The 47,495-nt window shown below is 71.2% G+C and carries 48 protein-coding genes, 2 pseudogenes and 2 riboswitches (1 of these 52 cut by a window edge); of the genes and pseudogenes, 24 read left to right on the forward strand and 26 right to left on the reverse strand.

Going from position 1 to position 47,495, the window contains the following annotated elements:
• On the forward strand, positions 1-1,036 hold the 3' portion of the coding sequence (locus ACZ6KY_RS03875) for a TauD/TfdA family dioxygenase (protein WP_469308699.1). 44 nt of this gene lie to the left of the window's left edge; only the last 1,036 of its 1,080 coding nucleotides appear in the window; its start codon lies off the left edge, out of view; it ends in the stop codon at positions 1,034-1,036.
• Positions 1,033-2,526 (forward strand): long-chain-fatty-acid--CoA ligase, encoded by a 1,494-nt coding sequence (locus ACZ6KY_RS03880; RefSeq protein WP_469308700.1) that lies wholly within the window; start codon positions 1,033-1,035, stop codon positions 2,524-2,526. The genes ACZ6KY_RS03875 and ACZ6KY_RS03880 overlap by 4 nt, the downstream gene beginning before the upstream one ends.
• Before the next feature lie 127 nt (positions 2,527-2,653).
• Here ACZ6KY_RS03880 and ACZ6KY_RS03885 read toward each other — a convergent pair whose 3' ends face one another.
• The 9 genes and pseudogenes from ACZ6KY_RS03885 to sigK all read right to left on the reverse strand — a co-directional run bounded on the left by ACZ6KY_RS03885 (position 2,654) and on the right by sigK (position 11,055).
• Positions 2,654-4,264, reverse strand: a complete 1,611-nt coding sequence (locus ACZ6KY_RS03885; protein WP_469308701.1) for a sodium/solute symporter — start codon at positions 4,262-4,264, stop codon at positions 2,654-2,656.
• On the reverse strand, positions 4,261-4,695 hold the full coding sequence (locus ACZ6KY_RS03890; RefSeq protein ID WP_469308702.1) for a DUF485 domain-containing protein: 435 nt from the start codon (positions 4,693-4,695) through the stop codon (positions 4,261-4,263). The genes ACZ6KY_RS03885 and ACZ6KY_RS03890 overlap by 4 nt, the downstream gene beginning before the upstream one ends.
• 385 nt (positions 4,696-5,080) lie before the next feature.
• The gene (locus tag ACZ6KY_RS03895; protein WP_469308703.1) at positions 5,081-5,722 is read right to left on the reverse strand and encodes a hypothetical protein; all 642 of its coding nucleotides are present in this window, start codon (positions 5,720-5,722) and stop codon (positions 5,081-5,083) included.
• Positions 5,723-6,043: 321 nt separating this feature from the next.
• Positions 6,044-6,244 (reverse strand): annotated as a pseudogene (locus ACZ6KY_RS03900) (winged helix-turn-helix transcriptional regulator); the annotation flags it as partial.
• Between the two features lie 92 nt (positions 6,245-6,336).
• Positions 6,337-6,828 (reverse strand): peptidylprolyl isomerase, encoded by a 492-nt coding sequence (locus ACZ6KY_RS03905; RefSeq protein WP_469308704.1) that lies wholly within the window; start codon positions 6,826-6,828, stop codon positions 6,337-6,339.
• A gap of 287 nt (positions 6,829-7,115) precedes the next feature.
• Positions 7,116-8,633, reverse strand: a complete 1,518-nt coding sequence (gene glpK / locus ACZ6KY_RS03910) for a glycerol kinase GlpK (protein ID WP_469308705.1) — start codon at positions 8,631-8,633, stop codon at positions 7,116-7,118.
• Between the two features lie 33 nt (positions 8,634-8,666).
• Positions 8,667-9,512 (reverse strand): MIP/aquaporin family protein, encoded by an 846-nt coding sequence (locus ACZ6KY_RS03915; RefSeq protein WP_469308706.1) that lies wholly within the window; start codon positions 9,510-9,512, stop codon positions 8,667-8,669.
• Between the two features lie 203 nt (positions 9,513-9,715).
• Positions 9,716-10,462: an anti-sigma factor gene (locus tag ACZ6KY_RS03920; RefSeq protein WP_469308707.1), complete on the reverse strand. Its 747-nt coding sequence runs from the start codon at positions 10,460-10,462 to the stop codon at positions 9,716-9,718.
• Positions 10,462-11,055: an ECF RNA polymerase sigma factor SigK gene (gene sigK / locus ACZ6KY_RS03925; RefSeq protein ID WP_469308708.1), complete on the reverse strand. Its 594-nt coding sequence runs from the start codon at positions 11,053-11,055 to the stop codon at positions 10,462-10,464. The genes ACZ6KY_RS03920 and sigK overlap by 1 nt, the downstream gene beginning before the upstream one ends.
• Positions 11,056-11,566: 511 nt before the next feature.
• Between sigK and ACZ6KY_RS03930 the strand changes: the two genes are divergently transcribed.
• From ACZ6KY_RS03930 to ACZ6KY_RS03950, 5 genes are all read left to right on the forward strand, one after another.
• Positions 11,567-11,926 (forward strand): hypothetical protein, encoded by a 360-nt coding sequence (locus ACZ6KY_RS03930; RefSeq protein WP_469308709.1) that lies wholly within the window; start codon positions 11,567-11,569, stop codon positions 11,924-11,926.
• 141 nt (positions 11,927-12,067) lie between these two features.
• Entirely contained in the window at positions 12,068-12,427 is a 360-nt protein-coding gene (locus tag ACZ6KY_RS03935; RefSeq protein WP_469308710.1) for a DUF6204 family protein, read from the forward strand.
• A 61-nt stretch (positions 12,428-12,488) separates the two neighbouring features.
• Positions 12,489-12,947 (forward strand): MarR family winged helix-turn-helix transcriptional regulator, encoded by a 459-nt coding sequence (locus ACZ6KY_RS03940; protein WP_469308711.1) that lies wholly within the window; start codon positions 12,489-12,491, stop codon positions 12,945-12,947.
• Positions 12,948-13,407: 460 nt separating this feature from the next.
• A complete protein-coding gene (locus ACZ6KY_RS03945; protein WP_469308712.1) occupies positions 13,408-14,166 on the forward strand; it encodes an IclR family transcriptional regulator in 759 nt (252 codons plus the stop codon).
• 91 nt (positions 14,167-14,257) lie between these two features.
• On the forward strand, positions 14,258-15,502 hold the full coding sequence (locus tag ACZ6KY_RS03950; protein ID WP_469308713.1) for a PP2C family protein-serine/threonine phosphatase: 1,245 nt from the start codon (positions 14,258-14,260) through the stop codon (positions 15,500-15,502).
• A gap of 71 nt (positions 15,503-15,573) precedes the next feature.
• Here the strand turns inward: ACZ6KY_RS03950 and ACZ6KY_RS03955 are convergent, their stop codons facing one another.
• Positions 15,574-16,191 carry an expansin EXLX1 family cellulose-binding protein gene (locus ACZ6KY_RS03955; protein WP_469308714.1) on the reverse strand — a complete coding sequence of 206 codons (618 nt, stop codon included), beginning with the start codon at positions 16,189-16,191 and terminating at the stop codon, positions 15,574-15,576.
• 10 nt (positions 16,192-16,201) lie between these two features.
• Between ACZ6KY_RS03955 and ACZ6KY_RS03960 the strand changes: the two genes are divergently transcribed.
• A complete protein-coding gene (locus ACZ6KY_RS03960; protein WP_469308715.1) occupies positions 16,202-16,417 on the forward strand; it encodes a hypothetical protein in 216 nt (71 codons plus the stop codon).
• Positions 16,418-16,945: 528 nt separating this feature from the next.
• On the opposite strand, the gene ACZ6KY_RS03965 is transcribed toward ACZ6KY_RS03960, so the two are convergent.
• The gene (locus ACZ6KY_RS03965; RefSeq protein ID WP_469308716.1) at positions 16,946-18,367 is read right to left on the reverse strand and encodes an MFS transporter; all 1,422 of its coding nucleotides are present in this window, start codon (positions 18,365-18,367) and stop codon (positions 16,946-16,948) included.
• A gap of 179 nt (positions 18,368-18,546) precedes the next feature.
• On the opposite strand from ACZ6KY_RS03965, the gene ACZ6KY_RS03970 reads away from it, so the two are divergent.
• The gene (locus tag ACZ6KY_RS03970) at positions 18,547-18,819 is read left to right on the forward strand and encodes a hypothetical protein (RefSeq protein WP_469308717.1); all 273 of its coding nucleotides are present in this window, start codon (positions 18,547-18,549) and stop codon (positions 18,817-18,819) included.
• 164 nt (positions 18,820-18,983) lie between these two features.
• Here ACZ6KY_RS03970 and ACZ6KY_RS03975 read toward each other — a convergent pair whose 3' ends face one another.
• Positions 18,984-19,781, reverse strand: coding sequence for a glutathione S-transferase C-terminal domain-containing protein (locus tag ACZ6KY_RS03975; RefSeq protein WP_469308718.1), 798 nt, complete (start codon positions 19,779-19,781; stop codon positions 18,984-18,986).
• A 111-nt stretch (positions 19,782-19,892) separates the two neighbouring features.
• Positions 19,893-20,039, reverse strand: coding sequence for a putative leader peptide (locus tag ACZ6KY_RS03980; RefSeq protein WP_469308719.1), 147 nt, complete (start codon positions 20,037-20,039; stop codon positions 19,893-19,895).
• A riboswitch (SAM riboswitch) is annotated at positions 19,997-20,143 on the reverse strand. Its footprint overlaps the gene before it by 43 nt.
• Before the next feature lie 158 nt (positions 20,144-20,301).
• Between ACZ6KY_RS03980 and ACZ6KY_RS03985 the strand changes: the two genes are divergently transcribed.
• From ACZ6KY_RS03985 to ACZ6KY_RS04030, 10 genes are all read left to right on the forward strand, one after another.
• Positions 20,302-20,436: a hypothetical protein gene (locus ACZ6KY_RS03985; RefSeq protein WP_469308720.1), complete on the forward strand. Its 135-nt coding sequence runs from the start codon at positions 20,302-20,304 to the stop codon at positions 20,434-20,436.
• Between the two features lie 168 nt (positions 20,437-20,604).
• Positions 20,605-21,609 (forward strand): amino acid ABC transporter permease, encoded by a 1,005-nt coding sequence (locus ACZ6KY_RS03990; protein WP_469308721.1) that lies wholly within the window; start codon positions 20,605-20,607, stop codon positions 21,607-21,609.
• Positions 21,610-21,707: 98 nt separating this feature from the next.
• Positions 21,708-22,472, forward strand: coding sequence for an amino acid ABC transporter ATP-binding protein (locus ACZ6KY_RS03995; RefSeq protein ID WP_469308972.1), 765 nt, complete (start codon positions 21,708-21,710; stop codon positions 22,470-22,472).
• A 204-nt stretch (positions 22,473-22,676) separates the two neighbouring features.
• Entirely contained in the window at positions 22,677-23,696 is a 1,020-nt protein-coding gene (locus ACZ6KY_RS04000) for an ABC transporter substrate-binding protein (RefSeq protein ID WP_469308722.1), read from the forward strand.
• Between the two features lie 91 nt (positions 23,697-23,787).
• On the forward strand, positions 23,788-24,561 hold the full coding sequence (locus ACZ6KY_RS04005) for a GNAT family N-acetyltransferase (RefSeq protein ID WP_469308723.1): 774 nt from the start codon (positions 23,788-23,790) through the stop codon (positions 24,559-24,561).
• A gap of 110 nt (positions 24,562-24,671) precedes the next feature.
• Positions 24,672-24,788, forward strand: a complete 117-nt coding sequence (locus ACZ6KY_RS04010) for a putative leader peptide (RefSeq protein ID WP_469308724.1) — start codon at positions 24,672-24,674, stop codon at positions 24,786-24,788.
• A gap of 72 nt (positions 24,789-24,860) precedes the next feature.
• Positions 24,861-26,072 (forward strand): LLM class flavin-dependent oxidoreductase, encoded by a 1,212-nt coding sequence (locus tag ACZ6KY_RS04015; protein ID WP_469308725.1) that lies wholly within the window; start codon positions 24,861-24,863, stop codon positions 26,070-26,072.
• Between the two features lie 19 nt (positions 26,073-26,091).
• Positions 26,092-27,468 carry an NtaA/DmoA family FMN-dependent monooxygenase gene (locus ACZ6KY_RS04020; protein WP_469308726.1) on the forward strand — a complete coding sequence of 459 codons (1,377 nt, stop codon included), beginning with the start codon at positions 26,092-26,094 and terminating at the stop codon, positions 27,466-27,468.
• A complete protein-coding gene (locus ACZ6KY_RS04025) occupies positions 27,465-28,556 on the forward strand; it encodes an LLM class flavin-dependent oxidoreductase (RefSeq protein ID WP_469308727.1) in 1,092 nt (363 codons plus the stop codon). The genes ACZ6KY_RS04020 and ACZ6KY_RS04025 overlap by 4 nt, the downstream gene beginning before the upstream one ends.
• 16 nt (positions 28,557-28,572) lie before the next feature.
• On the forward strand, positions 28,573-29,700 hold the full coding sequence (locus ACZ6KY_RS04030; protein WP_469308728.1) for an LLM class flavin-dependent oxidoreductase: 1,128 nt from the start codon (positions 28,573-28,575) through the stop codon (positions 29,698-29,700).
• Between the two features lie 88 nt (positions 29,701-29,788).
• Here ACZ6KY_RS04030 and metX read toward each other — a convergent pair whose 3' ends face one another.
• From metX to ACZ6KY_RS04095, 13 genes are all read right to left on the reverse strand, one after another.
• Positions 29,789-30,931 (reverse strand): homoserine O-acetyltransferase MetX, encoded by a 1,143-nt coding sequence (gene metX, locus ACZ6KY_RS04035; protein ID WP_469308729.1) that lies wholly within the window; start codon positions 30,929-30,931, stop codon positions 29,789-29,791.
• A 5-nt stretch (positions 30,932-30,936) separates the two neighbouring features.
• Positions 30,937-32,298, reverse strand: a complete 1,362-nt coding sequence (locus ACZ6KY_RS04040) for a bifunctional o-acetylhomoserine/o-acetylserine sulfhydrylase (protein ID WP_469308730.1) — start codon at positions 32,296-32,298, stop codon at positions 30,937-30,939.
• Between the two features lie 362 nt (positions 32,299-32,660).
• Positions 32,661-33,218 carry an NADPH-dependent FMN reductase gene (gene ssuE, locus ACZ6KY_RS04045; RefSeq protein ID WP_469308731.1) on the reverse strand — a complete coding sequence of 186 codons (558 nt, stop codon included), beginning with the start codon at positions 33,216-33,218 and terminating at the stop codon, positions 32,661-32,663.
• Between the two features lie 253 nt (positions 33,219-33,471).
• On the reverse strand, positions 33,472-34,248 hold the full coding sequence (locus ACZ6KY_RS04050) for an alpha/beta hydrolase (RefSeq protein WP_469308732.1): 777 nt from the start codon (positions 34,246-34,248) through the stop codon (positions 33,472-33,474).
• A 1-nt stretch (position 34,249) separates the two neighbouring features.
• Positions 34,250-35,284 carry an LLM class flavin-dependent oxidoreductase gene (locus ACZ6KY_RS04055; RefSeq protein WP_469308733.1) on the reverse strand — a complete coding sequence of 345 codons (1,035 nt, stop codon included), beginning with the start codon at positions 35,282-35,284 and terminating at the stop codon, positions 34,250-34,252.
• A gap of 115 nt (positions 35,285-35,399) precedes the next feature.
• Complete coding sequence (locus ACZ6KY_RS04060) at positions 35,400-36,740, reverse strand: LLM class flavin-dependent oxidoreductase (protein ID WP_469308734.1); 1,341 nt, start codon at positions 36,738-36,740, stop codon at positions 35,400-35,402.
• Positions 36,741-36,775: 35 nt separating this feature from the next.
• Positions 36,776-37,657, reverse strand: a complete 882-nt coding sequence (locus tag ACZ6KY_RS04065) for an ABC transporter ATP-binding protein (protein WP_469308735.1) — start codon at positions 37,655-37,657, stop codon at positions 36,776-36,778.
• A complete protein-coding gene (locus tag ACZ6KY_RS04070; RefSeq protein WP_469308736.1) occupies positions 37,654-38,574 on the reverse strand; it encodes an ABC transporter ATP-binding protein in 921 nt (306 codons plus the stop codon). Before ACZ6KY_RS04070 ends, ACZ6KY_RS04065 begins: the two co-directional genes overlap by 4 nt.
• Positions 38,571-39,467 carry an ABC transporter permease gene (locus tag ACZ6KY_RS04075; RefSeq protein WP_469308973.1) on the reverse strand — a complete coding sequence of 299 codons (897 nt, stop codon included), beginning with the start codon at positions 39,465-39,467 and terminating at the stop codon, positions 38,571-38,573. The genes ACZ6KY_RS04070 and ACZ6KY_RS04075 overlap by 4 nt, the downstream gene beginning before the upstream one ends.
• 2 nt (positions 39,468-39,469) lie before the next feature.
• Positions 39,470-40,498 (reverse strand): ABC transporter permease, encoded by a 1,029-nt coding sequence (locus ACZ6KY_RS04080; protein WP_469308737.1) that lies wholly within the window; start codon positions 40,496-40,498, stop codon positions 39,470-39,472.
• 31 nt (positions 40,499-40,529) lie between these two features.
• On the reverse strand, positions 40,530-42,092 hold the full coding sequence (locus ACZ6KY_RS04085) for an ABC transporter substrate-binding protein (RefSeq protein ID WP_469308738.1): 1,563 nt from the start codon (positions 42,090-42,092) through the stop codon (positions 40,530-40,532).
• Positions 42,093-42,715: 623 nt separating this feature from the next.
• Positions 42,716-43,633: a DsbA family oxidoreductase gene (locus ACZ6KY_RS04090; protein WP_469308739.1), complete on the reverse strand. Its 918-nt coding sequence runs from the start codon at positions 43,631-43,633 to the stop codon at positions 42,716-42,718.
• Positions 43,630-44,064: an RrF2 family transcriptional regulator gene (locus ACZ6KY_RS04095; RefSeq protein ID WP_469308740.1), complete on the reverse strand. Its 435-nt coding sequence runs from the start codon at positions 44,062-44,064 to the stop codon at positions 43,630-43,632. The genes ACZ6KY_RS04090 and ACZ6KY_RS04095 overlap by 4 nt, the downstream gene beginning before the upstream one ends.
• A 139-nt stretch (positions 44,065-44,203) precedes the next feature.
• On the opposite strand from ACZ6KY_RS04095, the gene ACZ6KY_RS04100 reads away from it, so the two are divergent.
• The 5 genes and pseudogenes from ACZ6KY_RS04100 (at position 44,204) to ACZ6KY_RS04120 (ending at position 47,385) form a co-directional block, all read left to right on the forward strand.
• Positions 44,204-44,728, forward strand: coding sequence for a cupin domain-containing protein (locus ACZ6KY_RS04100; RefSeq protein ID WP_469308741.1), 525 nt, complete (start codon positions 44,204-44,206; stop codon positions 44,726-44,728).
• 29 nt (positions 44,729-44,757) lie between these two features.
• Positions 44,758-44,949 (forward strand): annotated as a pseudogene (locus tag ACZ6KY_RS04105) (acyl-CoA dehydrogenase family protein); the annotation flags it as partial.
• Entirely contained in the window at positions 44,946-46,034 is a 1,089-nt protein-coding gene (locus tag ACZ6KY_RS04110; protein WP_469308742.1) for an enoyl-CoA hydratase/isomerase family protein, read from the forward strand. The pseudogene ACZ6KY_RS04105 and the gene ACZ6KY_RS04110, both read left to right, overlap by 4 nt.
• Positions 46,035-46,200: 166 nt before the next feature.
• A riboswitch (cobalamin riboswitch) is annotated at positions 46,201-46,311 on the forward strand.
• Between the two features lie 72 nt (positions 46,312-46,383).
• On the forward strand, positions 46,384-46,605 hold the full coding sequence (locus ACZ6KY_RS04115; RefSeq protein WP_469308743.1) for a CbtB domain-containing protein: 222 nt from the start codon (positions 46,384-46,386) through the stop codon (positions 46,603-46,605).
• Between the two features lie 21 nt (positions 46,606-46,626).
• Entirely contained in the window at positions 46,627-47,385 is a 759-nt protein-coding gene (locus ACZ6KY_RS04120; protein ID WP_469308744.1) for a CbtA family protein, read from the forward strand.
• Positions 47,386-47,495: the final 110 nt, after the last annotated feature.

The raw sequence follows: 47,495 nt of genomic DNA on the forward strand, positions 1-47,495 counted from the left end.
GCCCCGCTCGGGCCCCTCGGTGTGGCGGGGCCGGGACCTCACCCACCCCGAGGAGTGGCGGCTGGACCTGTCGGCGCCCCGGCTCGCCGAGATCGACTCCGCCCTGCACGAGGCACGCCGGCGGAATCGCACCCTGCTGAGGCTGACGGCCGCCGACTTCCCGCTCCCCACCCTGGCCGCCGACCTGGGGCGCCTCGCCGGGGTCCTCGAAAACGGACGCGGGTTCGCGATCGTCCGGGGCATCCCCGTCGAGCGGCTCGGCGAGAGTGCCGCGAGCACCGTCTTCTGGGGCCTCGGCCGGCACCTGGGGCACCCTGTCCCGCAGAACGCCGACGGACTCGTCCTCGGCCACGTCCGGGACACCGGACGCAGCCTGAGCGACCCCGCCGTACGCGGCTACCAGACCCGCGAGGCCCTGCCCTTCCACACCGGCGGCGCCGATCTCCTCGCCCTGCTGCCGTTGCGGTCGCCCCGCACCGGCGGGCGCGTCTCCCTGGTCAGCTCGGCCGCGGTCCACAACGCCGTACTGGACCTGCGCCCCGATCTCGCCGGCCGCCTGTACGGCACGTACCACTTCGACCGCCGCGACGAACACGCTCCCGGCGAGCCGCCCTATACGACCGCCCCGCTGGTCTCCCTCCCCGACGGCCCTTCCGGGGCACTGAGCATGCGGTACAACCGGTGCTATCTCGAATCCGCCCAGCGCTTCCCCGAGGTGCCCCGCCTGGAGCCGGCGGACCGGGAGCTCCTCGATCTGATCGACTCCGTGGCCGGCTCCCCGGAGTACCGGCTGGACCTCGACCTCCAGGTCGGGGACCTGCTTCTGCTCAACACACACCGGGTGATGCACGCCCGCTCGGCGTTCGAGGACCATCGGTCACCGGAACACCAACGCCATTTGCTGCGCCTGTGGCTCGCCTTCCCGCAAGGGCCCGGTAGCCAGGACGCACGCCAGTGGGTCACTCTTCGCGATGTGATCCGACCGCGCCGCACCGCCGCGCCCGGCGCGACGAATTCAAGGAGATACCCGGCATGACCAACCTCGTCACCCTCCTGGCCGCCACCGTCGCGGCCCACGGCGAGCGTGTCGCCGTCCGTCATGACGACAGCACGCTCACCTACGCCGAACTCGACGACGCCAGCGCACGGGTGGCCGCGCTGTTGCGGGACCGCGGCCTCCTGCCGGGCGACCGTGTCGCGCTGACCATGCCCAACGTCCCGCTGTTCCCGGTCCTCTACTACGGCATCCTGCGGGCCGGCGGTGTCGTCGTCCCGCTGAACCCGCTGCTCAAGGCCCGCGAAGTGGCCTTCACCCTGCGCGACTGCGGGGCGCGTATCGCGCTGGTCTTCCCGCTGTTCGCCGACGAGGTGACGAAGGCCGCCGCCGAGACCGGTGCCGACTGTCTGGTGACCGAGCCCGAGGCCTTCGGCGCCCTGCTGCGCGGCCACGAACCGCTGCGCGACACCCCGGACCGGACCGACGACGATCCCGCACTGATCCTCTACACCTCGGGCACCACCGGAACGCCCAAGGGCGCCGAACTGTCCCACCGGAACCTGGCCGGCAACACCCTCACCACGTCCGAGACCCTTCTCCAGGTCGGACCGGAGGACGTCCTCTTCGGCGGCCTGCCCCTCTTCCACGCCTTCGGCCAGACCTGCGGGCTCAACACCGCGGTCGCCGCCGGCGCCACGCTGACCCTGCTGCCCCGGTTCGACCCGCGGCGCGCCCTGGAGATCATCGCCCGGGACGGGGTCACCGTGTTCCTGGGCGTGCCGACGATGTACGCGGCGCTGCTGCACGCCGAACTCCCCGAGGGCTTCGACCCCGCCGGGCTGCGCCTGGCCGTCTCGGGCGGGTCGGCGCTCCCGGTCGAGGTGCTGCACGGTTTCGAGCGGCGCTTCGGTGCCGCCGTGCTGGAGGGGTACGGACTGTCCGAGACCTCGCCGGTCGCCGCCTTCAACCACCCGGACCGCCCGCGCAAGCCGGGGTCGATCGGGCTGCCCATCCGCGGGGTCGAGATGCGGCTCGTCGCCGAGGACGGCGGGGAGGTCGAGCCCGGCGGGATCGGCGAGATCGCCATCCGCGGCGAGAACGTCATGACCGGCTACTGGAACCGCCCGGACGCCACCGCGGAGGCGATCCGCGGCGGATGGTTCCACAGCGGTGATCTGGCCCGTGTCGACGAGGACGGCTTCTACTTCATCGTCGACCGCAAGAAGGACATGATCATCCGCGGCGGGTACAACGTCTACCCGCGGGAGATCGAGGAGGTGCTGTACGAGCACCCCGCCGTCGCCGAGGCCGCCGTCGTGGGGGTGCCGCACCCCCTGCACGGTGAGGAGGTCGCGGCGGTGGTGACGCTCCGGCCCGGTGCCGAGGCCACGGTCGAGGAGATCCGCGCCCACACGAAGGAGCGGGTCGCGGCGTACAAGTACCCCCGCATCGTCACGATCGCGGCCGAACTGCCCAAGGGCCCCACGGGCAAGATCCTCAAGCGCGAGATCGTGGTCAGCGGCACCTGAACGCGCGGCTGTGGCCGGCGGCACTTGAACGCGAGGTTGCGGTCAGCGGCACTTGTACGGGTGAGGGCGGTGGCGGTAACCGCGCGGCGACGGCCGCGCGGAGACCGGCACGGTCGCCCTGCCACCCTCAGCGTTCCCTCGGCCGCGGCCCCGCGAGGATCAGGCTCTCGACACCCTCGTACACCCCTCGTTCCCGGTCCCCCGCGCGACGGCCGGACAGCAGGCTGCCGAGCCAGCCGAAGGCGAAGCCCAGCGGGATCGACACCAGCCCCGTGGTGGTGAACGGGAACCAGTTGAAGTCGGCGGAGGGGAAAGCGGACGTCGGGGAGCCGGACACCAGTCTGGTGCCCGGCATCAGGATCAGGACGGCGAGGGTGCCGCCGATGAGCGTGCTCATCAGGCCGGTGCGCGTGTACCGGCGCCAGAAGAGGCTGTAGACCAGGGCGGGAGCGATGGCCGAGGCGCCCACGCAGAAGGAGAGGGTGGCGAGCGGCTGCAGACTGCGGTGCTGGACGACGACCGCGAGGGCGATCACGGGCGCGCCGACGACCAGGGCCGAGCCGCGGGCGAAGGCCGTCTCGCGCTGCGGTGACATGGTGGTCCTCCGGCCCGCGAAGACGTCGTGGGCCAGCGAGTTGGCGCAGGCGAGGGTCATCCCGGCGACCGAGGCGAGCAGAGTGAGGAAGATCGCCGTGGTGACCGTGGTGAACACGAGGGTCTCCGCCCGGGACATCACCGGGCCGAACGCGGCCAACGAGCCCAGCAGATAGGCCGTGTGCCCGTGCGGGTCGGCGGCGGTGACGCCGGCCCGGCCGATCATCGCCGTCGCCCCTATGGCGACAACACCCGCCACCAGCATGAACAACGCGACCGAGGACACCGCCCAGGACATCGAACGCCGCACCTGGCGGGCGCTGTTGGCGGTGAACATCCGCATGGTCACGTGCGGCAGACAGGCGCCTCCCAGCACGATGGCGAACTGCGTGCTGATCATGTCGAGCCGTGGGTGCGGGCCGCCCGCGAACTGAAGCCCGCCGTGCAGGTACGCGGCCGGTGAGCCACTGCGCTTCGCGGCCGCGGTGAACAGGGTCCCGGGGTTCCAGTGGAACCTGCTCAGTATCAGCAGGGCGACGACGATTCCGGAGCCGAGGAGCACCACCATCTTCAGGAGCTGGATCAACGCGGTGCCGCGCATCCCGCCGATGGCCGCGTAGATGATCATCAGGGTGCCGACTCCCACGATGCACCCGGTCTTCATGGAGTTGTCGGAGAAGCCGAGGATGAAGGCCAACAGCTGCCCGGTGCTGGCGAGTTGGACGAGCATCATCGGCACGAGCGCGGCGATCGTGACGCCGCACGCGGTGATCCGTACGGCCCGACCTGGCATCCTTCGGGCCAGCACGTCGCCCATGGTGAACTTGCCCGTGTTCCGCAGGGGTTCGGCCAGCAGGAACATCAGCACCAGCAGGGAGAGCAGCGTGCTGAGAGCCAGCACGACACCGTCGAAACCGCACAGGGCGATCACACCGCCGATGGTCAGCACGGTCGCGGCGGAGATGTAGTCCCCGGCGATGGCGAGTCCGTTGCGCAGCGGGGACAGGGAACGGTAGCCGGTGTAGAACTCGGCGAGGTCGTCGCTGTCGGGGCCGGTCAGCACGCACAGCAGCAGGGTCACCGTGACGGCGACCGAGAAGGCGACGAGGGACCAGGACTGCGGGGAGCCGCCGAAGGCGCTCACAGCTCCCGCTCCTGCTCGCCGCTCGCCCAGGGAGTGCTCCGGTTCACGCGGCGTGCGAGGGGGTCGACGAAGCGCCGGGCGGTGCGTTCGTAGACGAGCACGGCGAGCCAGGTGGCGGGGATCTGGGAGAGGGCGAGCACCAGGCCGGTCGACAGGCCTCCGGTCACGGGACGGTCCATGAAACCGGGGGCGCCGGCGGAGAGACCGAGGAAGAGGGTGAAGCAGCCGAGCACGGCGAACGTGGTCACGCGCCGTTGCCGCCGGTAGGCGCGGCGCAGGATGCGCAGATCGCGATGGTGCCCGGTCCAGGCGCGGGGTGATTCCCCGCCGCGTAAGGATTCCCCGGTGGGTTCCGGGTCGTGGTGGGCGGGGGAGTCGTGCTCTTCGTGCGGCGGTCGCGCGGGACGCGGGGCGGAGCTGTCGTACGACATGCCGGTCTCCTGGTGGGGGTGCGGGCCCGGCGTACACGGACCGCGGGACGGTGGAGGGGGACGGCTCGGGTCCTCGCACGCTATTCGGCCCTTCGGCCCGTGCGAAGGGGTTTCCTTCAACTACCTGGTCGGAACGTGTTCACGCCGCTGACCTCGCCTGTTGTCGGTGTAACCGCTGTTGCGCCCGCGTTTCGAGTGAGGGAAGTGGCGTGGGTGATCGGGACGTCCGGTGCGCGCGGAGTCGCCGTTCGCGGCACCGAGAGGCGGGGGGCGGAGGGTGTACGGGTCGGTCGACGAGGCGGTCCGGGAGGCGTTTCGAGGGCGTCTCGGCGTGGTGCCCCGCGGCAGGGGCCCCGCGGGGATCGGCGATCGTGCCCGTGCGGACTCAGGAGGTGTCGCTCAGTTCGTTCAGCGGTGTCCCGTGAGCCCAGCGCCGCAGGCACGAACCGTCGATCAGCCGAACGCCGCCCTGGCGCCGCGCCCACTGGACGTCACGCCGAGTGAAGGCCCCGCGGTGCACCACGAGTCGGAGCGGCGGGCCGGGGCCGCCCGGACGTCCCGCGCGAGAGGGCGCGTCCTCGTCGGGCAGCGGCTCGGCCACGGGCCGGAAGGCGACCTCCAGCCGCCGTCCGCGACCGTCCCGCGCGCGTACACGGACGCGGTCCTCGGTTCTCCGCTGAGGGAGCACGCGCCAGCCGTCCCGGCGCAGCATCCGGGACACGGCCAGGGCCAGTCCCGCCGTGTCCAGCTCCGCCAGTTCCTCGGGTGTGTAGAAGCCGAGGCGCCGACGGGCCAGCGGACGGTGCCGCCGCACCGCGGCCGGGGCGGCGACGGCCACGAGGGCCAGCGCGCCGAGGGGCACGCCGATGCCGGCCACCCGGTAGCCGACGGCGAGGCCGGCGACGAGCGCGCACAAGGTGACGACGACCCCGGCGAGGGCCGGCAGCACTTCACGGAGCAAGGGCCCGTACTGCCCCTCCGCGCGCAGCCGGCGGATGGCTCGCTGCCGCTGCGCGCGCCCTGACAAGCGTTTCCCTGGTGTCCGCCCCCTCGGTGTCACTCGGGCCAGCTCCCCCCAACCCTCGCGCGCTTCGGCGTGTGCGGGAAGGGGCTACCCCTCGCGGGCGGGCCGGTCCCCTGGAGTACGGGATCCGGCCACGAATCCGGCTGAACTCTTTCGCGGCCCCGCGACGCGTGGGGCCGCGATCGGTTCCGGTGACTGCGGAGTCCTGCGCGGCGGACCGCGCGGTGGGCCCGGCGGGGGCGCCGCACGACCGCCGCGACCGTGGTGGCGGTCAGCCGACGCCACACCGAAAGAACGGGCGGTCTGCCCGAAGGGCGCGGTCTGCGCGTCCTCGGCCTCAGCCGCCTCATGAAAGGCGACGACCGCCTCGCCGTTGGATCGCGCCCGACCGGTGAGCCTTCTGATGGGCTCATCGAGGGTGCGCCCGAGCTCGGTCAAGCCGTATTCCACGCGCGGTGGCGCTTCGGCGTACGCGCGCCGCTCGACGAGCCCGTTGTCCTGGAGGCGGCGCAGCGTCTGCGTCAGGGGGCCGAGCGCCGCCAGGCGGAGGCGGCGGGTGGTGCGCCGCCGCCTCCGTCAGCACTCGTCCGTGGGGCGGACCCAGGCTGCCGGACCGCTCAGACGGTGCCGCAGTCGGAGACGACGATCTTCTTCGAGGTGGTGCCGGAACGGCTGCCGAGCGCCTCGATCGCCTTCACGACGTCCATGCCCTGGACGACCTCGCCGAAGACGACGTGCTTGTTGTCCAGCCAGTCGGTGACGATGGTGGTGATGAAGAACTGCGAGCCGTTGGTGTTCGCGCCCGCGTTGGCCATGGACAGCAGACCCGGCTTGGTGTGCTTGAGCGTGAAGTTCTCGTCGGCGAACTTCTCGCCGTAGATGCTCTTGCCGCCCGTGCCGTTCTGCCGCGTGAAGTCGCCGCCCTGGAGCATGAAGTCCGGGATGACCCGATGGAACGGCGAGCCCTTGTAACCGAAACCGTGTGCGCCGGTGGCGAGCTCACGGAAGTTCTGCGCGGTCTTCGGGACGACGTCATCGTAGAGTTTGAACTCGATGCGGCCCATCGGCTCGCCGTTGGCGGTGACCTCGAAGAAGACGTTCTCGCTCATTGCTCTGCTCCTCATGGATGCGAATGTTCGCCCCCGAGCATAGAGAAGCTGAGGCGGTGGACGCGTGACCGGGGGTGATCATTCGGTGTGTGGCCCGGAGCCACGGGGTGATGGGCCCCGGGTGAAACGCGCCCCGGAAGTCACCGGGGACACCGGGGTCTCCGGCGAGAGCGCCCTGGTTCGCGACTGCACACGGGACCCCGGGAGTGCGTTCAGTCCCTGACGCGGTACGAGCCAGGGACTGAACGGAACGCCCGTCGGTCACCCGCGTGACCGACGGGCCCTGCCTATTCCACTTTCGCCCAGTCGAGCGTGCGCTCCACCGCCCTCTTCCAGTCGGCGTACCCCTGTTGACGCCGGTCCTCGGACCACTGGGGCTCCCAGCGCTTGGACTCCTGCCAGTGGGTGCGCAGTTCGTCGGTGTTCTTCCAGAAGCCGGTGGCCAGACCCGCCGCGTACGAGGCGCCGAGCGCGGTCGTTTCCGCGACGACGGGACGGCTGACCGGTACGCCGAGGACGTCGGCCTGGATCTGCATGCACAGGTCGTTGGCGGTCACGCCGCCGTCGACCTTCAGCACGTCGAGATGGACTCCGGAGTCCTGCTCCATGGCCTCGACGACATCGCGGCTCTGGTAGCAGATCGCCTCCAGGGTCGCCCGGGCCAGGTGGGCGTTGCTGTTGTACCGGGCGAGGCCGACGATCGCGCCGCGGGCGTCGGAGCGCCAGTACGGGGCGAACAGGCCCGAGAACGCCGGGACGAAGTACATCCCGCCGTTGTCCTCCACGCTGCGGGCCAGCGTCTCGCTCTCGGCCGCGTTGGTGATGATCTTCATCTGGTCGCGCAGCCACTGCACCGCGGATCCGGTGACCGCGATGGAGCCTTCCAGCGCGTAGACGGCGGGACTGTCGCCGAACCGGTAGGCGAGGGTGGTCAGCAGGCCGTGCTGCGAACGGACCAGCTCCGTACCGGTGTTGAGGACCAGGAAGTTGCCCGTGCCGTAGGTGTTCTTGGCCTCGCCGGGCGCGTAGCACACCTGGCCGACCGTGGCCGCCTGCTGGTCGCCGAGCACCCCGGTGATGGGGATGGGGGCGCGCAACGGCCGGGAGGTGCGCGTCGTACCGAACGCCTCGCGGTCCGACGAGGAGTTGATGCTGGGCAGCATGGCGCGCGGCACACCGAAGAAGCCCAGCAGTTCGTCGTCCCAGTCGAGGGTTTCGAGGTTCATCAGCATGGTGCGGCTGGCGTTGGTCACGTCGGTGGCGTGGATGCCGCCGTCGGGGCCGCCGGTCAGGTTCCACAGGACCCAGGCGTCCGTGTTGCCGAAGAGGGCGTGGCCCGCTTCCGCCGCTTCGCGGACGCCGTCGACGTTCTCCAGGATCCACTGGATCTTGCCGCCGGAGAAGTAGGTCGCCGGCGGCAGCCCCGCCTTGCGGCGGATCACGTCGCCCTGGCCGGAACGTTCCAGGGCCGCGGCGATGGAGTCGGTCCGGGTGTCCTGCCACACGATGGCGTTGTAGTACGGACGGCCGTTGCGCGGGTCCCACACGACGGTGGTCTCCCGCTGGTTGGTGATACCGATCGCCGCCAGGTCCTCCGCGGTCAGGTTTCCGTGCCGCAGGGCGTTCTGGATCACCGAGTTGGTGCGTTCCCAGATCTCCACCGGGTCGTGCTCGACCCACCCGGAGCGCGGAAGGATCTGGGCGTGTTCCAGTTGGTGCTTCGCCACCTCGTTGCCGGCGTGGTCGAAGATCATGAATCGGGTGCTGGTGGTCCCCTGGTCCACCGCGCCCACGAAGTCAGCCATGGGTTGCCGCCTCTGCTGTGGGTGTTGCGGGAGTCAGGACTGGGACGGCGGGACGCGTCCCGCCGGTTCGGCCTCGGCCGTCGGCAGGAAGCGGCCGACGAAGAGCTTGTAGATGCCGGCGCCGAGCACGCCACCGATGAACGGACCGAGGATCGGCACCCAGAAGTAGAAGTTCCCGTACTGATCTCGCCATGCCCCTCCGTATCCCGTGAGGAAGCTGGCCAGCCGGGGACCGAAGTCACGGGCCGGGTTGATCGCGTAGCCCGCGAGGGTGCCCCAGGCCATCCCGATGCCCACGACGAGCAGGCCGACGATGAACGGGCCCAGGTTCGCGCCGGGAGGGGTGTTCAGCAGGTCCGTGACGGCCATGATCACCAGCAGCAGAATCGCGGTGCCGATGATCTGGTCGCGGAACGCGCCCCACTCGTGGACCGGCAGGTTCGGGTTGCCGTTGGCGGGCAGCGTGGAGAAGACGCCCTGGGTCTTGATGGTGTGCCCGGGGTCGGCCTTCGCCAGCGCGTCCGTGTAGTTCCAGCGCACGATCAGCGCCGCCACGAAGGCGCCGAGCGTCTGGGCCACCACGTAGGGCGCCACCTTGCGCCACGGGAATCCCCTGAACGTGGCCAGGGCGAGCGTCACCGCGGGGTTGAGGTGCCCGCCGCTCAGCCGTGCCGCGACGTAGACGCCCATGGTGACGCCGATGCCCCACGCCCACGCGATGCTGTCGTGGTTTCCCAGACCGCCCGGTGGCGTCGTGAGCGCGCCGCCGGCGACCACCTGGGCCACCACGCCGCACCCGAAGAGGATGAGAATCATCGTGCCGAGGAACTCGGCGGACACTTCGCCGATGAGCCCCGACTTTTTAAACCACTCAGCCATGGAAGCCCACTTCCCGCCGGTCCAGGACCGGCCGTTGACCGCCGCCCGAGCCCTCCCACACATCAGCATAGAATGATCAAGAGGGAAGCGCATTAAAAAGATAAATATCCTGTTTTGGTGCTCCGTGTGGCGGAGAGGCCGGTCGGCTGAGGGATCGATGGAACCGACTCCCCTCGATGCCGTCCGCGCGGGTGCGGGAGGCGTCAGGCCGGCACCGTGACGATGCCGAGCGGCTCGCTGGTCGGCTGTCGCGATCCACCCGCCGGTTCGGCCGTGATTCCCACGGCGCTGACGTCGTCCAGGGATCCGTGGAGCAGCCGCGCGTGCCCCCCGCCTGAGCCGGGGACCAGGCCCGCCGGGCGAAGGCCGCCGGTCTTGGCGGCGTACCAGAGTTCGTAGACCTGGTCATGGCCGAGGCGGGGCAGGCCCGAGGCGATGAAGGCCGCCCGGCCCTGCGCGCGGGAGGCGACCACGCTGATGTCGGCTCCGTTGGCCAGCTTCCGCGTGCTGATCGTGGCGTCCCGGGCGGTGAGGACGTCGGTGAGGGCGGAGGCCTGTGCCTTCCTGGCCGCGACCTCGGCGCGCGCCTCGTCCGCCTGGGTGTGCTGCCATGTGGCGAGGCCGCCGAGCGCGGCGGCCAGGGCCAGACACGCGGCCAGGGCCAGGCGCAGCGCCCGCTGCCGGACCGGAAGGCCGCGCGAAAGGCCGTGCGGAAGGCGCTCCTGGCGTGTGCGGGCGATCTGGTCGAGGACGCGCCGGCGCAGCTCCGGGGAGGGTTCCGCTTCCTCGGCCGAGGCGAGTCGCAGGGTTACCTCGGACAGCTCCGCCACCTCGTCCCGGCAGTCGGCACAGCCGGCCAGATGGTTCTCGAAGGAGGCTTCCTCGGCCGTCGGCAGGGCGTGCAGTACGTACGCCCCGACGAGCTGGTGCGGGTCTTCGGCGGCCGTCATCACCTGACCTCCAGACACCTGCGGAGCAGGCGCAGCCCGGAACGCATCCGGGACTTCACCGTGCCCGCCGGAGTGGCCAGGCAGGCGGCCACCTCCAGGTAGGTCATGCCCTGGTAGTAGGCGAGCACCAGCGGTACGCGTTGATGCCGCTCCAGGGCGGCAAGGCAGCGCTGGACGCGATGGTGGTCCTCGTGCCGCTCCACCGTCTCGGCCACCTCGTCGAAGGGCCGGTCCTCCGCGAGCAGCGCGCTGCGCCGTTCGCGCGCCGTGTCGGCCTGGACGTACCGCACCCGGTCCACGGCCCGTCGGTGCGCGAGCGTGAGCACCCATCCCCGGGCGGTGCCGAGTTCGGGTCGAAAGCGGTCCGCCGTCCGCCAGATCTCCACCATCACGTCCTGTGTCACCTCCTCGGCCTGAGCCTCGTCCCGCAGCACACGGCAGATCAGGCCCTTGACCGGCCGCGCGAGGGCGTCGTAGACATCGGCGAACGCGTCGTGGTCGCCCTCCGCCGCTCGCTTGAGCCGGGCGTCCAGCCACGCGTCCGCCGAGGTGCGCTGTCGCGAACCGTGTCCGTCCTGGCCGGTCTTGGGCATCACTCACAGAATCCGTCCGTTGCTTCCTTCTCGCCTGAACCGTCCCGGCTCGACTCTCCGTCGCGGCGGTCTCCTCCGCAGTGCGACGCGGCCGTCCGACGACGGGGTGCGCGGGTCATCGGACAGGTCGCCGAGCAGGTCACTGTGCAGGTCACCGCGGCGGGAACGCCGCGTCGGCCGGTGCCGTCAGCGTCCGGGGCCGCGGAGGCGACGGGCGTCGACATCATGTATTCGTAGCCACCCCGCCTCTCGTATGAACCGAGCGCGCCGCGATGTGCCGGGTGCGGGGCCACGAGGCTCGGCACGCGAGGAACGGGCCCTGTCCGGCTTCTCCCGAAAACTCGTAGCGAAAACTTACTGAGGTCTATCCTCATACATACCTTTCGTCGCTTCGAATACCTTATGTCCCGCACATCGAGGGCCTTGGAACGTACCGACTGTTTCGGCGCGAACTCCCGTGACATCGGCTCCCGTTGTGCACGTCCATCACATTTCGAGGGAGGTGAGTCCGATGACCACACGCATGAGCACCCGGCGCCTGCTCGCCGGTGCGGCCGCGACGGGCCTGCTGGCCGGCGGGGCCGCGCTGGGTCTGTCCGGTTCCGCCGCCGCGACCACGGCGCCTTCGCCCACGCCGTCGGCGACCGCTGTCCACCATGGTCACCACGACCGCTGCGAGTGGAAGAAGGGCCACTGGGAGAACAAGTGGGTGCCCGGACACTGGGTCAAGAAGTGGGTCCACCAGGACACCTGGCACCACGGCCATCACAGCCACGGCTGGATGCAGAAGTGGGTCTACGTTCCCGGCCACTGGGACCACGTGTGGGTCAAGGGTCACTGGGACTGCAACCAGCACGACCACAAGCACTGAGCGTTCCGGTCGAGGGGTAAGGACCGGGAGCGGCCATCCCGCTCCCGGTCCGCCCCCGCGATTCCGAAGCTGCATGCGCCGACGGTGAGCGCGCCGGAAACGCGGTGGAACGGGGCCGGTCCCGTTGGTTAGGCTCGCCCGATGACCACACGCACTTTCCGTATCACCGTTCGCGGTGTCTTCGACGGGCTCAGCGCCGACCAGCGTGCCGGGCTTCTGGCCCGCGCGGCAGAGCATGACGTCCTGCGGGCGGCCTTCACCCCCGAGGGTCATCTCAGCTACGACGTGGCCGCCCGGCCGGCCTTCACCTTCCGCTTCCTGGACTCGGGAGAGGCGGAGGAGGACATCCTGGAGGCGGCCGAACGGGCCGAGGCCGCCGCGACAGCCTGGCTGACCGAGCGCGGCTACGGCTTCAAGAGACTCAAATCCCAGGGGGAGGATCTCTCTCAGGCCCCCCTCGGCAAGCGGCAACGGCGGGCCATCGCCCAGACCACCCCCTGATCCCTTGTGCTGCACGGGTCACTTGTGTTCCGGATATGCTTGAGTAGTCAAGGAGGTGTCAATGAGTAGGGGACTGGACACGGCACTGCGCCTGGTGCGGGCACAGGCCGCCCTGGTGAAGCGGTTCGACGCGAGCCTCGGCGGACTGCACGGGGTGAGCCTGGCCGACTTCACGCTGCTGCTGCGTCTGTCCGAGGCCCCGGGCGACCGTATGCGCCGGGTGGATCTGGCCGAGGCGCTGGGGCTGACCGCCTCCGGTGTCACCCGGGGTCTCGTACCCCTGGAGCGCATCGGCCTGGTCAGGCGGGACGCGGACGCCCGTGACGCACGGGTCGCCTACGCGGCGCTGACGGAGACCGGTCGGGAGCGGCTGGCGGAGATGCGCGTCACCGCCGAACAGGTCGCCGAGGAGATCTTCGCCGAGCCGCCGTGGACCGAGGAGGAGTCGGCACAGCTCGCCGGCCTCCTCGGCCGCCTCGGCGGCACCGGGTTCGCCCGGCGCGGGCCCGGCGGCTCCTGAACCGTGCCGCCGCCGGTCTCGGCAGCGTCCCGCGAGGCGATCTGACCGAGACCGGCACCCCGCGCGATGAGGTCGCGCGAGGTGGCGGCGCCAAGAGGCGTTGTCCCGCAAGGCGGCGGTCCATGAGGCCGGTGTTCGGTGAGGCGGCGGTGTCGTACGTGGTGGCGGCCGGGGTGAGGGGTGCCGTTTCGAGTCCGTCACCCCGAGATGTTGTCCCGCAGCACCGTGCCGCGGACGGCGGTGCCAAGAGACGGTGTCCCGCAAGGCGGCGGCCCATGAGGTCGGTGTCCTGCGAGGCGGCGGTGTCGTACGTGGCGACAGTCGGGGGTGAGGGGTGCCGTCTGGAGTTCGTCACTCCGTGGTGTCGCTCCGCAGCACCGTGCCGCGGGCGGGGGCGCCGGCGTGGCGGCGGGACCTGTGACGCCTTGCCTGTCTCGTGACCTCGGCGCACGCTGGGGGCATGGGAGCTCGCGACGGGCCGACGCTCATCACCTCCGTTCAGCGGGCCTTCCGCCTGCTGGAGGCGGTGAGCGCGCACGAGAACGGCGCGCCCGCCAAACAGCTGGCACGCGAGACCGAGCTGCCTCTCGCCACCGCCTACCACCTGCTGCGGACCCTCGTCCACGACGGATACATACGCAAACTTGACGACGGTGGATTCATCCTGGGTGACAAGATGCAGACGCTGCAGAGCCAGGGCCGCGGGCAGGCGCTGCTCAGCCGGGTCCGCCCCACGCTCGCCGCTCTGCGCGACGAACTGGCGAGCGCCGCCTACCTCACCTTCTACGAGGAGGGCGAGATCAGGGTCGCCGAGATCGTCGACGGGCCCCGGGCACCCCGGGTCGACCTCTGGGTCGGATTCGAGGACGCGGGTCACGCCACCGCGCTGGGCAAGTCCGTACTGCGCGCGCTCGACGAGGAGTCCCGCAACGACTACCTCTCCCGGCACACCCTCGCCGACCTCACACCGCGGACCATCACCAGCCGACCGGAACTGTTGCGGCGCCTGGCCTCGTCGCCCATCGCCCCTGCCGTCACGGACCTGGAGGAGTACACCCTCGGCACGGTCTGCGTCGCCGTACCCGTCTACAGCGGGGACACGCTCGGCTCGCTCGGCGTCTCACTCCCCGCCGAACGGTTGCCCCGGCTCGAGGAAGTCCTGACGCGACTGATCCCGACCGCAAACCGGGTGACCAGGAGCCTGTCGCTCACTATCTGAAATCCCCGCGCTTGTGTCGAACGCCTCGAACGTCTTTCCTGTATCAATCGGACATTTCATTGATGAACCCAGGTGAGGACTGCGGACGAACATGAGTCAGGCCCGAGAGCACGGTAGCGAGCACTGGCCGAAACGGACGTTCACGAACCGAGGAGCCGGTTCCGGGGCGGCGGTCCGCAAGCGCGCCGCCCACCTCGCCTTCGGCACGCCGGTGCTGCCCTTACTGGTCGTCGGCGCCATCGTGCTCGTGGACCTGGCCGGCGGAGCGGGAGTGATCTGGCTTCCGCTGCTCGCCGCCGGACCCGCACTGGCGGCCACCACCAGCCGGCCGTACGGAGTTCTGTGCGTCGGTCTTCTGGCCGCGGCCGTGAGCGCGGTGCTCGGCACCCGCGACGGTGTCCCGGGCGGCGAGCTCGCGGCCGTCCTGTCCGCCCTGGCGGCCGTCACCCTGGCCAGCGCCCTGGCCAGCACGCTGCGCTGGCGCCGGGAGCGGGTCCTCGCGGCCGTGCGCTCCGTCGCGGAGGCGGCTCAGCACGCCGTACTCGCGCCCATACCGCCGAACGTCGGACCGTTCCAGGTGGCCGTCCGCTACAGCGCCGCCGCCGCGGAGGCCCGGATCGGCGGGGATCTCTACGCGCTGGTGCCCACACCGTACGGAGTCCGGATGATCATCGGCGACGTCCGCGGCAAGGGCCTGCCGGCGGTGGGTACGGCCGCGCTCGTGCTCGGTGTCTTCCGCGAGGCCGCCTACGACGAGCCCGATCTCCTCGCCGTCGTCGGCAGGATCGAGCGGAGCCTGGCGCGGAACCTGGGGTACGACGACTTCGTGACCGCCGTGGTCGCCGGGTACCCGGAGCCGGGCCGGCTGGAGGTCGTCAACTGCGGGCACGCGCCGCCGCTGCATGTGCGCGCGTCCGGGAGCGTCGCGTCGGTCGACCCCGTCAACCCCGCTCCGCCGCTCGGGCTGCGGGCCCTGACGGGGGAGAGCCCGAGCCTCCAGGTGCTGCCCCTGGCCGACGGCGATCAGCTCCTGCTCTACACGGACGGGGTCACCGAGGCCCGCGACCACGGCCGCGAGTTCTACCCCCTCGCCGAAGGGCTGGCACGGCATGTGTCCGACGAGCCGGCGTCCACCCTCGCCGCGCTCGACGCCGAGCTCCAGGCCCATGTGGGCGGCCGTCTGCACGACGACGCGGCCCTGCTCCTGCTCCGCAAGCCGGCGGTGCCCGCCCCGGCACCCGCGGTCGTCACGGGGGGCGGCTCTGTCACCGTCCCGTCCCCGCCCCGGCCGTCCGCCGCGGGCGCGGGTGTGCGCTGCGGCCGGGTCGCGGAGTAGCCCTTTGGCGGTGTCACCCGCACATCAGCTGTGTCCCTGGGCGCGACTGCCGGCACACCCTTCGGAACGGGTCAGTGCCGGGCGAACTGGACCCGCGTCGGTTGCACGGTGTCGGGTCGCAGCGCGATCCCGCTGACGGTCAGGCGTTCACCGTAGATGTCGGTGATCCTGATCGCGCCGCCGCATCCGCCGCCGTTGTCGGCGAGGAAGTAGTTGTAGTCGGTACGGGGCAACTGCCGCCACCCGCCGGTGGTGCGCAGTTCGAGCCGGGCCACCGGGTTCCGGTGGCCGATCACCTGGACCGCGCACCACCAGCGGCTGGACCCGGTCTTGTACCGGACCGCGATCGTGTCGGAGGTGCTGGGGCTCAGCAGCTTCCATGTGATCGGTATCCGTCCGGCCGAGGGGTTCGCGAGCCGGGCGAACGCCTGTGCGCTGAGGTCGAGCTGCCCTGGGGCGCAGCCCACCGGGCATTCATTGGTGATCCGCACGGTGACGGTCGCGCCGTCGGCCGCCCGGACAAGGACGTACGCCCCGCACGCCTTGGACGTCTCGTAGTCGGTGTGGTTCATCGCGGCGGTCATGAGGTCGTCGCTCGGCCCGAAGGAACAGGCGCCGTCGCCGGTCCCGGCGTCGTAGGTGGTGGCCACTCCCCGGTAGCCGACCCCGGGGCGGATCCGTCCCGCCAAGGAAGCCGCCGTGGACACGGTTCGAGACGTGTTCGAGGCCGACGGTCGCGCCGGTGCGGTGGTGGCATCGGCCGCCGCGCTCGCGGAAGCAGGCGAGCTCGTCGAGCTCGGCGACCGTGTGGCCGTCGGGGACGCGGATCCGGCCGGATGCCCCTGGTCGGGAGTCGCGGTCCCTCGGGAACCGGCGACGGCCGAGGCCGCGGTGTGCCCGGCGTCCGCTTTGTGATCAGGGCGGAACGCCACGACCAGGAAGACGAGAGCACCCACCGCGATCAGTGCGATCGGGGTGACGGTCAACAGTCTGAGCCGGTGCCTGCGGCGCCGCGCGGCCTGCCTCGTGTCCTTCATGCGTATCCGTTTCCGAGGGGGATCTGGGATCGAGCCGATGATGTGTCCATCAGTGGCCGCGGGAGCCGAAAAGGTTGCCGCTCGTGTCCATCCGGCGCTCGACCGGGGGAGTGAGAGTCGCCGAAGGCCGCGCCCAACCCCCGTACGAGGTCCGTCCCGGTCTGTTGCGGGCGGGTCATGTCTACTACGGAAGACGCGTTGACGGGGTCACGTCGACCGTATGCGCCGAATCCGCTTCTGGCCCCGGGCCCGGTCCGGCACCCCGGTCCCCTTTCGGCAGGGCGAGGCCGACCGCGCGCGACCGCCTCCCGGAGTCTGCGTTTGCTGATGGTGAGGGCCGGGTTCTCTGCCGCGGGACGTCGGAACCGCCTTTGCCGTAAGGCTGGTTCGGTGTCCGTCCGGGGAATCAGGTGTCGTTCCGTGCCCGGGTGCCCACCACGCCGCGTGTGCTGACGGTGGTCCTGGGAAGGAGGACCGCGGCGGTGAGGCCGAGGAGGCCGAGGACGGCGAGTGTGACCATGGCCGCGGCATAGGAACGGGTGGTGAAGCCGGCCACGAGGATGGTGCCGGCGACCGCGGTGCCCAGCGAGGAGCCGAGGTTCGACACGCTGCGGGACAGGCCGGAGATCTCGCCCTGCCGGTCCTCTGTGAAGCTCGACTGGACGATGTTCACCGACGGCGTCAGCATCACGCCCAGGCCCAGCCCGACCAGGAGGAGCCCGGGAGCGAAGGCCCAGGGGCTCGCGAAGCTGTTCACCATGGCGATCAGGACGATGACGCCCGCGATGGTGACGACGAATCCGGCGATGATGAGGGTGCGTTGGGGGCGGTGCTCGGCGAGACGTTCGGCGGCCAGGGAGGTGGCGAGCAGACCGAGGGTGGCGGCGGTGAAGATGACGCCGGTCGCGATGGCGTCGTAGCCGCGTACCACTTGGAGGTAGGCGGCCACGGTGAACGACGACCCCATGAGCAGCAGCCATTGGATGTTCTGGGTGATGAGGCCGAGGTTGGACGTGCGGTTGCGGAACAGGCTGGTGGAGAGCAGCGGTTCCTTGCCCGCCGCCTCGCGGGCGCGCACGGAGCGGAAGAACCACAGCAGCGTCAGCGCACCCAGGGCGAGCAGGCCGGTCATCAGCCAGACGTTGTTGTCGGCGGCCAGGATGCCCATGACGATGAGGACGAGGCCGGTGGCCGAGAGGACGGCTCCGACGGTGTCGAAGGGGCGTGTCGGATCCGGCGGGAGCGGGTCCTCGATGTGCCGGCTCAGCACGATGATCAGTGCGATGACCAGGGCCTGGAACACGAAGGCGGCCCGCCAGCTGATCCACGAGGTGATGAGCCCGCCGATGAGGGGGCCCGCCGCCGCGCCGATGCCGCCCAGCGCCATCACGACTCCGAAGGCTCGGGCACGGGAGGTCATGTCCTGGAAGAGGAGCGTCGTGAGGATGTAGACGGGCGGGATGAGCAGAGCGGTTCCGACGCCTTCGAGGATCGAGTTGCCGAGGATGAGGACGCCCAGGCCGGGGGAGGCGGCGCTCAGCAGGGCGCCGACCCCGTACACCGACAGGCCGGCCAGGAAACAGCGCTTCCGGCCGTAGCGGTCCGTCAGCTTGCCGCCGGGAATCATCAGCGCGGCCATGACGAGCAGGAAGATCGTGATCGCGGTCTGCACGCCCTGAACGGTGGTGTCGAGATCCTCGCTGATGTCGTTGATCATCACGTTCATGTTGGAGCCGGCGAAGCTGCAGATGAACTGGGCGAGGGCGAGCGGGGCGAGAACCCGGCGCTGTGCCGCCGACGGCCGTCTCGACGGGCCTGTTTCAGCCATCGTCATTCCTTCTGGCCGCCGGACGTGTGGTGTGCGTGCCGCGCTCGTACGCTCATAGCGTGCGCCGAACGCCGACGGACCGCACGTGGACGGGGGCGGACCGGTGGACCGTCTCGGCGATCGCCCGCGTTCTGTGCAGCGGGCATGCGTTGGTTCCGGGGATGGGACAGGGTGTTGTCATGGGGCGCCTGTGGATGACGTGGTCGATCGAGGGAGTCGGATCGGCCGGCCAGAACGTCGCTGACGTGGAAGCGGCCTGCCGTGCTCTGGTCGGCTCCGTCGAGCGGTCCCGGCGTGCCTTCGACGTGCCGGAGCCGTGGGAGGAGCTCCGCGCGTCGGCGCTGATCATCCAGGACCAGATCCTGGGCTCGGGGCGCGAGGTCCTTGACCAGGGCCGGCAGTGGACCTCGACCCTGAAGGGCGTGAGCATCGTCCTGGTTCCGCGCGAGTGAACGGTCCGGACGCCGGGCCCGGCGTCCGGTTCTCCGCTCAGCCTGCCGCGGGAGGACCCCGCCATCGGGAGGACGGCCGTCGACATGCGGGCTGACCGCTTCGACGACCGCACACCCGGTCGGGCAGATGAGCCGAGTGGGACTCTCCCTCGCTTCCGCCGGGATCAGGCGTCGGCGGCCACGGGCGCCGCGTCGGTCCCGCCCCGGAAGGCGGGGTGGTCGCCCAGCCGGCGTACGTAGTCCCGCAGCCGGGGGTGAGGCCGGAGGATGTCGGCCGGGCCCAGTCGGGTGAGCGCCACCCACACGTCCACGTCCGCGGCCGTCAGGTCGTCGCCCAACACGTAAGGCCGTGTGGCGAGTTGGCAGTCCAGCAGTTCCAGGGCCGCAGAGAGTTCCGAGGGCTGGGCGGACGGGGTGACATCGCGGTCCAGCAGGTCGCGCAGGGCCTCGATGTCAGCGGTGAGGGCCGGCGGGCACAGCGTGGAAGGGTGGCCCGTGGTGTGGCCGGAGAGCAGCCCGGCGAGATCGCGGAGGATGTCGGGCGTGTGGTTGCTGACGATGCGTCCGCTCCAGCGGTCGCACAGCGCGGGTGCCGTCAGCGGTCCGTCGTAGTGGTGCTCGGTGGCTTCGTAGGCACGGCGCAGTGAGGCGAAGGCGTCGGGTGTCCCGGCGGGGTGCGCCAGGATCGTGGTGGCGACCGAGTCCTTCAGGCCGAGCAGGTCGAGGGTGATCGCGATACGCAGCGAGAGGGGACAACTCTCCGACAGATACAGCTCGTAGCGGTGCGGCGCCGGGTAGAAGCCGCCGGCCAGGCCGACACCGATACGGCTGTGGACGCTGTGGGGGAGCGCGGACGGTGCCGCCGCCCCCTTCAGGCCGAGGCGAAGGTCCGACGGGAACGAAATCTGGTCACAGGGACGCGAGTTGGCTGTACCGGAAGTGCGCGAAGCTGTCTCGGGCATAACTCTCCCTTGGGGAACGAGGAAGCCACCGCCGCCTTGTGGGCGCCAGCGGCCGAATGCGGATTGACTGCGCTTGTCGCACCGGTCCGGATCGAACGGACCGGTTACGGGTCAGTAAGCGCTGGAGACACGCAACAGATCGATGTGCAGGCGCCTCGTCAAACCGTTCCTGGGCAATTCCCCACCGGTCCCGACTCCAGGGCTCGCGAGACGCGAGACCACGCTTGTCCCGCCACACCGGCGGGACCCGGTCGTCACCCGGGGCACCCCGTCGCGGTGGAAGGGTTGCCTGTCAGCGGGCCGGGGCCGATGACCACAGGAGCGGGGGTGAACCCGCACCGTGGGCGCTGACAATCGTGACCGTCCACGCCAGTCTCGGTGCGACCTGTTGCGCAGTCAAGAAGGCCGACAACGCGGTCTCACCTGGTGGTCACCCGCATTGACATTCTTTTCGGGGCGGGCCTAACGTGCGGCGCACAACGGGATGCCTCAAAACCGGAGAAGAGAAATGGTGACGGCGATGCACGCAGCTGACGGGACGGCCGCATGGCGGCGCCCTGGCCGCGATGTGCTGTGCGCCGACCGCTCCGTGGACCTGCTGCGCGTCAACAGCGCGCTGTGTACGGGCACGTGCCGCTCCCTCTGCCAGGGCTGACGGCTCTTCTTCCGAATCTCTGACGACCACCGCTGTCGCGGTGCGCCCCTTCTCCGTCCAGCCCCCGTTCCACGTGCACCCATGCGTCTTTCGCGCCGAGCCGTTCCGGCTCCGCGTCAGGCTGCCGCTCGCCGTGGTCCGGGGTGTCCGAATCCGCTGGAGCTCTCCATGAGTGAATCTCCGGGCATAGCTGTGTCCCCTGGATCAGCGCCGCCCGCCGAGGCGATCCCCCGTCCGCACGTTCCCGCCACGCCGAAGCCCCTCGCGGCCCAGCGGGTCCTTCCCCTCCGGCGTCCCGGCCGCTGGATCATCACGGCCGTCGTGCTCGTGCTGGTCGCCCAGATCACCCACGGCCTGGTCACCAACCCCTTCTACCAGTGGGACCGATTCCAGTACTGGTTCCTGCGCCCGACGATCCTCGACGGCCTGCTCATCACCCTCGAAGTAGCCGCCTACAGCGCGGTGTTGGGACTGCTGGGCGGCATCCTGCTCGCTCTGGCCAGGCTCTCCCCGAGTCCGGTGCTCCGCGCGGTGAGCTGGGTCTACACCTGGCTGTTCCGGTCGGTACCACTCATCGTGGTCCTGCTGTTCCTGTACAACTTCAGTGCCCTGTACCGGACGTTGAGCGTAGGCGTTCCGTTCGGCCCGGCCTTCTTCACCTTCGACGAGTCCCACCTGGCCACCGACATGGCCGTCGCCGTCGTCGGACTCAGCCTCAACGAAGCGGCGTACGCCTCCGAAGTGGTGCGCGGCGGCCTGCTCTCCGTCGACCAGGGCCAGCATGAAGCGGCCTCCGCCCTCGGCCTGCCGAAGCGGTACCAGTTCGCGAAGATCGTCTTCCCGCAGGCGCTGCGCTCCATCACCCCCAACTACGTGAACCAGTTGATCGGCCTCATCAAGGGCACCTCGCTGGTCTTCTACGTCTCCTTGATGGACCTGTTCGGCACCGTGCAGAGCATGGGCAGTACCTATCCCGGCGACATCGTGCCGCTGCTCCTCGTGGCCACCGCCTGGTACCTGATCCTCACCAGCGTCGTGTCCGTCATCCAGTTCTACGTCGAGCGGTACTACTCGCGGGGCGCGCTGCGCACCCTGCCGCCGACCCCGTTGCAGAAAGTGCGGAACGGTCTGCGCGACGTGCGCGCCCGGGTCCGGAGGGAGACGGCGATATGACCGGCGAAGCGCGTCAGACGACGGTGAAGGACAGGACGGAACCGGAGGACCAGGCCGCGGGGACGACTCCGGCGGACGAGGCCATCGGAGCGCTCGGGATCCAGCCGGCCGCGGTCGAGGTGCACGACGTGCACAAGTGGTACGGCGCCCACCAGGTCCTGGACGGAGTGGAGTTGACCGTCAGGCCCGGAGAGGTCACGGTCATCCTCGGACCCTCCGGATCCGGGAAGTCCACCCTCCTGCGGGTCATCAACCACCTGGAGAAGCCCGAGATCGGCCATGTCAGCCTGAACGGCGAGCTCATCGGCGTCCGCAGGCACGGCGACCGTCTGAAGGAACTCAGCGAGCGCGTCATCCGGGGCCAGCGCAGCCGCATCGGGTTCGTCTTCCAGAACTTCAATCTCTTCCCGCACCTGACCGTGCTGGACAACGTGGCCGCGGCTCCGGTGGCGACCGGAAAACTGTCCAAGCCCGAGGCCCGGCAACTGGCGCGCGATCTGCTCGCCCGCGTGGGGCTCGCGGACAAGTCCGGTGCCTACCCACGGCAGTTGTCGGGCGGACAGCAGCAGCGGGTGGCCATCGCCCGCGCCCTCGCCCTGCGTCCGGGGGTCATCCTCTTCGACGAGCCGACCTCGGCGCTCGACCCCGAACTGGTCGGCGAGGTGCTCGCCGTCATCAAGGATCTGGCCAGCAGCGGCACCACCCTCGTCATCGTCACCCACGAGGTCGGCTTCGCCCGCGAGATCGCCGACCGGGTCGTCTTCATGGACGGCGGCCGCATCGTCGAACAGGGACCGCCCACGCAGGTGTTGGACCATCCGCAGCAGGAGCGCACCCGGGACTTCCTGAGCAAGGTCCTCTGACCAGCGCGCCGACGGCGGGACGGCGAGGCATCGTCGCCACCGGCCTCCGCCCGCGACCGCCGGCATCCGTTCGGCGACGCAGCGCGCAGCGCAGACCCCGGAACTCGCCCTCCACCGTGCGCCGTCACGCACGATCACCTGATCTCGCGGCCCGCCGGGACCGCGCCCCCACACCCTCACCGCACACACCCGACAAGGACAGCCATGCGCACCCTCCCCCTGAACAGCAGAATTCTTCGCGGCGTCACCGCCACCGCGGCCGTCGCCTCCCTCGCCGCCGGGCTCGCCGCGTGCGGGGGTGACAGCGACGCCGCCACCACGACCGACGCCGCCGGCACGGTCACCGTGGGACAGCTGTCCAACGGGGCCGCCAAGCCGACCGCGCTCAAGGTCTCGGAGGTGAAGTCGATCAGCGCCGAGCTTCCCTCGTCGGTCAGCAAGAGCGGCAAACTGGAGATAGGCGTGGGCGCCCTGCCCGAAGGCTTCCCGCCGCTGGCGTACGTCGGCGAGGACCAGAAGACCCTCACCGGCGCCGAGCCCGACTTCGGCCGCCTGATCGCCGCCGTCCTCGGCCTCAAGCCCGAGCTCCGGAACTCCACTTGGGAGAACATGTTCGTCGGTGTCGACAGCGGCAAGGTCGACGTGGCCTTCGCCAACATCACCGACACCGAGGAGCGCAAGAAGAAGTACGACTTCGCCTCCTACCGCAAGGACAACGTCGGCTTCGAGGTGCTCAAGAAGAGCACCTGGAACTTCGACGGCAACTACGAGAACCTCGCCGGGAAGACCGTCGCCGTCGACAACGGCACCAACCAGGAGAAGATCCTCCTGGAGTGGCAGACGAAGCTGAAGAAGGAGGGCAAGACCCTCACCGTCAAGCACTACGCCAGCAAGAGCGCAGTGAACCTGGCGCTGACGGGCGGCAAGATCGACGCTTACTTCGCCGCCAACCCGGGCGTCGCCTACCACGTCACGCAGACCGCCAAGTCGCCCAACCCGACCCGCAGCGCGGGCACGTTCTCCGGGGCCGGTGCCACGCTCCAGGGCCTGATCGCGGCGACCACCAAGAAGGACAGCGGGCTCGCCAAGCCCATCGCCGACGCGATCAACCACCTGATCAAGAACGGCCAGTACGCCAAGTGGCTCGCCGCCTACAACCTCTCCAACGAGGCCGTCGACACCTCCCAGGTCAACCCGCCCGGCCTGCCGCTCGACAACTCCTGAACCAGCGCCCACCTCAAGGGACTCCGCGGCGCCGCGGCGGAGTCCCGGGGCGCGTCCGGCCGCGTTCCAGATACGGAGAACCCGCACCGCCATGTCCACCAGCGTCCACCCCGCCCTCTCCCCGAGCCCAGCCGCACCGCACATCCTCGACAACGCGGCGTGGGCCGCGCTGACCGGTCCGCACGCCCACCTCGCCGAGCGCGTCGGCCGGGCCGCCCGCTATCCCACGGACATGTCCCCGTTCACCGCCCTCGCCGACCCCGCCGACCCCCGCTCGTGGGACGACCTGGCCGAACTCGCCGGTCCGGGCGCGGTCACCCCGGTCACCGCGGTCCAGACCGTCCCCGACGGCTGGGCGACCGAACAGAGCGGCTACGGCGTCCAGTTGATCGCCACCGCGCTGGAAACCGAGCCCGCGCCCGAAGCGGTACGGCTCGGCCCCGCCGACGTGCCCGAGATCCTCGACCTGATCGCCCTCACCCGGCCGGGCCCCTTCCTGCCCCGCACCGTCGAACTCGGTACCTACCTGGGCATCCGGGAGGACGGTCGGCTGATCGCCCTGGCCGGTGAACGCCTGCGCCCGCCGGGCTGGACCGAGATCAGCGCGGTGTGCACCCATCCCGGCCACCGCGGCCGGGGCCTGGCCACGCGCCTGGTCCGCGCGGTCGCGGCGGGCATCAGGGAACGCGGCGACATCCCCTTCCTGCACGCCGCCGCCGACAACACGAACGCGATCCGGCTGTACGAGTCGATCGGGTTCACCCTGCGCCGCCGGACGCGGTTCGTGCTGGTCCGCACGCCCGGTGGGGAGCAGACCGCGTACGAGAGGCAAAAAGAAGCCGGGCAGCAGGAAGAAAGGGCATAGCCGTGCGGTTGTGGTTGTCCAGGACCGCGTGGCGCCCCGTCGGGGACCCGCGAGGTCCGGGCGGACCAGGAACCCCGGAGCACCGGGCCGAAGGGGCGGAGGTGGGGCACATGCGTCGCGTGTCCCGCCGCCGCGTGCCGAGGCCGCTCTCACCCCGCCGCCTGCACCTGTACGGCCGGCCGCACATCGATCTGCTGCGGGTCGCCGGCGCGCTCTGTCGCCCCTGACCCGTTCCCACGCAGCCGCGCCCCGCTCGCCGGGGCGGGCTTCCTCGTACGGTCGATCAGGAAGGCACCTCCGTGTCCTCGTCACCCACACCCCTGCACCTCGCCGTCGCGCTGGACGGCGCGGGCTGGCACCCGGCCGCCTGGCGCGAGCCCGTGGCCCGCCCCCGCGAACTGCTGACCGCCGCCTACTGGACCGGCCTGGTCGCCGAGGCCGAGCGCGGTCTCCTCGACTTCGTGACCATCGAGGACGGACTCGGCCTCCAGTCCTCCTCGCCGTACGGACCGGACGGCCGCACCGACCAGGTCCGTGGCCGCCTGGACGCCGTCCTCATCGCGTCGCGGATCGCGCCGCTGACCCACCACATAGGCGTGGTTCCGACCGTGGTGGCCACGCATACTGAGCCGTTCCACATATCCAAGGCGATCGCCACTCTCGACTATGTGAGCCTGGGCCGTGCGGGCCTGCGCGTGCAGATCAGCGCCCGCCAGAACGAGGCCGCGCACTTCGGACGCCGGACGGTCCCGCCGATCCGCTTCGAGGACTACGACACCCCCGCCGTACAGGAAGTGGTGGCCGACCACTTCGACGAGGCCGCCGACTACGTCGAGGTCGTACGCAGGCTCTGGGACAGCTGGGAGGACGACGCCGAGATCCGGGACGTCGCGACCGGCCGCTTCATCGACCGCGACAAGCTGCACTACATCGACTTCGAGGGCGGTCACTTCAGCGTCAAGGGACCCTCCATCACCCCCCGGCCGCCACAGGGCCAGCCGGTCGTCACCGCCCTGGCCCACGCGACGATCCCGTACCGGCTGGTGGCCAGGTCCGCCGACGTCGGCTACGTCACGCCGCACGACGCCGACCAGGCCCGCGCCGTCGTCCAGGAGATCCGCGCCGAACAGGACGCGGCCGGCCGGGCCGGCGACACCGTGCACGTCTTCGGTGACCTGGTGGTCTTCCTGGACGACGATCCGGGGGCCGCCGAGGCCCGCCGGGAGCGACTGGACGCGCTGGCCGGCGAGCCGTACACCAGCGACGCGCGCATCTTCGCCGGGACGCCCGCCCAGCTCGCCGATCTCCTCCAGGAGCTGTCCGCCGCGGGGCTCTCGGGCTTCCGGCTGCGGCCCGCCGTCGTGGGACACGACCTTCCCGCGATCACCCGCGGCCTCGTGCCCGAACTCCAGCGCCGGAACGTCTTCCGGAACGCCTACGAGGCCGACACCCTGCGCGGACTGCTCGGGCTCGGCCGCCCCGCGAACCGCTACGCAGCCACGACCGCCTGAGCCGGAAGGACCCCCGACCATGAGCAAGCCGCTCAAGCAGATCCACCTCGCGGCGCACTTCCCCGGCGTCAACAACACCACCGTGTGGAGCGACCCCGACGCCGGGAGCCACATCGAGTTCAGCTCGTTCGCGCACTTCGCGCGGACCGCCGAGCGCGCCAAGTTCGACTTCCTGTTCCTCGCCGAAGGCCTGCGCCTGCGTGAACAGGGCGGAGAAATCTACGACTTGGATGTCGTGGGACGCCCCGACACCTTCGCCATCCTCACCGCGCTCGCCGCCGTCACCGAACACCTCGGACTGACCGGCACCATCAACTCCACCTTCAACGAGCCCTACGAGGTGGCCCGCCAGTTCGCCAGCCTCGACCACCTCTCCGACGGCCGGGCAGCCTGGAACGTCGTCACCTCCTGGGACGCCTTCACCGGCGAGAACTTCCGCCGCGGCGGCTTCCTGCCCCAGGAGGAGCGCTACTCCCGGGCCAAGGAGTTCCTGACCACGGCGAACGAGCTCTTCGACTCCTGGCAAGGGGACGAGATCGTCGCCGACCAGGAGACCGGCACCTTCCTCGGCGACGCCAAGGCCGGAGCCTTCGTCCACCAGGGACAACACTTCGACATCGAGGGCCAGTTCAACGTCCCGCGCTCCCCGCAGGGCCGCCCGGTGATCTTCCAGGCCGGAGACTCCGAGGAAGGCCGCGAGTTCGCCGCGGCCGGCGCCGACGCCATCTTCAGCCGCTACGCCACCCTCAAGGAGGGCCAGGCCTTCTACACCGACGTCAAGGGACGCCTCGCCCGCTACGGCCGCCGCCCCGACCAACTGCTGATCCTGCCCGCCGCGGCCTTCGTGCTCGGCGACACCGACGCCGAGGCCGAGGAGCACGCCCGCGAGGTGCGGCGCGCCCAGGTCAGCGGCGCCACCGCCATCAAGCACCTGGAGTTCGTCTGGAACCGTGACCTGTCCTCGTACGACCCGGACGGCCCCCTGCCCGACATCGACCCGGACCTCGGCGAACACACCATCGCCCGCGGTCGCGCCCAGGTCCGGATGTACCGCGACCCACTGGCCACCGCCCGCGAGTGGCGGGAGCGTGCGGCCGCCAACAACTGGTCCATCCGCGACCTCGTCATCGAGACCGGGAACCGGCAGGCCTTCGTCGGCAGCCCGGCCACGGTCGCCGAGACCATCAACGACTTCGTCCAGGCCGACGTCTGTGACGGCTTCATCCTCGTCCCGCACATCACGCCGGGCGGCCTGGACTCCTTCGCGGACACCGTCGTCCCGCTCCTCCAGGAACGCGGCGTCTACCGCACCGACTACGAGGGCAGCACCCTGCGCGACCACCTCGGCCTGGCCCACCCCGACGCCGAGGCTCAGGCAGAGCGGGCCGCGTCATGAAGTTCCTGGCGATCACCCTGATCGTGCACGCCCCCCATCCGGTCACCGGCATCCAGAAGCCGACGAACGACCGCTTCCGTGAAGTGATCGACAACGCGCTGCTCGCCGAAGAACTCGGCTTCGACGGCTTCGGGGTGGGGGAGCGGCACGAGCGTCCGTTCATCTCGTCCTCGCCGCCGGTGGTCCTCAGCCACATCGCCGCGCTCACCTCGAGGATCCGGCTCTTCACCGCGGTCACCACGCTCAGCCTCCTCGACCCGGTGCGCGCGTACGAGGACTACGCGACGCTCGACCATCTGTCCGGTGGACGCCTGGAGTTGATCGTCGGCAAGGGGAACGGCGCCGCACAACGGGAGCTGTTCCAGGTCACCACCGAGGACCAGTGGGACCGCAACGCCGAGAGCTACGAGGTGTTCCGCCGGATCTGGCGGCAGGACAAGGTCACCGCGGCGACCCGCTTCCGCCCGGAACTCAGGGACGCAGAGGTGTGGCCCCGGCCCCTCCAGCAGCCCGTCCGGGTCTGGCACGGCAGCGCCACCAGCAAGGAGTCGGTCGACCTGGCCGCCCGCTACGGCGACCCGCTCTTCTCCGCCAACGTCGCCAACCCCATAGAGCCGTACGCCGAGTTGATCCGCTACTACCGCGAACGCTGGGAGCACTACGGCCATGATCCGGCCGGCATCGCGGTAGGCGCCGGGACAGCGGGCTTCTACGCGGCGCGGACCTCTCAGGAGGCCCTCGCCGTCTACCGGCCCGTCTTCGAGGGCAACCTGGCGTTCCAGAAACGCCTGGGCCTGGAACCGGTGTTCACGACCCTGGAGGACTACGTGGAGCGCAGCTCGGCGCTGATCGGCAGCCCCCAGCAGATCATCGAGAAGGTGCACCGCTATCACGAGCGGTTCGGGCACAGCGTCCTGCATCTGCACGCCGACGCCGGTGGGCTGACCGGTCGTCAGCACCGTGACGCGCTGGAACTCTTCCAGTCGGACGTCGCCCCCGTGCTGCGCCGGGAGATCCCCGACCCGCCGTTCCCGTGGGGGCCGGTCCTCTCACCGCCCGTGCCCGAACCCGTACCCGCCGACCACTGAGGAGCCCCGACCCGCCATGTCCGACATCCCTCTCGGCGTTCTCGACCTGGTCCCGATCTCGTCCGGTTCCACCGCCACCGAGGCGCTGCGCAACACCATCGACCTGGCCCGCAGGGCCGAGGATCTCGGCTACGCCCGCTACTGGTTCGCCGAACACCATCTCAATCCGGGCGTCGCCGGCACCTCGCCCGCGGTCGTCCTCGCCCTGACGGCGTCCGCGACCTCGGCGATCCGCATCGGCTCCGGCGCCGTACAACTGGGCCACCGCACCGCCCTGTCCACGGTCGAGGAGTTCGGCCTGATCGACGCCCTGCACCCCGGCCGTCTCGACCTCGGCCTCGGCCGTTCCGGCGGACGGCCTCCGGGCGGGCCCGCCACGCCGCTGCCGACCGCGAGCCCCGTCGTCGACGGCCGGGCGCCCAACGGGCTGCGCATTCCGCCCCGTTTCTCGTTCGAGCATCTGCTCGGCTCGCCACGGGTCGCGCTTCAGCGCACCCTCCTCCAGCAGCCGAACGCCCAGTCGCAGGACTACGGCGAGCAGATCGACGACGTTCTGGCGCTGCTCGCCGGCACCTACCGGTCGGCGGACGGGGTCGAGGCGCATGCCGTGCCGGGAGAGGGCGCGGACGTGGAGCTGTGGATCCTGGGCAGCAGCGGCGGCCAGAGCGCCGACGTCGCGGGCCGCAACGGGCTCCGGTTCGCGGCGAACTACCACGTCAGTCCGGCCACCGTGCTGGAGGCGGCGGAGGGTTACCGGGCCGCGTTCCAGCCGTCCGACGTCCTCGACAAGCCGTACATCAGCGTGTCCGCGGACGTCGTGGTCGCCGAGGACGACGACACCGCCCGTGAACTCGCCACCGGATACGGCCTCTGGGTCCGCAGCATCCGTAACGCCGAGGGAGCCATCCAGTTCCCCACCCCGGACGAGGCGCGCGCCCACGTCTGGTCCGACGCCGACCGAGCACTCGTCCAGGACCGCCTCGACACCCAGTTCGTCGGCTCCCCGGGCCGGGTGGCCGACCAGCTGGAGCAGCTCCAGGAGGCCACGGGCGCCGACGAGTTGCTGATCACCACGATCACCCACGACCACGTCGACCGGGTGCGGTCGTACGAGCTGCTGGCCGAGGAGTGGCGCAAGCGGTGAGCGGGAGCGGGACGGCCGTCCCGGAGACACCGGCTCGGCGCCGCTCGGGGCGCTGGGCCGGTGTCTCCGGGACGGGCGCTCAGCAGTCCTAGCCGATCAATTCACTTACCAGTGCGGCGACTTGCTCCACCTCGATGAGGAAGCCGTCGTGTCCGTACGGGGACCCGATCACCCGGAGTCGGTCCGCCGTGGGGATACCGGCGGCCAACTCGGCCTGCTGGGACGGCGGATAGAGACGGTCGGAGTCGACTCCGGCGACGAGCGTCCGTGCCGTCACCCGGCCCAGGGCCGAGCGCGTGCCGCCCCGGCCGCGTCCGACGTCATGGCTGTTCATGGCCTCCGACAGCGTCACATAGCTGCCCGCGTCGAAACGCCGTACCAGCTTGACGGCATGGTGGTCGAGATAGGACCGCACCTGATAGCGGCCGCCGTCCCACGGATCCTCCGTACCCTGCGGCGCGCGGCCGAAGCGGACCGCCAGCTCGGGTTCGCTGCGATACGTGACGTGGGCGAGGCGGCGGGCCAGGCCCAGCCCCTCGTGCGGTCCGTGGCCGGGGGCGGCTTCGTGGTAGTCGCCGCCCCGCCAGTTCGGGTCGCTTCGGATCGCGTGGGTCTGTAGGTCGGTCCAGGCGATCTGCTCCGCGCTCGCCGCCGCCGTGGTGGCCAGCAGCAGGAGCGCGTCCGTGCGCTCCGGATAGGAAACCGCCCATTCCAGGGCGCGCATGCCGCCCATGGAACCGCCGATCACCAGGGCCCACCGGCCGATGCCCAGCGCGTCGGCCAGGCCGGCCTCCGCCGCCACCTGGTCGCGCTGGGTCAGGAACGGGAAGGCACTGCCCCAGGCCGTCCCGTCCGGGCGGGGCGATGACGGGCCGGTGCTGCCCTGGCAGCCGCCGAGCGCGTTCGGTGCGACGACGAACCAGCGGTGCGGGTCCAGGGCGAGTCCGGGCCCGACCAGACCCTCCCACCAGCCGGGCGTCGGGTGACCGGGCCCGGCCGGTCCGGCGACATGGCTGTCGCCGGTGAGCGCGTGCAGCACCAGCACGGCGTTGGAGCCGTCCGGCGCGAGCCGCCCCCAGGTCTCGAACGCCAGCCGCACACCGGGCAGTTCACCGCCCGCCTCCAGGGGCAGCGCCTTGTCCTGGAGATGCCACTGCCGGCGTCCGGGCGGGTCCCCCTCCCGCCAGCCCCCGGAGGCCGGCGGGAGGGGGACCGCGGACGGTGTGAGCACGGTGTTCAGGACGCGCCCTTCGCCGCGCGGAAACCGGCCTCCAGGTCCGCCTTGAGGTCGGCGAGGTTCTCGATTCCCACCGACAGCCGCACCAGCCCGGGCGAGGTACCGGTCGCCGCCAACTGCCCCTCGTCCAGCTGACTGTGGGTCGTCGAGGCCGGGTGGATGATCAGGCTGCGTACGTCCCCGATGTTGGCGAGATGACTGAACAGCTCGACCGCGTCCACGAACCGCTTTCCGGCCTCGACCCCGTCCCGCAGCTCGAATGCCAGGACCGCTCCGGCGCCGCGCGGAAGATAGCGCTGCCCCGCCGCGTACCACCGGTTGGACTCCAGGCCCGGGTAGTGGACGGCGGCGACCTCGTCGCGCTGCTCCAGCCACTCGGCCAGGGCCTGGGCGTTCGAGGAATGCCGCTCGATGCGCAGGCTGAGCGTCTCCACACCCTGGAGGAGCAGGAAGGCGGAGTGCGGCGACAGGGCCGGGCCGAGGTCACGCAGCAGCTGCACCCGCAGCTTGACCGCGAAGGCACCCGGGCCGAGCGCCGGCCAGTACTGGAGGCCGTGGTAGCTGGGGTCCGGCTCGGTGAAGCCGGGGAAGCGTTCGGCGTGCGCGCCGAAGTCGAAGCTGCCGCCGTCGACGACGACACCGGCGATGGTGGTGCCGTGTCCGCCGAGGAACTTGGTCGCCGAGTGGACGACGATGTCGGCGCCGTGCTCGATGGGCCGCAGCAGATACGGGGTCGGCACGGTGTTGTCCACGATCAGCGGTACGCCCGACGCGTGCGCGACGTCGGCCACGGCCCGCACGTCGAGTACGTTGCCGCGCGGATTGCCGAGCGTCTCCGCGAACAGGGCCTTGGTGTTCGGCCGGATCGCCGCACGCCAGGCCTCTGCGTCGTCCGGGTCGTCGACGAACGACACCTCGATGCCGAACCGGGGGAGCGTGTGGCGGAACAGGTTGTACGTGCCGCCGTACAGGGACGTGCTGGACACGATGTGGTCCCCCGCGGACGCCAGCGTCAGGATGGCGAGCGTCTCCGCCGCCTGTCCGGAGGCGAGCGCCACCGCGGCGACGCCGCCCTCCAGCGCCGCGATGCGCTGCTCGAACACGTCCTGGGTGGGGTTGTGGATGCGGGTGTAGATGTTGCCCGGCTCGGCGAGCGAGAACAGGTCGGCGGCGTGCTGGGTGTCCCGGAAGACGAACGACGTGGTCTGGTAGATCGGCACCGCCCGCGCCCCGGTCGTCGGGTCGGGCACGGCACCGGCGTGGATCTGCTTGGTCTCGAACGACCAGGCCGAGGTGTCGGGGCCGGTGGGCTCGTCGTCGGGGGTGTGCCCCGCGGTCACGGAGTCGACGGGCTGGCTCATGGTTCTCCCTTGTGCGGTGTGCGCTCTGTGGAGACGCACGGGGTCCGTGGTGTGCGCTGGTTCAGGCGTCGGCGAACGCACCGCAGGGCCGCGAATTCGCGCCCGGACAGGGCAGCGGGCAGCGCGGAGTGCGGTGGGGAAGGGTGTTCAGCTACCGGAGCGAGGGGGTCAGCTCACGGTGCGACAGGCCGTGGTGGTGACACGCACGTAGTCAACGTGGCGGCGGGTCACGAGCACGGTCATGGAGCCAGGTAACCACAGATGGTCACGACGCACCAGCATGAATGCCGGGCCGCGGAGTTGACGCACGGCTCGGACCCCGGACGCCTGTCGAAGTGGCCCCGCCCTGGCGCCGGAAGTCCTCAGCCGGTGGACGCGAGTGCGGTCGTACGGCCTCCCAGGGCGGCGGAGAAGTGGTCCGTGACCTGCTCCAGCGCCTGGGCGGCGGCGGGCGCGATCACCGCTGTGCCGTCCTCGCCGACCGTGACGTCCTTGTCGAGCGTGAACCAGCCGGGCACGATGTGCGAGGCGCCCATGGAACTCAGCACCGGGCGCAACGCGTAGTCGATGGCGAGGACATGGGCCGTACTGCCGCCCGTGGCGAGAGGCAGCACCGTCTTGCCCGTCAGCGCGTACTGCGGGAGCAGGTCGAGGAGCGACTTCAGCAGGCCCGAGTAGGCCGCCTTGTACACGGGCGTGCCGATCACCACCCCGTCCGCCCGCTCGAACAGGGCCGCGGCCTCGACGATCGCGGGATGCCGGAAGTCGGCCCCGAGCAGTGCGTGGGCGGGAAGCGTACGTACCTCCAGCGGGGTCACCTCGTGGCCCTGGAGGCGGAGCCGGTCGTCCAGGTGACGCAGGAGACGTGTGGTGCGGGACGTGGGGGAGGGGCTTCCGGAGACGGACACGATCGTGGCCATGGCGGACCTTCCGGGTCGGATTCGGCTGTGACGTGGGTGTGCGGCGCACGGTGGCGGGAGAAACGGGTGTCCGGCGAACGGTGGTGTGTGCCATGGGCCGCTCACGGAGCTGTGACGGCTGCACGCGGCGCCCTGGGCACCCGGGACGCTCCGGGCGCCGGCCGTGTGGGCGGTGGTGACCCGGCCGGCCGGGCGTCGCCGTGGGACGGGGGCGCCGCCCGACGCCCGGCGGCGGCGCCCGTCCGACGGGTCCTCACCAGGCGCTCGACCGCACGGTGATCAGCGGCCGCAAGTCGTTGCGGAGTGTTTCGAGGAAGGTGACGGCCTCGGCCGCCACCGAGCGGTGCTGGAGGTCGTTGAGGACGTCGTGGCGGGCGCCGTGCACGACCGAAAGGCGGGCCACGGGCAGTGACTTGGCCAGGCGCGCCAGCGCCTCGTGGTCGGCGATCGGATCGGAGTCGCCGACGAGCAGCAGCGTGGGCAGGGGTGCCTCGCTGTCGTAGGCCGCGCCGAGCACGGAGTCCGGCACCGCGTCGTTGAGCGACCCGCGTCGTACCTGGGGGTCCTGGGTGAGGTTGCCCCGGTGGGCGGGGCACGAGGTGCGGACGTCGAGTTCCTGGTCCCACGTGTCGGCGGCGGCGCCGGTCCCGGCGGACGGGCCGGGAAGGCCGGCGAGGACGAGGGCGTCCGGCTGCCAGGCGGCCTGAGCCTGTGCCCGGCCGAGGAGCGCGGCGAGCGCGGCGGCCCCGGAGTCCGCCCCGATGAGGACGACAGGCCGTACGACACCCTCCTCGGACGCGGTGCCCTCGACCGCGTCGGTGAGCCGGGCGGCGAGGTCGGCCAGGGACACGGCCGGGTCCTCGGCGTCGAGGGCCGGGGCGTCGATCACCCGGACGCGGTAGGCGTCGGCGGCGAGCCTGCGGCCGAAGCGCTCGTAGGTCGCCCGGGTCTCGCCGCGGCCGGGAACCACGAGGATCGTGCCGCGGATCCGCAGACCTTCGGGCCCGTGATGGTCGGTGTACTGGGTCATCTCACACTCCTGCGGATGCGGGCTCGGCCGTGTGCGCGGGCTGCCAGCCCAGCGCGGGTGCCACCTCTGTCGCGATGAGTTCGAGGGCACGGACGGCGGCGTCGTGGTCGGGGACGGCCGGGTTGAACTGCGCGATCAGGTCGGTCGCGACGGGCAGGACCCTCTCCTGCCGCAACGCTTCGACGATCTCGTCGGGATGGCCGTAGAACGAATGGAAGCGGCGCAGCGCCTCGTCAGGGCCGAGGCCCTTGGGGAACGCGCCGCTCTCCGCCATGCGCAGCGCCGCCCGGTGCACGTCGTCGCCGATCGCGCTGAGCGCCGTACGCCGGTCCTTGGCCGGAAAGATGAAGCGGGACAGGCCGATGCGCGGGCGGTGCGGCTGGTCCCAGGCGGCGAGGAAGGCGTCGGCCCAGGGGCGCTGCACCTCGTCGGTGGGGGCGTCGAACCCGTAGGCCGCCCGGTTGAGCAGCAGGTTCGAGCCGCGGCTCGCGGCGTACTCGGCTCCCCGCGCGCTGAACACGCCCTGCCAGACGCGGCGGCCGAAGTCGCCGGGGCGGGGCTGGATGCGGAAGTCGGGCGTGCCCACCTCACCGTGGGCCAGCGCCCGGCGCAGGACGTCGAGGTTCTCGCTGGTCAGTTCGCGCTTGCGGTCGGCGTCCTTGCCGAACGCGGCGTACTCCAGGCCGCTCGATCCGCTGCCCACGCCGATCTCGACGCGACCCCCGCTGAGGGTGTCGACGGTGGCGATGTCCTCGGCGAGGCGGACCGGGTCCTCCAGCGGGAGGACGGTGACGGCGGTGCCCAGCCGGATCCGGGTGGTCCGCGCCGCCGCGTGGGCCAGGAAGGTCCAGGGCGAGGACAGTCCGCCGCCCCCGAGGGAGACGTGGTGCTGGGCGACCCAGCCGACGTCGAAGCCGAGTTCGTCGGCCACCGCGAACAGGTCCTGCGCGTTGCGGTAGGTGCGGGCGATGTCCTGGTCGCGTCCCTGGACGTGGGTGAGGAAGCCGAGCCGGAAGCGTGGTCGCTCGCTCGTCATGGGTGTCGGCCTTTCGGTGTCGGGCCGCCGCGCCGGCCGGTTCAGGGAGTGAGCCGGCCGGTGTGCGGGGCCGCGGGGCGAGGGTGTGCTCGAACGGTCGGTCGCGCCGAGGACCTCAGTCGTTCACGAGCTGGGGCTCGCGGGTGTGGCGGTTGGCCGGGACGGGCAGACCGAGGTTCCCGCGCAGGGTGCCGGCCGCGTACTCGGTACGGAACAGGCCGCGCTTCTGGAGGATCGGCACGACACCGTCGACGAAGAGGTTCAGTTCGTCCTCGGTACGGAAGGCCAGGTTGATGCCGTCGAAGGTGCCGGCGTCGAACCACTTCTCGATGGTGTCGGCGACGGTCTCCGGCGCCCCGACGAACGGCGAGCCGCGGAACTGATTGACGGACTCGGCGACTTGACGGAGCGTCAGCTTCTCGGTCCGGGCGCGCTCGATGAGGCCCGCCGCGCCCGTCCGGCCGCCCTTCTCGGCGAGGTGCGCGACGTCGGGGAACGGCGCGTCGAGGTCGTGGACACTGAAGTCGTAGGCGCCGAAGGAGCGGCCGAGCAGGGCGAGGTTGCGGTCGAAGTCGTTGTCCTCCTCGAAGATCTCCCGCTCGCGGCGCCGGGCCGCCTCGTCGGTGGCGGCGACGACCGGGCTTCCGTGGATGAAGATCTTGATGTGCTCGGGGTCGCGGCCGTAGGCGGCGGTGCGCTTCTTGATGTCGGCGTAGTACTCCTGGGCCTGCTGGAGTGTGCCGCCCGGCGCGTAGATGCCCTCGGCGACCTGGGCGGCGAGGTCGCGGCCCTCCTCGGACACCCCGGCCTGGAAGATGACGGGCTGGCCCTGCGGGGAGCGGGAGAGGTTCAGCGGTCCCGCCACCTTGAAGTGCTCGCCCTCGTGGTCGAGCGCGTGCAGCTTGGCCGGGTCGAGGAACAGGCCCCGGTCCACGTCGGCCGGGAAGGCGTCGTCCTCGTAGGAGTCCCACAGACCCCGGGCGACCCGGACGAACTCCAGGGCGCGGCCGTAGCGGGTGGTGTAGTCGAGGTGTTCGTCGAGTCCGAAGTTGCGGGACGTGCCGGTGTCGAAGCTGGTGACGACGTTCCAGCCGGCCCGGCCACCGCTGATGTGGTCGAGGGAGGAGAACCTGCGGGCCAGGTTGAACGGCGAGTTGTACGTCGAACTCGCCGTGCCGACCAGGCCGATGTGCCGGGTGTGGGTGGCGACCGCGGACAACAGGGTCAGCGGTTCGAGGCGGTTGAGGTAGTGCGCCGGGTAGGTGGCGTTGATGAACTGGCTGTCGACGATGAACAGCGCGTCGAAGAGGGCGTGTTCGGCCGCCTTCGCCAGCCGGATGTAGTAGTCGATGTCGATGCTCGCGTTCTTCGCTACGCGAGCGTCCTTCCACAGGCCGTGCTGGCCGGGACCGCCGACGCCGTAGGGGTGCAGGGCGAGATGAATGGTGCGCGGCATGGGTTTTCTTCCTGTCTCTCGTGGCGTTGAGGCGTTCAGGCGTTCAGGAGGGAGCGCAGGGCCGCGCGTTCGGCCCGGTCGGCCGGGGCGGAGCGCAGTGTGGGCGCGGAACGGACCAGCAGACGCGTGTAGTTGTGCCGAGGCCGGCCGATGACATCGCGGGCGGCGCCGACTTCGACCAGCTCGCCCTGGTACAGCACGGCGATGCGGTCGGCGACCCCGGCGACGGAACCGAGGTCGTGGGAGATGAAGACGAGGGCCACACCGTCGTCGCGGAGTTCCTCCAGGATCCGCAGGATCTGGACGCGGTTGGCGGAGTCGAGGGCGCTGACCGGCTCGTCGAGGATGACCAGCCGGGGTTCGGTGACCAACGCCCGTGCCACCGCCACGCGTTGGCGCTGTCCGCCGGAGAGCTCACCGGGCAGCCGGTCGAGCAGGTCCTCGGCGAGGTGTACACGGGCGAGGAACGCGCGCACCCGGCGTGCCGCCTCGTCGCGGGACACACCCCGGACGAGCAGCGGTTCGGACAGGGAGGCCTCGACGGTGAGATCCGGGTCGAGGCTGCGCAGCGGGTCCTGGAAGACGTACTGGATCACACCGCGGCGCCGCAGGGCGCGCCACTGGCGCCCGCTGTAGGCGCTGACGTCCTCACCGTCGACGAGGACTGACCCCGCCGAGGCGCGCACCAGGCCGAGCACGGCCCTGGCGAGGGTGGACTTGCCCGAACCCGTCTCGCCGATGACGCCGACGGTTTCGCCCGGCGCGACGCTGAGCGAGACGCCGCGCAGCGCGGGCCGGCGTCGCCGAAGTGTTCCGTAGTGCACTTCGAGATCCTTGACCTCCAGGACGGGTTTCGTCGGCTCCCCGGGGGCGGTGGTTCGCGCGGACGGCTCGGTGGCCACGGCTTCGGTGCTCATGCGTCCCCCTCGGGATCGGGCGCGAGGAACTTCTCCAGGCCGTACTGCTCGTGTTCGGCGATCAGCAGCCGGGTGTACTCGTGCCGTGGACGGTGCAGTACGTCCCTGGTGGGCCCCTGTTCGACCACCTCGCCGTGGCGCATGACGAGGACCTCGTCGCAGAGCTGGGCGACGACGGCCAGGTCGTGGGAGACCACGACGAGGGCCAGTCCGGTCCGCTCGCGCAGGTCCGCCAGCAGGTCGAGGATCTCGGCCTGGACGGTGACGTCGAGCGCGGTGGTGGCCTCGTCGGCGATGAGGATCCGGGGGCCGGCGGCGATCGCCACGGCGATGAGGACTCGCTGGAGCATGCCGCCGGACAGCTCGTGCGGGTACTGGGCGTGGACGAGTTCCGGGTCCCGCAGGTGGACGGCTCGCAGCAGTTCGATCGCCCGGCGGTGTGCCGCGCGCCGCTTCAGTCCCGTCTTGACCCGGACGACCTCGGCGATCTGGGCCCCCACGCGGATCGAGGGGTTGAGATAGGACGCCGGATCCTGGAAGACCGCGCTGATCGTGGCGCCCCGCAGGTCCGTCCACTGAGCGGACGACAGCTGGGCGATGTCGGTGCCGTCGATCTCCACCGCGCCGCCGGTGATCTCGAAGTGGGCGGGCAGGATCCCCAGCGCGGCACGGCAGGTGAGGGTCTTTCCGCTGCCGGACTCGCCGACGATGCCGACCGCCCTGCCGGGCGTGAGCGTGAAACTCACGCCGTGGACGATCTCCCGGTCCCCGGCCCGGTCGCTGATGCGTACATCGCGTACCGCCAGCACCGGGGACGGCGGTTCGGCGGGCTGTGCGGAACCCGGCTCGGTGGTTTCCTCGATCGCCTCGGCCTCGGTCTCGGTCTCGGCGAGGAGCTTCTCGGACAAGGTGGTCATCGCGCACCTCCGGCGGGAGCGGGGTCGAGGTCGGCCTCGCGGCGGCGGTTGGCGCGGGCCCTGCGGTTGTTGACGAGCGCGCGGCCCGCCTCGCCGGAGATGTCGCGGATCGCGTCGGCGAGGAGGTTGCAGGCCCAGACGGTGATCATGATCAGCAGGGCGGGGGCGAGCGGTGCCCACGGCTGGTGGCCGAGGTAGCCCAGATCCGAGGCGAGCAGGCCGCCCCAGGTGGGCGCGGGGGGCTGGACGCCGATCCCGAGGAAGGTCAGGCTCGACACGATGACGAAGCCGACGCCGACGGTCTGGGCGAGCGCGACCGCGATCGGCGGGAGCACCTTGGCCCAGACGTGACGGCGTACGACCCAGCCGATCGAGGCACCCGAGACGATCGCGGCCTCCACGTACGGCGAGCGGGCCACGGCGAGGGTGGCCGCGCGGGCCACGCGGTAGAAGAGCGGGGACACCAACGCGCCGGTGACCAGCATCGCCTGGGTGAGACCGTTGCCGAGCAGCGCGATCACGGCGACGGCGAACAGCAGGAACGGCAGGGCGACCAGCGTGTCGGCGAGCCGGAGGGTGACCCATTCGAAGACCCGGCCGAGCTGGACCGACAGGATGCCGGGGACGGCGCCGATGGCCAGGGCAGTGAACGCGACCTCCAGCGAGCCGAGGACGCTGACGCGGGAACCGTCGAGGAGCCGGCTCAGCACGTCACGGCCGAGGTAGTCGGTCCCCAGCCAGTGGGCGCCGGAAGCGGTGGCGAGCGTGTGGTCGCTGGTGGCCAGGGGGTTCTGCGGAGCGAGCAGCGGCCCGAACAGGGCGAGTACGGCGATCGTGGCGAGGACGGCCAGGGCGATCCGGCCCGAGGTCAGGGTGAGGACGCGGCGCACCATGGTCATACCCCCCGCCCGGAGGCCGGCGTGACGCGCGCCAGCACCAGGTTCACGAGCAGGTTGAAGGCGACGACCAGCACGATCGACACCACGAGGACACCCTGCACGGCCGGTACGTCACCGGCCTGCGCGGAGTCGTTGGCGAACCGTCCGAAGCCCTGGAGCCCGAAGATCCATTCCGTGACGACGGAGGCGCCGACCAGCGCCGGGAACTTCAGGCCGAGGGTGGCGAGCGCGGGCCCGAGGCCGTTGCGCAGCACATGGCCGAAGAAGATCCGGCGTGGACTCAGCCCGCGGACCACCGCGCCCGTCACATAGTTCTCGCGGTAGGCCCCGACGAGGCTGCCGCGCAGTTGCCGGGCGACGTCGGCGACGACATCGAAGCTCAACGCGACGGCGGGGAGGGTGATGTGGGCGAGCCACGGCCCGAACCCCTGCTCCGCCGGAACGTATCCGGCGGAGGGGAACAGGTGCAGGCCCACGGCGAAGACCGCGACCAGCACGATGCCGACGACGAAGGCCGGCATGACCGAGATCACCGTGACGAAGCCGGTGATGGCGCGGTCGACCCAGGTGGTGCGGCGCAGTGCCGCGACCGTGCCCAGGACGAAGCCCGCGACCACGCCGATGAGCAGCGCGAAGGTCGCCACCGACAGGCTCACGCCCAGGCCGAGGCCGATGAGGGTCGAGATGTCCGCGCCGTTGGTCCAGCTCGTGCCGAGCCGCCCGTGCAGGACGCCGCCGAACCATTCCGCGTACTGGACGAGGAAGGGCCGGTCGAGGCCCCAGTGGGCCTCGACGCGGGCGACCGCTTCGGGAGTCGCCTCCTCGCCCAGCTGGATGCGCGCCGGGCTGAGCCCGCTCAGTGACCGCAGCGAGAACGTCACGAACGTCGCGACCAGGAAGACGGGCACGAAGATCGCGACCGACCGGGCGAGGGTGGCCAGGACGCGGCCCAGGGTGTGCCGTGCCCTGGCCGCGGCGGCCGGGAGACGGACGTCGGGCGGGGCCGGTGCCTCCGTCGTCGTCATGGGTTGCCCCCTCTCTGTCGTGGGCGGAGTGTCAGTTGGAGCCGGCGATGGTCACGCCGGTCCAGTCGATGTGGGCCGGGTTCTTCGGCAGGGCGGAGATGGACTTGCTCTTGGCGATGAGGTTGGGCGAGGAGTACGTGAAGACCAGGGCCTTGCTCTCCAGACCGGCCCGGGTCGCCGCCTGCAGGACCTTCGCGTAGTCGGGCGAATCCAGCGGGGTCCGGCGGACCTTGGCGATGGCGGCCTCGAAACCGGCGGGCTCATAGGGCGAGCTGAGGTTGAGCGGGCCGTTCGGGCCGAAGTGCGCGGTGAGGGTCTGCGCCGCGGAGTCGCGCCCGGTGGTGCCGTACAGCGAGAACGTCAGGTCCTTGGCGAAGAACGGCGTGGCCCAGTTCTTGTCGATCTTGATGGTGACGGTGATGCCGACCTTCGCCAACTGCGCCTGGACGATCTCGGCTTGGGGATCCTCGGCCGGGATGACGAGATTGAGCTTGAGGGCACCCGCCTTGTAACCCGCCTCGCCCAGCAGCTTCTTCGCCTTCGCCGGGTCGTAGGCGTAGGCGTTCGCCGACTGCGGGTCGAAGGCGACGTACCCCTTGGGGAACGGCTGGTTGGTCACCGAGCCGTAGCCGAAGGTCAGCTTGTCGACGAACTCCTGACGGTTGATCGCGTACCGGACCGCGTCGACGACCTTGTCGTTGTCGAAGGGCGCCTTGTTGGTGTTGAGGCTGAGGTTGGAGGCGTTGAAGCCGGGCTGCACGAAGACGTCGAGTCCGGCCTTCTTGGCGGCGTCGGCCTGACTGGGCGCTATGTCCGCGAAGTTGTAGACGCCGGTCTGGAGGCCGGAGACCACGGTGGAGGCGTCGGGAGCGGAGCTCAGCTCGACGTTGTCGATGTGGATGTTCTTGGCGTCCCAGTAGTCCGGGTTCTTCTTCAGGACGGCCTTGGTGCCCGGGACGAGCTGGGTGACGGTGAACGGGCCTGCGCCGACCGGGTTCTGGTCCAGCTTGTCGGGGGAGGCCGCCGCCTTGGGACTGGCGATCTGCAGGACGCGCTCGCCGAGGAGCTGGGGGATCTGGTAGTCGACCTGGCTGAGGTGGATCACCGCGTCGAGGCCGTTGGCGTCCACCGACTTGATGGAGGTCAGGTCGCCGAAGAGAGCGGAGTTCTTCTGCTTCTGGGCCCGTTCGATCGCGGCCTTCACGGCGGCGGCGTCGACCGGCGCGCCGTCGCTGAACTTCAGGTGGGGGCGCAGGTGGAAGGTGATCACGTCACCCTTGGCGTTGTAGTCCCAGCTCTTGGCCAGGTCCGGGACGGCCTTCCCGTTCTCGTCCGTCCGCGTCAACGAGGCGTACACCAGGGCGAGTTCACGGAACTGGGCGCCGCTGCCGCCGACGACCGGGTCCCAGTGGGCGGGGAAGTAGGAGGAGGTCCACTTCAGCGCGGCGCCGCCGGTGGCCGACGCCGCCTCGCCGCCGCAGGCGCTGAGCGCGGGGACGAGCACGGTGGCAAGGACGGTCCCCAGGGCGGCGGCGCGCAGCCGGTCGGAACGGAGGGTCGCTGTGCTGTTGCGGAACGTGAGTCGTCCGGGCATCGGTTTTCTTTCTGCGAAGGCACCCGGCCGCGCCGGGGCGGCGGACAGGGAGCAAGGGCGGCACGCCCCGCCGACGCGGACGCCGCACAGTCCGGGGCCGGGCATGCCTGCGTGGGCTTCGGTGCGCACGTGGGCATGCCGCGCTCAGGGCAGGAGGCGTCGGCGGATCACGGGGAGGGCCGGGAGGCGAGGGGAGCGGAGGCGACGAAACGCTGAGGGGACGGCGCGCGATGACGGGGGCCGGGCGGCGAAGCGGAGCGTGGCCGGTTCCGGCGGGAGGGCGTCAGGCGCCTGGAGGCCGCGGTTGGCGGGCGGTCAGCGACAGAGAGCGCTGCAGGTGCGCCGCAGGTCCACGTAGCGGCACACCACGCCGGGGTGCGTCGTGAGCATGGTGCACATCCTGGGGCCGGTTCTCGGCGGCTGTCAATGGACACCAATTGGTGTCTCATTGGGCGGGACGGACCTGACGGCTGATCAGAGGACCGCCGGGGAAGGGCAGGAGCACCGCCACCGGCAACGCCCCGCAACTGAGCGGGAGCCCGTCACGGCGGGACGCGGGCACAGCGGCCACCGCCCGCGCCCTGACCGCCGCGCCCGTGCCCTGGCCATTGCTCAGAAGCCCGTCAGGGCACGGCAGGAGTGCCGCGGCCACCGGCCGGGTGTACGGCGGCCTCCTCCGGATGCAGCCACAAGGGGCCGTTGCCGGTCTCGACGCGTACGGCGTCGCCCGGTGGCCACGGGCCGTCGGTCAACGCATCGCGCTCCGGATCGGTCAGGCTCCGGTAACGCGTGAGCGCTTCCGCGGGAGTCGGCCGCACGGGTTCCGTCAGCAGTCCGGGGCTCAACTCGTCGAACGCCGACGCGTATTCCTCGTACGGCCGCCAGCCCGGTACGACGCGGCATCCCAGGGGAGCGCGGACCAGCAGGGTCGGCAACGCGTAGCGGTACCCGCCGTCGGCGGTCTCCTTCGCGGCACCGGGATGCGGCGACCCGCCGCGCGCCGACAGCACCTCGCGGACCGGTCGGCGCGCCTCGGCACGGTCGGCGCGCACCGCCTCCAGCACGGCCTCCGAGGCGGTGTCCGCGGCCAGCCGCGCACGGTCCAGACCGGGCACGCTCCGCACCGCGGACTCCGCCAGCGCCGCGGTGTCCGCCGGCTCCCCGAGCACGAAGACACTCTCGCGCAGCCGCCGCAGCACCCGCCCGGCCACCGCGTCGCCCTGGCGCTCGGCGGCCTTGGCGACCAGCGAGGCCGGCCATGAACTCGCCGCGACCCGGCTCAGGTGCCGAGCCCGCGGCGCCCGCGTGTGGGCGCTGATGTCCTCGACGTAGCGCGCGTACCAGGCGGTCTCCGCCGCAGGATCGGGCGGCGGGTCGTCGTCGTGGTCGAACAGAACGCAGTACGCGCGGCGCCAGCGGACCCGGCCCGCCAGCGCGGCGCGGAGCCGGCGGAACACCGGCTCCGATCCCCAGGCCCAGGGACACAGCGGGTCGGTGTACTCCACCACCTCCACCGCGGGCTCTTCCGACGCACGGGTCACGCGGCTCCCTTCCGGTGCAGCTGCTCGGCCGCCTCGGCGGGCAGCAGCGCGGCCAGGGTCGTCCCGCCCAGCACGGCGGCGGCGTCCGCCTCGATACGACGCCACACGTCCGGCAGTCCGGAGGCGGGACCCGGGTAGTCGAGTCCGGCCAGCGGCTCGCCCCGCAGGGTGATCAACTCACCGTCCACGGCGCGTACGACGTCCAGCAGGGTGATCTCGTCGGCGGGCCGTCCGAGCCAGTACCCGCCCTCGCAGCCCCGCTGGCTGCGCACCAGGCCGGCCCGGCGCAACTCACCCACCACGGACTTCAGGAACCGGAACGGAACGTGCTGCGAGGAGGCTATGGCCTCGCATGTGAGCGGGCGGGCGGGTTCGCGGGCGAGCTCCAACAGGGCCCGTGTGGCGTAGTCCGCCTTCGCGGAGATATGCATGCGCACATGATGCCCGACACGGTGTCCGCCAGCAGGGCTTCCACCGGTTCCCCGCATACATTGCGGGAACATTGCCGCAGGTGAAGGGCAATGGACACCTCTTGACATCCTTTTCGGGGCCGCTCTAGCGTCGCCATCCATGAGCGAGCCGTTGACCACCCCCGGCGAAGGTTTCCACCCCCATCTCCCGGACGCCGAAGGGGAGTCCGTACGACCCCTGCGCACCCGCCTGCACCACATCCGCGCCGACGCCCTCGACGGCGACACGGCGCAGAGCGGAGGCATGCGCAGATTCGCCGCCGTCAGCGGCACCACCGTCGGTTCCGAGAAGCTGTGGATGGGCCAGACGCACGTCGCCCCCTCCACCGCCTCTTCGGACCACCATCACGGAGCGTCCGAGACCGCGATCTATGTGGTGAGCGGACACCCCGAGTTCGTCTTCCTCGACGACTCCGGGGAGCGGCCCGAGGAAGTACGCCTGAGCACCTCACCCGGGGACTACATCTTCGTACCCCCGTTCGTGCCGCACCGCGAGGAGAACCCGGACCCCGCCGAGGAGGCCGTCGTCGTCATCGCGCGCAGCACCCAGGAGGCGATCGTGGTCAACCTGCCGCGGCTGTACGTCCTGCGGCCGGGGGAGGAAGGCTCAGGAGAGGAAGCCTGACGGGACAGGCCGTCCGGCCGCGCGTCACGGCGAAGCGGCTCGCCACCGATCCGGGGTACCCGGTGGCGTACCGCACTCCGCATCCGTACGGGGGCGACGACCCTCGGTGAGTACCGTTGCGAGAAGATCGTCGTGACCTGCGAATCCGCCGGACCCCGGAAGGAACCAACGAGATCATGCACGTCATCGTGGCCCGCGGACTGACGGAGGCTCTCGGATGAACGGCACCGAGGCACCCGCCGCCGAGGAATCCGTCCTGGTGCGCACCGACGGACGGGCCGCCCACCTCACCCTCAACCGGCCGAAGGCCCTGAACGCCCTGAACCACGCGATGGTGCGTCGCGTCGACCGGGCGCTCGCCGCCTGGGAACACGACCCGGCCGTCGAGACCGTCGTCATCACCGGTGCCGGAGAGCGCGGACTGTGCGCGGGCGGCGACATCCGCTTCGTCCACGACGACGCCCGCGACGGGGACGGCACCGCGTCCGCCGCGTTCTGGCGCGACGAGTACCACCTCAACGCCCGCATCGCCCGCTACCCCAAGCCGTACGTGGCGGTCATGGACGGCATCGTCATGGGCGGCGGCGTCGGCATCTCCGCGCACGGCAGCGTCCGGGTCGTCACCGAGCGCTCACGCGTCGCCATGCCCGAGACCGGCATCGGCTTCGTCCCCGACATCGGCGGCACCCGTCTGCTCGCCCTCGCCCCGGGCGAACTGGGCACCCATCTCGCCCTGACGGGTGCCTCGATCGGCGCCGGTGACGCACTGCTGTGCGGCCTCGCCGACCACTACCTGCCGTCCTCCTCGCTCAGGCAGTTCACAGCCGACCTCGCCGCCCTCCCGGTACAGGAGGCCCTGGCCCGCCAGGTGCAGCCGGCGCCCCGGGGCGAGCTGGCCGAGCGGCGGGAGTGGATCGACGCCTGCTACACCGCCGGCACGGTCGAGGAGATCATCCAGCGACTGCTCGCGGTGGGCGACCCGGCGGCGAAGGAGGCGGCGGAGACCCTTCTCGGCAACTCGCCCACCGCCTTGAAGGTCACGCTGGCCGCCCTGCGCCGCGCCCGGCGGCTCGGTTCGCTGGAGCGCGTCCTGGACCAGGAGTACCGCGTCTCCTGCGCCGCCCTGTCCGCCCCCGACCTGGTCGAGGGCATCCGGGCCCAGATCATCGACAAGGACCGCGACCCGCGCTGGTCCCCGGCCACGCTCGCCGAGGTCACCGACGCCGACGTCGAGCGCTTCTTCGCCTCGCTGGGCGAACGTGAGCTCGGGCTCGCCGGCCCGGGTACGGCGACGGTGGGCGACTGAGGTCCGGCGAGCGGGCGGGTCGCGTCCACGGCTGAACGCGGCGCAGCCGCCGGGCACTTCTTCGGGCATCGTCCGAAACGGCACCGGGTGAACCGCTGTTCACACAGGACCCGTCACCTGGGACGAGAGGAAGATCACCCCAGGTGGTGCGGTCTTGGCCAGGTACGCGCCACGCGGTACGGTCGGTCCGATATCGATGACGTCAAGACGGAAGCCGGTGGAAATCCGGCACGGTCGCGCCACTGTGAACGAGACGTCCCAGCCACGCTGGGCGCCGCGTGAGTCAGACCCGTAGGCGTCATCCTGTGCACCACCGAGATGGGACGCGAACTCCCGAGGAGGTCCTGCCATGGCGCAGACCGTCGCCCAGCCGACAGCCACCACCCCCGCACTTCCCGCCAAGCTGCCGCTGAGCGCGATAGCTCCCTGGGCGGTCTTCTTCGGCATCCTGATGCTGGTCCTGCTGTACTTCGTCGGCGCCGAACAGGGCGCCACCTCCGTCGTCTCCGGCGAGGACGTCCACGAGTGGGTGCACGACGCCCGCCACCTGCTCGGTTTCCCCTGCCACTGACGCGAGGGACGACACACGCTCATGAACTCCGCAACGGTAAGAAACCTGCTCGTGCGAGGCATGCTCGCCGGCCTCGCGGCCGGCGTACTCGCCCTGGTCGTCGCCTACTTGCTCGGTGAACCGACCGTCGACAGCGCGATCGGCTTCGAGGAGGCCCACGCTCCCGCGCACGGGCACGAGGTCGAACTCGTCTCCCGCGGCCTCCAGTCCACCGCCGGCCTCGCCACCGGTGTCCTGGTGTACGGCGTCGCCTTCGGCGGTATCGCCGCGCTCGCCTACTGCTTCGCACTCGGCCGCGTGGGCCGCTTCGGTCCGCGCGCGACCGCGCTCCTGCTGTCCGGGACCGCGCTCCTCGCCGTGTACGTCGTTCCGTTCCTGAAGTACCCGGCCAATCCGCCGTCGGTCGGCGACCCCGACACCATCGGCAAGCGGACCACGCTGTACTTCCTGATGATGGTGCTCAGCGTCCTCCTGGCGGTCGGCGCCACCATCCTCGGCAAGCGCCTCGCGCCCAGCCTGGGTACCTGGTACGCCACCGTCACCGCGGTGGCCGCCTTCGCCGTCGTGATCGGCCTGGCCTACGAGTTCCTGCCCGTGATCAACGAGGTGCCGGGAGACTTCCCGGCCACCCTGCTGTGGCGGTTCCGGCTCTCCGCCCTGGCCATCCAGGCCACCCTGTGGGGCGGATTCGGCCTGGTCTTCGGCGAGTTGGCCGAGCGCATGCTCAACCCCCGGCCCGCGACGGTCGCCGCCGGGCGCTCGGTTCCGGCCGCGAACTGATCCTTGGCGACATGGAGGGGGGGGGGGGGGGGGGGGGGGGGGGGGGGGGCCGGGTGGGGGGGGGGGGGGGGGGGGGGGGGGGGGGGGGGGGGGGGGGGGGGGGGGGGGGG

The sequence above is a fragment of the Streptomyces sp. NPDC042002 genome, assembly GCF_055588305.1.

Excerpts from the sequence above, each read along its gene's own strand:
- ACZ6KY_RS04095 (WP_469308740.1), bottom strand. The coding sequence starts at position 44,064 with ATGCATATCTCCGCGAAGGCGGACTACGCCACACGGGCCCTGTTGGAG.
- ACZ6KY_RS03930 (WP_469308709.1), top strand. The coding sequence starts at position 11,567 with ATGACCACACGCATGAGCACCCGGCGCCTGCTCGCCGGTGCGGCCGCG.
- ACZ6KY_RS04115 (WP_469308743.1), top strand. The coding sequence starts at position 46,384 with ATGGCGCAGACCGTCGCCCAGCCGACAGCCACCACCCCCGCACTTCCC.
- ACZ6KY_RS03890 (WP_469308702.1), bottom strand. The coding sequence starts at position 4,695 with ATGTCGTACGACAGCTCCGCCCCGCGTCCCGCGCGACCGCCGCACGAA.
- ACZ6KY_RS03915 (WP_469308706.1), bottom strand. The coding sequence starts at position 9,512 with ATGGCTGAGTGGTTTAAAAAGTCGGGGCTCATCGGCGAAGTGTCCGCC.
- ACZ6KY_RS04065 (WP_469308735.1), bottom strand. The coding sequence starts at position 37,657 with ATGAGCACCGAAGCCGTGGCCACCGAGCCGTCCGCGCGAACCACCGCC.
- ACZ6KY_RS03935 (WP_469308710.1), top strand. The coding sequence starts at position 12,068 with ATGACCACACGCACTTTCCGTATCACCGTTCGCGGTGTCTTCGACGGG.
- ACZ6KY_RS03945 (WP_469308712.1), top strand. The coding sequence starts at position 13,408 with ATGGGAGCTCGCGACGGGCCGACGCTCATCACCTCCGTTCAGCGGGCC.
- ACZ6KY_RS04110 (WP_469308742.1), top strand. The coding sequence starts at position 44,946 with ATGAACGGCACCGAGGCACCCGCCGCCGAGGAATCCGTCCTGGTGCGC.
- ACZ6KY_RS03970 (WP_469308717.1), top strand. The coding sequence starts at position 18,547 with ATGGGGCGCCTGTGGATGACGTGGTCGATCGAGGGAGTCGGATCGGCC.
- ACZ6KY_RS04020 (WP_469308726.1), top strand. The coding sequence starts at position 26,092 with ATGAGCAAGCCGCTCAAGCAGATCCACCTCGCGGCGCACTTCCCCGGC.
- ACZ6KY_RS04000 (WP_469308722.1), top strand. The coding sequence starts at position 22,677 with ATGCGCACCCTCCCCCTGAACAGCAGAATTCTTCGCGGCGTCACCGCC.
- ACZ6KY_RS04080 (WP_469308737.1), bottom strand. The coding sequence starts at position 40,498 with ATGACGACGACGGAGGCACCGGCCCCGCCCGACGTCCGTCTCCCGGCC.
- ACZ6KY_RS03920 (WP_469308707.1), bottom strand. The coding sequence starts at position 10,462 with ATGACGGCCGCCGAAGACCCGCACCAGCTCGTCGGGGCGTACGTACTG.
- ssuE (WP_469308731.1), bottom strand. The coding sequence starts at position 33,218 with ATGGCCACGATCGTGTCCGTCTCCGGAAGCCCCTCCCCCACGTCCCGC.
- ACZ6KY_RS03950 (WP_469308713.1), top strand. The coding sequence starts at position 14,258 with ATGAGTCAGGCCCGAGAGCACGGTAGCGAGCACTGGCCGAAACGGACG.
- ACZ6KY_RS04100 (WP_469308741.1), top strand. The coding sequence starts at position 44,204 with ATGAGCGAGCCGTTGACCACCCCCGGCGAAGGTTTCCACCCCCATCTC.
- glpK (WP_469308705.1), bottom strand. The coding sequence starts at position 8,633 with ATGGCTGACTTCGTGGGCGCGGTGGACCAGGGGACCACCAGCACCCGA.
- ACZ6KY_RS04010 (WP_469308724.1), top strand. The coding sequence starts at position 24,672 with ATGCGTCGCGTGTCCCGCCGCCGCGTGCCGAGGCCGCTCTCACCCCGC.
- ACZ6KY_RS04025 (WP_469308727.1), top strand. The coding sequence starts at position 27,465 with ATGAAGTTCCTGGCGATCACCCTGATCGTGCACGCCCCCCATCCGGTC.
- ACZ6KY_RS04050 (WP_469308732.1), bottom strand. The coding sequence starts at position 34,248 with ATGACCCAGTACACCGACCATCACGGGCCCGAAGGTCTGCGGATCCGC.
- ACZ6KY_RS03975 (WP_469308718.1), bottom strand. The coding sequence starts at position 19,781 with ATGCCCGAGACAGCTTCGCGCACTTCCGGTACAGCCAACTCGCGTCCC.
- ACZ6KY_RS04005 (WP_469308723.1), top strand. The coding sequence starts at position 23,788 with ATGTCCACCAGCGTCCACCCCGCCCTCTCCCCGAGCCCAGCCGCACCG.
- ACZ6KY_RS04085 (WP_469308738.1), bottom strand. The coding sequence starts at position 42,092 with ATGCCCGGACGACTCACGTTCCGCAACAGCACAGCGACCCTCCGTTCC.
- ACZ6KY_RS04120 (WP_469308744.1), top strand. The coding sequence starts at position 46,627 with ATGAACTCCGCAACGGTAAGAAACCTGCTCGTGCGAGGCATGCTCGCC.
- ACZ6KY_RS03965 (WP_469308716.1), bottom strand. The coding sequence starts at position 18,367 with ATGGCTGAAACAGGCCCGTCGAGACGGCCGTCGGCGGCACAGCGCCGG.
- ACZ6KY_RS04060 (WP_469308734.1), bottom strand. The coding sequence starts at position 36,740 with ATGCCGCGCACCATTCATCTCGCCCTGCACCCCTACGGCGTCGGCGGT.
- ACZ6KY_RS03940 (WP_469308711.1), top strand. The coding sequence starts at position 12,489 with ATGAGTAGGGGACTGGACACGGCACTGCGCCTGGTGCGGGCACAGGCC.
- ACZ6KY_RS04040 (WP_469308730.1), bottom strand. The coding sequence starts at position 32,298 with ATGAGCCAGCCCGTCGACTCCGTGACCGCGGGGCACACCCCCGACGAC.
- ACZ6KY_RS03990 (WP_469308721.1), top strand. The coding sequence starts at position 20,605 with ATGAGTGAATCTCCGGGCATAGCTGTGTCCCCTGGATCAGCGCCGCCC.
- ACZ6KY_RS03880 (WP_469308700.1), top strand. The coding sequence starts at position 1,033 with ATGACCAACCTCGTCACCCTCCTGGCCGCCACCGTCGCGGCCCACGGC.
- sigK (WP_469308708.1), bottom strand. The coding sequence starts at position 11,055 with ATGCCCAAGACCGGCCAGGACGGACACGGTTCGCGACAGCGCACCTCG.
- ACZ6KY_RS03985 (WP_469308720.1), top strand. The coding sequence starts at position 20,302 with ATGCACGCAGCTGACGGGACGGCCGCATGGCGGCGCCCTGGCCGCGAT.
- ACZ6KY_RS03905 (WP_469308704.1), bottom strand. The coding sequence starts at position 6,828 with ATGAGCGAGAACGTCTTCTTCGAGGTCACCGCCAACGGCGAGCCGATG.
- ACZ6KY_RS04055 (WP_469308733.1), bottom strand. The coding sequence starts at position 35,284 with ATGACGAGCGAGCGACCACGCTTCCGGCTCGGCTTCCTCACCCACGTC.
- ACZ6KY_RS04030 (WP_469308728.1), top strand. The coding sequence starts at position 28,573 with ATGTCCGACATCCCTCTCGGCGTTCTCGACCTGGTCCCGATCTCGTCC.
- ACZ6KY_RS04070 (WP_469308736.1), bottom strand. The coding sequence starts at position 38,574 with ATGACCACCTTGTCCGAGAAGCTCCTCGCCGAGACCGAGACCGAGGCC.
- ACZ6KY_RS04075 (WP_469308973.1), bottom strand. The coding sequence starts at position 39,467 with ATGGTGCGCCGCGTCCTCACCCTGACCTCGGGCCGGATCGCCCTGGCC.